The 50,984-nt window shown below is 67.6% G+C and carries 45 protein-coding genes; 34 read left to right on the top strand and 11 right to left on the bottom strand.

Features of this window, described 5'->3' with window-relative positions; all coding sequences use genetic code 11:
- Positions 1-726: 726 nt before the first annotated feature.
- The 5 genes from BLV24_RS20835 to BLV24_RS20815 form a co-directional block, all read right to left on the bottom strand.
- Positions 727-1,083 (bottom strand): hypothetical protein, encoded by a 357-nt coding sequence (locus tag BLV24_RS20835; RefSeq protein ID WP_143040394.1) that lies wholly within the window; start codon positions 1,081-1,083, stop codon positions 727-729.
- Positions 1,084-1,588: 505 nt separating this feature from the next.
- A complete protein-coding gene (locus tag BLV24_RS20830) occupies positions 1,589-1,837 on the bottom strand; it encodes a DUF2188 domain-containing protein (RefSeq protein WP_092685517.1) in 249 nt (82 codons plus the stop codon).
- Positions 1,838-1,839: 2 nt separating this feature from the next.
- Positions 1,840-4,113, bottom strand: coding sequence for a S8 family peptidase (locus BLV24_RS21820; RefSeq protein ID WP_143040393.1), 2,274 nt, complete (start codon positions 4,111-4,113; stop codon positions 1,840-1,842).
- Complete coding sequence (locus tag BLV24_RS20820) at positions 4,106-5,185, bottom strand: AAA family ATPase (RefSeq protein WP_218133488.1); 1,080 nt, start codon at positions 5,183-5,185, stop codon at positions 4,106-4,108. Before BLV24_RS20820 ends, BLV24_RS21820 begins: the two co-directional genes overlap by 8 nt.
- Before the next feature lie 247 nt (positions 5,186-5,432).
- Entirely contained in the window at positions 5,433-6,014 is a 582-nt protein-coding gene (locus BLV24_RS20815; protein WP_092685513.1) for a recombinase family protein, read from the bottom strand.
- Between the two features lie 230 nt (positions 6,015-6,244).
- Here BLV24_RS20815 and BLV24_RS20810 point away from each other — a divergent pair, with 230 nt between their 5' ends.
- The 14 genes from BLV24_RS20810 to BLV24_RS22965 all read left to right on the top strand — a co-directional run bounded on the left by BLV24_RS20810 (position 6,245) and on the right by BLV24_RS22965 (position 23,929).
- Complete coding sequence (locus tag BLV24_RS20810) at positions 6,245-6,817, top strand: restriction endonuclease subunit S domain-containing protein (protein ID WP_092685511.1); 573 nt, start codon at positions 6,245-6,247, stop codon at positions 6,815-6,817.
- 14 nt (positions 6,818-6,831) lie between these two features.
- Positions 6,832-8,433, top strand: a complete 1,602-nt coding sequence (locus BLV24_RS20805) for a type I restriction-modification system subunit M (RefSeq protein WP_092685509.1) — start codon at positions 6,832-6,834, stop codon at positions 8,431-8,433.
- On the top strand, positions 8,426-9,655 hold the full coding sequence (locus BLV24_RS20800) for a restriction endonuclease subunit S (protein ID WP_092685507.1): 1,230 nt from the start codon (positions 8,426-8,428) through the stop codon (positions 9,653-9,655). Before BLV24_RS20805 ends, BLV24_RS20800 begins: the two co-directional genes overlap by 8 nt.
- Positions 9,652-10,383, top strand: a complete 732-nt coding sequence (locus BLV24_RS20795) for a DUF3800 domain-containing protein (RefSeq protein ID WP_092685505.1) — start codon at positions 9,652-9,654, stop codon at positions 10,381-10,383. Before BLV24_RS20800 ends, BLV24_RS20795 begins: the two co-directional genes overlap by 4 nt.
- A 136-nt stretch (positions 10,384-10,519) precedes the next feature.
- Positions 10,520-13,705, top strand: coding sequence for a type I restriction endonuclease subunit R (locus BLV24_RS20790; RefSeq protein ID WP_092685503.1), 3,186 nt, complete (start codon positions 10,520-10,522; stop codon positions 13,703-13,705).
- Positions 13,702-14,415: a M48 family metallopeptidase gene (locus tag BLV24_RS20785; RefSeq protein ID WP_092685501.1), complete on the top strand. Its 714-nt coding sequence runs from the start codon at positions 13,702-13,704 to the stop codon at positions 14,413-14,415. The genes BLV24_RS20790 and BLV24_RS20785 overlap by 4 nt, the downstream gene beginning before the upstream one ends.
- Positions 14,416-14,783: 368 nt before the next feature.
- Positions 14,784-14,984 carry a hypothetical protein gene (locus tag BLV24_RS21815; RefSeq protein WP_143040392.1) on the top strand — a complete coding sequence of 67 codons (201 nt, stop codon included), beginning with the start codon at positions 14,784-14,786 and terminating at the stop codon, positions 14,982-14,984.
- Positions 14,985-15,043: 59 nt separating this feature from the next.
- Positions 15,044-15,589 carry a cupredoxin domain-containing protein gene (locus tag BLV24_RS20775; RefSeq protein WP_092685497.1) on the top strand — a complete coding sequence of 182 codons (546 nt, stop codon included), beginning with the start codon at positions 15,044-15,046 and terminating at the stop codon, positions 15,587-15,589.
- A 68-nt stretch (positions 15,590-15,657) separates the two neighbouring features.
- Entirely contained in the window at positions 15,658-17,532 is a 1,875-nt protein-coding gene (locus BLV24_RS20770; protein ID WP_092685495.1) for a copper resistance system multicopper oxidase, read from the top strand.
- 4 nt (positions 17,533-17,536) lie between these two features.
- Complete coding sequence (locus BLV24_RS20765) at positions 17,537-18,232, top strand: copper resistance protein B (protein ID WP_245710692.1); 696 nt, start codon at positions 17,537-17,539, stop codon at positions 18,230-18,232.
- A 99-nt stretch (positions 18,233-18,331) separates the two neighbouring features.
- Positions 18,332-19,591: an ABC transporter ATP-binding protein gene (locus tag BLV24_RS20760; RefSeq protein ID WP_092685491.1), complete on the top strand. Its 1,260-nt coding sequence runs from the start codon at positions 18,332-18,334 to the stop codon at positions 19,589-19,591.
- A gap of 144 nt (positions 19,592-19,735) precedes the next feature.
- Complete coding sequence (locus tag BLV24_RS20755; RefSeq protein WP_092685489.1) at positions 19,736-21,067, top strand: APC family permease; 1,332 nt, start codon at positions 19,736-19,738, stop codon at positions 21,065-21,067.
- 117 nt (positions 21,068-21,184) lie between these two features.
- Complete coding sequence (locus BLV24_RS20750; RefSeq protein WP_092685487.1) at positions 21,185-23,698, top strand: heavy metal translocating P-type ATPase; 2,514 nt, start codon at positions 21,185-21,187, stop codon at positions 23,696-23,698.
- Between the two features lie 102 nt (positions 23,699-23,800).
- A complete protein-coding gene (locus BLV24_RS22965; protein WP_281242958.1) occupies positions 23,801-23,929 on the top strand; it encodes a hypothetical protein in 129 nt (42 codons plus the stop codon).
- Here the strand turns inward: BLV24_RS22965 and repC are convergent.
- On the bottom strand, positions 23,910-25,055 hold the full coding sequence (gene repC, locus BLV24_RS20745; protein ID WP_092685485.1) for a replication initiation protein RepC: 1,146 nt from the start codon (positions 25,053-25,055) through the stop codon (positions 23,910-23,912). The two genes, BLV24_RS22965 and repC, sit on opposite strands and share 20 nt — an antisense overlap.
- Before the next feature lie 725 nt (positions 25,056-25,780).
- On the opposite strand from repC, the gene BLV24_RS20740 reads away from it, so the two are divergent.
- From BLV24_RS20740 to BLV24_RS23060, 16 genes are all read left to right on the top strand, one after another.
- The gene (locus BLV24_RS20740) at positions 25,781-26,389 is read left to right on the top strand and encodes a lytic transglycosylase domain-containing protein (RefSeq protein WP_092685483.1); all 609 of its coding nucleotides are present in this window, start codon (positions 25,781-25,783) and stop codon (positions 26,387-26,389) included.
- Positions 26,377-26,661 carry a TrbC/VirB2 family protein gene (locus tag BLV24_RS20735; protein ID WP_092685481.1) on the top strand — a complete coding sequence of 95 codons (285 nt, stop codon included), beginning with the start codon at positions 26,377-26,379 and terminating at the stop codon, positions 26,659-26,661. The genes BLV24_RS20740 and BLV24_RS20735 overlap by 13 nt, the downstream gene beginning before the upstream one ends.
- On the top strand, positions 26,658-26,936 hold the full coding sequence (locus BLV24_RS20730) for a VirB3 family type IV secretion system protein (protein WP_092685479.1): 279 nt from the start codon (positions 26,658-26,660) through the stop codon (positions 26,934-26,936). Before BLV24_RS20735 ends, BLV24_RS20730 begins: the two co-directional genes overlap by 4 nt.
- Entirely contained in the window at positions 26,929-29,247 is a 2,319-nt protein-coding gene (locus BLV24_RS20725) for a VirB4 family type IV secretion/conjugal transfer ATPase (RefSeq protein WP_092685477.1), read from the top strand. The genes BLV24_RS20730 and BLV24_RS20725 overlap by 8 nt, the downstream gene beginning before the upstream one ends.
- Positions 29,247-29,372 (top strand): hypothetical protein, encoded by a 126-nt coding sequence (locus BLV24_RS22960; protein WP_281242957.1) that lies wholly within the window; start codon positions 29,247-29,249, stop codon positions 29,370-29,372. Before BLV24_RS20725 ends, BLV24_RS22960 begins: the two co-directional genes overlap by 1 nt.
- The gene (locus BLV24_RS20720) at positions 29,369-30,073 is read left to right on the top strand and encodes a type IV secretion system protein (RefSeq protein WP_176954871.1); all 705 of its coding nucleotides are present in this window, start codon (positions 29,369-29,371) and stop codon (positions 30,071-30,073) included. Before BLV24_RS22960 ends, BLV24_RS20720 begins: the two co-directional genes overlap by 4 nt.
- An 11-nt stretch (positions 30,074-30,084) precedes the next feature.
- Positions 30,085-30,501: a hypothetical protein gene (locus tag BLV24_RS20715; protein ID WP_176954870.1), complete on the top strand. Its 417-nt coding sequence runs from the start codon at positions 30,085-30,087 to the stop codon at positions 30,499-30,501.
- A 32-nt stretch (positions 30,502-30,533) separates the two neighbouring features.
- On the top strand, positions 30,534-31,679 hold the full coding sequence (locus tag BLV24_RS20710; protein ID WP_092685471.1) for a TrbL/VirB6 family protein: 1,146 nt from the start codon (positions 30,534-30,536) through the stop codon (positions 31,677-31,679).
- Between the two features lie 66 nt (positions 31,680-31,745).
- Positions 31,746-32,420, top strand: a complete 675-nt coding sequence (locus tag BLV24_RS20705) for a VirB8 family type IV secretion system protein (protein WP_092685469.1) — start codon at positions 31,746-31,748, stop codon at positions 32,418-32,420.
- Entirely contained in the window at positions 32,421-33,161 is a 741-nt protein-coding gene (locus BLV24_RS20700; protein WP_092685467.1) for a TrbG/VirB9 family P-type conjugative transfer protein, read from the top strand.
- Entirely contained in the window at positions 33,158-34,435 is a 1,278-nt protein-coding gene (locus BLV24_RS20695; RefSeq protein WP_092685465.1) for a TraB/TrbI/VirB10 family type IV secretion system protein, read from the top strand. The genes BLV24_RS20700 and BLV24_RS20695 overlap by 4 nt, the downstream gene beginning before the upstream one ends.
- Entirely contained in the window at positions 34,435-35,415 is a 981-nt protein-coding gene (locus BLV24_RS20690; RefSeq protein ID WP_092685463.1) for an ATPase, T2SS/T4P/T4SS family, read from the top strand. Before BLV24_RS20695 ends, BLV24_RS20690 begins: the two co-directional genes overlap by 1 nt.
- A 162-nt stretch (positions 35,416-35,577) precedes the next feature.
- Entirely contained in the window at positions 35,578-37,080 is a 1,503-nt protein-coding gene (locus BLV24_RS20685) for an SAVED domain-containing protein (protein WP_092685461.1), read from the top strand.
- 138 nt (positions 37,081-37,218) lie between these two features.
- Positions 37,219-38,433 carry an SMODS domain-containing nucleotidyltransferase gene (locus BLV24_RS20680; RefSeq protein ID WP_092685459.1) on the top strand — a complete coding sequence of 405 codons (1,215 nt, stop codon included), beginning with the start codon at positions 37,219-37,221 and terminating at the stop codon, positions 38,431-38,433.
- Positions 38,430-40,232 (top strand): ThiF family adenylyltransferase, encoded by a 1,803-nt coding sequence (locus BLV24_RS20675; protein WP_092685457.1) that lies wholly within the window; start codon positions 38,430-38,432, stop codon positions 40,230-40,232. Before BLV24_RS20680 ends, BLV24_RS20675 begins: the two co-directional genes overlap by 4 nt.
- A gap of 34 nt (positions 40,233-40,266) precedes the next feature.
- On the top strand, positions 40,267-40,722 hold the full coding sequence (locus BLV24_RS23060) for a Mov34/MPN/PAD-1 family protein (protein ID WP_425426117.1): 456 nt from the start codon (positions 40,267-40,269) through the stop codon (positions 40,720-40,722).
- Between the two features lie 107 nt (positions 40,723-40,829).
- Here the strand turns inward: BLV24_RS23060 and virD4 are convergent, their stop codons facing one another.
- From virD4 to BLV24_RS20655, 3 genes are read right to left on the bottom strand one after another with little or no spacing between them, the layout of a single operon-like run.
- Positions 40,830-42,929, bottom strand: a complete 2,100-nt coding sequence (gene virD4 / locus BLV24_RS20665; protein WP_092685453.1) for a type IV secretion system ATPase VirD4 — start codon at positions 42,927-42,929, stop codon at positions 40,830-40,832.
- On the bottom strand, positions 42,926-44,671 hold the full coding sequence (locus BLV24_RS20660) for a relaxase/mobilization nuclease domain-containing protein (protein ID WP_092685451.1): 1,746 nt from the start codon (positions 44,669-44,671) through the stop codon (positions 42,926-42,928). The genes virD4 and BLV24_RS20660 overlap by 4 nt, the downstream gene beginning before the upstream one ends.
- Positions 44,668-45,108 (bottom strand): DNA mobilization endonuclease VirD1/MobC family subunit, encoded by a 441-nt coding sequence (locus BLV24_RS20655; RefSeq protein ID WP_092685449.1) that lies wholly within the window; start codon positions 45,106-45,108, stop codon positions 44,668-44,670. Before BLV24_RS20655 ends, BLV24_RS20660 begins: the two co-directional genes overlap by 4 nt.
- Positions 45,109-45,435: 327 nt before the next feature.
- On the opposite strand from BLV24_RS20655, the gene BLV24_RS20650 reads away from it, so the two are divergent.
- The 4 genes from BLV24_RS20650 to BLV24_RS20635 all read left to right on the top strand — a co-directional run bounded on the left by BLV24_RS20650 (position 45,436) and on the right by BLV24_RS20635 (position 48,381).
- The gene (locus tag BLV24_RS20650) at positions 45,436-46,134 is read left to right on the top strand and encodes a nucleotide-binding protein (RefSeq protein WP_176954869.1); all 699 of its coding nucleotides are present in this window, start codon (positions 45,436-45,438) and stop codon (positions 46,132-46,134) included.
- 203 nt (positions 46,135-46,337) lie between these two features.
- A complete protein-coding gene (locus BLV24_RS22165; protein WP_092685445.1) occupies positions 46,338-46,673 on the top strand; it encodes a VirC2 family conjugal transfer protein in 336 nt (111 codons plus the stop codon).
- 735 nt (positions 46,674-47,408) lie between these two features.
- Positions 47,409-48,065, top strand: coding sequence for a nucleotide-binding protein (locus BLV24_RS20640; RefSeq protein WP_176954868.1), 657 nt, complete (start codon positions 47,409-47,411; stop codon positions 48,063-48,065).
- Positions 48,058-48,381, top strand: a complete 324-nt coding sequence (locus tag BLV24_RS20635) for a ribbon-helix-helix domain-containing protein (protein ID WP_092685441.1) — start codon at positions 48,058-48,060, stop codon at positions 48,379-48,381. Before BLV24_RS20640 ends, BLV24_RS20635 begins: the two co-directional genes overlap by 8 nt.
- A 91-nt stretch (positions 48,382-48,472) precedes the next feature.
- Here BLV24_RS20635 and BLV24_RS20630 read toward each other — a convergent pair whose 3' ends face one another.
- Together BLV24_RS20630 and BLV24_RS20625 are read right to left on the bottom strand one after the other, a co-directional pair.
- Entirely contained in the window at positions 48,473-49,480 is a 1,008-nt protein-coding gene (locus BLV24_RS20630) for a replication initiator protein A (RefSeq protein ID WP_245710689.1), read from the bottom strand.
- Positions 49,481-50,035: 555 nt separating this feature from the next.
- The gene (locus BLV24_RS20625; protein ID WP_092685436.1) at positions 50,036-50,893 is read right to left on the bottom strand and encodes a DUF932 domain-containing protein; all 858 of its coding nucleotides are present in this window, start codon (positions 50,891-50,893) and stop codon (positions 50,036-50,038) included.
- Positions 50,894-50,984: the final 91 nt, after the last annotated feature.

Raw genomic sequence — 50,984 nt, 5'->3', positions numbered from 1 at the left:
GGGCGGCGCCTCCGCCGGTCTGAACCGTCCGAAAACCCCGTGTTTTCGGCGGAGCAGAGCGGGGGAGGGCGCAGCCCGACCCGCGGGCGCGCGCGGCAGGGTCAGGAGACGCGACCCCGAGCCCGCCCTTCAGGGCGGCCGGGGTCTGCCGTGCCGGAGGGGTGAAAGCCGTCATTTCCGGAGGAGGCGCAGCCGAGGGAGGAAATTGCGGAAGCTTCGCCCCGGAGGCGCGGATCGCGCTCTTGACCCTGCCGGGCGGGTCTGCTGGGCGGACAGGAGAGAAAAAGATGTCCAGGGCCGGGGTGAGCGCGCGAGGGGCTTGTCCCCTCGCGTGTCGATCCTCGGCCCTGGCCGCATTCCGATTTCGATCCGCCGCGCGGATCGCCCGCTTGCTTCTGCGCCAGCGATCCAGACCCGGACGGGCCGAGACGGAGGGCCTCGCGCGACCATGCGGCCGCGGGGCAGGGGGCTCGGGCCGAGACCGCGTGCCCCGCATCCGGCCGCAGGGAGGGCGGGGCGCGCCGGCTCGGGGTGGAGGGAGGCCGCAGGCCGAGCGAAACCTCAGGAGCGCGGTCCCGACAGGGAGGCGTCCGGGCCTGACCGTGATCAGATCGTCAAAGATCGGGGAGAGATGGATCCTGGGAGCTCAGGTCTTAGCCCGAACGGTCTACGCCGTCGCAAGCGAACCGTCAGCCGACCGAGAAGGGCAGGGAAGCTCGCGCTGCCTCAGTGCGAGACGTAGACGTTTCCGTACCAACGCCCGATGCCGGTCTCGACCCGCTGGACGCCGGAGTCATACGCGTCCTCGGATCCGGGGGAGATCGTGACCGCGATGCGGAAATCCGAGCGCTCCGGGACGCTGCGGCCGAGCCAGGCGTAGGTCGGCTCCTCGTCGCGCCAGCCGGCCTGCACAACCACACGCTGGTCGTAGCAGAAGACCTGGACATGAGTTTCGCCTCGATCCTCGTGCGTGGCGCGGAAGTATTTGAGCTTGTCGTCCGGGCAGACCCAGCCCTCGGCCGAGGCGGGGGAAACCCAGGCGTAATCGAGGCGGTAGTCGGTGTATTCGGACCCGTCTGACATCGCGCAGAAGCCGATAGGCGGCTTCGGCGGGACCGAGGTGATCCGGTCGATCATATACGCCTTCGCGTCCGCGCAGCCCGAGGGGAACCCGCCCGCGAGGCACAGGATCAGCTTGCAGTCGATGTCGTAGCTTTGAGCTCGGGCTTGCGATGGCCCAAGGCTTGTCAAGCCGACAAGGGCAAGGGCGGTTCTGGCGGCGATACGGGTCAAAGCGATGTCTCCAATCAGGGATCCTGAGACGTTCGGGTCGCAGATCCTTGTTGAATCGCCAATGAAGCTACACCCGACAGCCCGGCGTTTTCGCGGCTCCACCGTGAAAACGCCCAGGCTCATTTCCGTCCTCAGATAGATTAAGGCGTCATTGCTGAATTTTCAGACCGGCAGACAATTATTAATTCGTACGCCCCTATTTTGACAGGGGAAGTTCTGACCGTATCTGCAATTGCGCGTGGCTGCCACGCGCTGACTTCCCATCTTTTTGCGTCGCTGGTGCGGCTATGGGTGATCAGTGCTCGCGATCACGCGGCGGCATAGGGTCGTTGCCACCGCCGAGCGTGTCCTTGCTACGAATTTTTCCGTCGCGCCCCTTAACTGTGAGCTCGCCACCTCCGGCATTGACGAGCTTCTCACGACCCGAGGCGATCGCAGCGGCCTGCGTGTCGAAGACAAAGCCGCGCCCCGCGTCGTTCCGCTTATCAACCCACTTGTTGTCAGAAGAACGCCGGTAGATGGTCCTGTCCTTATCCTTGCTCATGCTCAGAATCCTTCATTGTCCACGTCGATATCTGCCTCGACGACCGCCGTCTCGACAAAAGCGCCGAGCTGATCGCGCAGCTCGTTATACACATCATCATTCTCGTCGCCGGTCCCGAGCGACAATACGAAAACCGTTTCCGTTTGGGGAATTTCATCACTACCGGTGTAACCGTATAGATATAGGTCACGTGCATAGATTCTGGCGTAGGCGCGCAGTGAATCGCCTTCAAAGCTGACTCTATGGAAAGCTTTCTTGTGATGCCGCACCGGGCTCCACTTGTGATCAAGGGACCGAGCCTCCTGCTCGGTGACTTTTCCCGTATCTAGGGACCCGAGAAGGTTGTTAAACTTAGAAGTATTATTTATATTTCTTCCGCGTTGGTATTGCAGTGCCGTTTCGAGGCGCACGCTAAAGTAGTTGGGTCCAGCATAATCCGTCACCATCGGATGCGGATTAAGGATTGCCGTCAAAGCTCCAATGCCCTTCAGCTTGCCGGTCCTCTTCAGGGATTCCGGGATGGGCAGTTCCCAATAGTAGGCGGCGTTCGGGCGGAGCGACGCTCGCCATTGCAGCGTGACGAAGCCGGGCCTGCACTCCCAGGGCAACGATGCCGCTGTCGGCGTGCCGAAGCCGAGCGCCGGATCGAAGTTCATCCCGTCCGAATTGTGCAGCAGCAACGCCTTCACGAGATCGGGCGACGCCTCGCGCACCCGCTCCATCGTGTGCGCCGCGAGCGGGGATGTCAGGGAGGTGGCGAAGCTCGATCCTCTGGTGAGCACGCCGCCCAAGGCGCGGACGTGAGAGAAGTGCGAGAGGTCAGGCTTCAGCATGCTGGACGGCCCAGGCCCGGTAAGGCTGACTGGGCATTCGCCTCCGGGATCGCCATTGTCGTCATGCACCCTGCCGCCAACGGTGATCGCCGCCTCGCAATCGCCTGGCGGCTGAAGCCGCGTTCCCGGCTTGTTGCCGATAGAGATGATTGGAAGAACGCGATGCTTTCTGGCCAGCATCGCGATGTCATGCCCAAGGGGGCTCACTGCTTCGAGGTCACAGGATTCCGGCTGATTGAGCGAGAAATTCCATACCCGGGTTTCCGGGTTCGCTCCCATCGCCCCATCGAGATAGGCGACGAAGTCCTGTGTATCGACAATGACTCGCGCGTCCCTTTTAGGCACCGCTTGAACCGTGCCGACTTGGCAATAGAGCGGCGGCAGGGTCAGGTTGTTGTTCCAGTCATGCCCTTGCACCACGAGGGACGTGACCTGGTTCCCGTGTGGGGCATCAGCCGCACCGTCAGCGATTAGCGGCGGTGCGCGCCAGGCTTCCGCAGGAAGGTAGGATGCTGCCGTCAGCCCACCATCAACGACGCCGACGATCGGCAGCGTCGTCAGATCCCCCGGCAAAGGGCGGTCGGGTTCCCTACCCTCTCCTGGCGAAGTCGAGTTGATTGGCTGCACGGGCTCAATGCGAAACACAGTGCCCGAGGCGATCAGCTGGTCGAGTGCGGAGCGTGACGGCACCAGAACAGTTGTCCGAGCTCGGCGGTGCTGGCGATAGGTGCGCATAGCAAGACCGATGCGGTCGCCGCTTGCCGCCGCGGCTCTCACTGCGCGTCGCATGGCCGCCGGTACATCGGTATCCGCGCCAACATCGACTCCTGTCAGGAGCGGCGGGGGCGGCACGATCGCGCCGTCGCGCAGGGCGGCAAATCTCTGGATCAGGTGTTCGGCGGCATCGCGACCGCGCAAGGGCATTAGCCAGATGACGAAGGCCTTGCCCGCGTCTGTTTCCGGCGCGGCGTCCCAAATCGCGTCAAGGCTTGCGGCTCTGCCTGCATCTGCCCCTTCGAAGAACCGAACAGCCTCGATGCGCGAGATATCCACCTGATCCTTGATGGCGCCGCTGGTCTCGACGAGGTTCGCGTATTGCGAGAGCTGATCCGCCGCGATCTCGACCAGGTATCCCGAACGATAGGGCGCAATCAGGCGCGCGCTCCGCGTTGCCTGAAAAAGGTCCTTGGGTGTGTAGCTTGGCGCAAGAGAGTCGTCGAACATCGCCGCGTAAAGCACCACGCAGCCATCGAAGCGCGGCTGCTGCTCTGCTCGTGCCGCAAGATCGCGAAACTGTCTCGACAGCGCCCTCCGCTGGGTGGGCAGGCGATCCGTCATGATGCTGGCCGCGTTCTTTCCGCCCCCCGACACGCCCTCAGGCTGCGGGTCCTTGGTGAAACGAAGAACGGGATTCAGAAGCGGACGCCGGGGGGTATTAGCCATCAAGCGTCTCCTTCAAATAACGATGCACCATCTGGCGGCTGACGCCAACGATCTTGGCGATGTCCGATTGACTGATGCCGCCTTTATCGTGCAGCAGCCGCGTCAGCGTCTTCTTGTCAGCGGTGTCCAACTCACGATTATCAAGAAGCCGGGGGTTGCCGCTGCGCGACGCGCCTACGGCCAGCAGGATATGCGCAAGGCTTGAATCCTGGTTGCTCAAGATCGCCCGGCGCCGTGCCGCCAGCGCGATGTTTTCGATGTCCGCGCCATTGAGCCCGTCTGAGACCCGAGCCAGCAGGCGACCGTCATCCTTGCGACCGTCATCGCCCAGGAACAGGAAGTGCTCCCACATGCTGGCGCGCACATCCTCGTCGGGCAGGTTCAGCTCGACCTTGTAGGGAAAGCGCCGCCAGATCGCCGGATCAAGAAGGTGTGGGTGGTTGGTTGCGCCGACCGTCACAACGTCATCGGTTAGAGAGTCGAGCCCCTGAAGGACGGTGTTCACCACGCGTTTCAGTTCGCCCAGTTCGTGCCGGTCGTCTCGCAGCTTCGCGATAGCATCCATCTCATCGAGGAAAAGGACAGCATTCCGTGACGGTACGAACTCGAATATGCCCCTGATGTTCTTGGCGGTTTCGCCCAGCCGGGACGAGATCAGCGAGTCGAGGCGCGCCACATATAGAGGTCGTCGGAGCGACGCGGCTATATGGCCCGCCAGTAGGGTCTTGCCGGTGCCAGGCGGTCCATAGAGCAGCAGTCCGAGGCGTGCAGAGACGCCTTTCTCGGCCAGAAGGCCAATATGCTGTGCATCTTCGATGAACTGCGAGATCGTTCGCCCCGCGTCGCCGCCCAGCATGATCGGTGTGGTCGGCCACTGTCCTTCCTCGATAAGAGGCAGTCGCGATCCGGCGTCCCGAGGCAGCGCTTCGGCATAACCTGACGCTTGAAGCGGAACGCCCCGTTTGCGCAATAGGTTCTGAAGGGATTTCGCGCCCTCAAGATCGTTCTGTTCGGCCATTCGCTTCGCGATCTGGCCGCCGAGCCGCCGCACGGCAGTGTAGTCCGCCGCCATGGCGGCTTCTATGAGAGCGGTTATGAGGGACCTGTCAACTTCCATGGCGGATATGTTGGGCATGCCGGCAAATATGTCAACCTATATCCTATAAGTGTAAACATGATGGGGCCTAGGTTGCAGCGGAGGCGCTGGTGGCGACGTCCTTCATTTCCCAGGAGCGGCCTCCGTGGTTTCGCCGCTTCTGACCGGCTCCAGATCCCCTGTCTGCGTCGCTGGAGGTGGTTCCGGGGTGGCCGGTGGGGGCTCAACTCCCTGCGCCGGTCCGCTGCAGCGTCCGGTAGACCGTCGGGCGGGAGATCGAAAACACCTCCGCGAGATCGCTCACCGAGTACTCCCCCGTATCGTACATCCGCCGCAGCTCCTTCGCTTGGCGGTCGGAGAGTTTGGGCTTCTTGCCGCGCAGCTTGCCGCGGGCGCGGGCGACGGCCATGCCCTCGCGGGTTCGCAGACGGATCAGGTCGCTTTCGAACTCGGCGAAGGTGGCGAGGATGTTGAAGAACATCCGCCCCATCGGGTCGGTCGGATCATAGACCGCTCCGCCGAGCGCCAGCTTCACGCCGCGGGCCGAGAGCCGGTCGGCGATGTCCCGCGCGTCGGGCACGGACCGCGCCAGCCGGTCGAGCTTGGCGACCACCAGCGTGTCTCCCTCGCGCACCGCGGCAAGCGCCTGGTCGAGCCCGGGGCGGGTGCGATTCCGCCCGGTCAGGCCATGGTCGACATAGATGCGGTCCTCCGAAACGCCGAGCGCCAGCAGTGCCTCGCGCTGCGCGGTCAGGTCCTGGCGGTCGGTGGAGCAGCGGGCGTATCCGATACGGGCGGCGGTCATGGCGAGACTGTAACGCTTGAGGCCCCTTCACTGCAAAACAAAACGGACCATTCAAATGATACGGCGCTGCGAGCGTCAGAGCGCCCTTGCCGGACTGTCCGCAGAACGATCCCCTTTCGGACAGGGCGCCTCGCGCCTGTCGCGCTGCAGGGAGAAGCTCCGAAAGCTAATTTTGATGTAGACGTTCTACATCACTTGAACGAAACCGCAGGCATCTCCATCATGACTTCATGATGAACGATTCGATTTCCCTCTCGGAGATCTCCGACCTGCGCATGGCGAACGCCATGCGCGGCGCCCTGCCGGAGGCTGACCGCGGAAGCCGCCGCGCCCTGACCTCGGGCGCGCTCGACATGTTGGCCGCGGGGCGGATGGAGCGCCTGCATCATCTGCCTGATGAGGCGCTTCCCGGCCTGCGCGCTCTCGAGGAAAACGACGTGGTCCTTCTCGCGCGCGGCGGCCTGCGAGCCGTCGCCTACGCTGGCCCGCCCGGCGTCGTCGTCCCCTTCTCCCCCCTGATCGTGCTGCGGGTGGCGGATCAGGGCCGAGCCGACCCCCGCTACGTCGCCGCCATACTGAACCTGCCGTCGACCCGCGCCCGCGCCGAGGCGCAGATGCAGGGCACGTCCATCCCGATGCTCGGCCGGAAGGAGATCGCCGCCATGAAGATCCCGCTCCCTCCGATCGCCCGGCAGCGCCTCATCGTCGAGGTGGTCGACCTGCAGGCCCGCGAAGCCGCGCTGCTCCAGGACTTGTCCCGGGCCCGTTCCCGCCTCCTCGCCGCCCTCTGCGCCGCCGACTGACCCCAGGAGCCCCCATGACCGACACCGTCAAGCAGAGCGAAGTGAACGACGCCATCTGGGCGGCCTGCGACACCTTCCGGGGGGTCGTCGACGCCGGCTCCTACAAGGATTACATCCTCGTCGCGCTGTTCCTGAAATACGTCACCGACGTCTGGAACGACCACCGCGCCGCCTACGCCAGGGAATTCGCCGACCTTCCCGAGGACCAGCGCGACATCCGCATCGAGCGGCGCATGCGCAACGAGCGTTTCCAGCTGCCCGTCATCGAGATCAAGGACGAGGCCGGGGCCGTCGTCGACCGCTTCCGCGCCTCCTTCGACAGCCTCAAGGCCCGCAAGGACCGCGCCAACATCGGCGAGCTCTTCAACATCGTGCTGGAGCATATCGAGGACGCCAACAAGAAGAAGCTCGACGGCGTGTTCCGCAACATCGACTTCAACTCGGAGTCCAACCTCGGCAAGCCCAAGGACCGCGCCCGCCGCCTGCGCCACCTGATCGACGATTTCTCAAAGCCCGCGCTCGACCTGCGCCCCTCGCGCGTCTCCGAGGACGTGATCGGCGAGGCCTACATCTACCTCATCTCCAAGTTCGCCTCCGACGCCGGCAAGAAGGCGGGCGAGTTCTACACCCCCTCCGCCGTCTCCGCGCTCCTCGCCCGCCTCGCGGCGCCCGGGCCCGGGCAGACCGTGTGCGATCCCGCCTGCGGCTCCGGCTCGCTGCTGATCCGCGCAGCCGAGCAGGTTCCTGCGGACGGGACCGGCCGCCGCGACGTCGCGCTCTTCGGGCAGGAGGTGAACGGCCAGACCTGGGCGCTGGCCCGCATGAACATGTTCCTGCACGGGGCCGACGCCGCCGACATCCGCTGGTGCGACACGCTCAACGATCCGCAGCTGATCGCGCAGGACGGCGCCCTCTCCACCTTCGACGTGGTGGTGGCGAACCCGCCCTTCAGCCTCGACAAATGGGGCGCCGACGCCGCGCCGGACGACCAGTTCAAGCGCTACTGGCGCGCGGACGGGGCCATCCCGCCGAAATCCAAGGGCGACTACGCCTTCATCACCCACATGATCGAGATCGCCCGCCGCCGTGCGGGCCGGGTCGCGGTGGTCGTGCCCCATGGGGTGCTGTTCCGCGCGGGCGCCGAAGGCAAGATCCGCGAGGCGCTGATCCGCGAAAACCTGCTCGACGCCGTGATCGGCCTGCCGGCGAACATGTTCACCACCACCGGCATTCCGGTCGCCATCCTGGTCTTCGACCGTCGCCGCGAACAGGGCGGGCCGCTGGAGGACCGATCCGACGTGCTCTTCATCGACGCGAGCCGGGAGTTCGAGCCGGGCAAGACCGTCAACGTGATGACCGAGGCCCACGCGAACCGCATCATTGAGACCTTCGCGAGCCGCGAGGCGCAGGAGCGGTATTCGCACCTCGCCACGCTTGAGGAGATCGCCGAGAACGATTTCAACCTGAACATCCCCCGCTACGTCGACACCTTCGAGGCGGAGGAGGAGATCGACGTCGCCGGCGTGCAGAAGGAGATCGCCGGGATCGAAGCCGAGCTGGATGCGGTGCGCGCGAAGATGGCGGCCTGCCTGAAGGAGTTGGGCGTTGATGCTTGACCATGGGCAGCGCTGCAGCCTCGGCGAAATTTGCACTTTCACCAACGGCAACGGCTTCCGCCCGAAAGATTGGGCGAAAGACGGTCTACCGATCATTCGCATCCAGAACCTCAACGGGTCGCAGGAATTCAACTATTTCGACGGCGAGCCGCGCAAGAACTGGATCGTGGAGCCAGGGGAGCTCCTGTTCGCATGGGCCGGCGTCAAAGGCGTCTCCTTCGGACCCACGATCTGGCCGGGGCCGAGAGGCGTTCTCAACCAGCACATCTACCGCGTCACGCCGAAGGCAGCTGTGGACTTGCACTGGCTTCATGCGGCTCTGCAGCTGGTGACACGGCGGGTTGAAGCCAAATCCCATGGCTTCAAGTCGAGCTTGGTTCATGTCCACAAGTCCGACATCACTGAACAGGTGGTTTCGGTTCCCCCTCTCCCCGAACAGCGCCGGATCGCCGGGATCCTGCGGACCTGGGACGAGGCGATCGACGCCGCCTCCCGCCTGATCGACGCCAAGCGGCGGCGGCTGGACGCGATCACCTTCCGGCTCGTCTTCGGCGGCGCCCGGCTGGCGAATTTCGGCGACGCCTCGGCGCGGCAGGAGGCGCGGTGGTTCAACGTCCCTGCCGCCTGGCGTGTGGCGAAGATCGGCGACCTGGCCAAGGAGGTCTCGCGCACCAATGCCGACGGCGCGGTGTCCGAGGTGCTGTCCTGCTCCAAGCATGACGGCTTCGTCCGCTCGCTGGAGTATTTCAAGAAGCAGATCTTCAGCGCCGATCTCAGCGGCTACAAGATCATCGCCCGCGGCGATTTCGGCTTCCCGAGCAACCATGTCGAGGAAGGCTCCATCGGCCTTCAGACCATCGCCGACATCGGCGTGGTGAGCCCGATCTACTGCGTGTTTCGCTTCGATGCGAAGAAGGTCGACGCCGACTATGCGTTCCGGGTCCTGAAGACGAGCGTCTTCCGGCACATGTTCTCGGTGGCCACCAGCGCCTCCGTGGACCGTCGCGGCTCGCTGCGCTGGAAGGAGTTCAGGAAGCTGCCCTTCCCGGTCCCGCCGCTCGCCGAGCAGCAGGCCATCGCGGCGGCCATCGACCTGGCGGCGCAGGACCTCGCCACCTCGAAAGCCCACCTCGACGCCCTGAAACGCCAGAAGCGCGGTCTGATGCAGAAGCTCCTGACCGTGACCGGCGCATGGCGGGCGCCTGCGGAGCCTGCCGTTTGACCGCGTTTTCCGACCATATCGTGTTCGTGGATGAGAGCGGCGATCACGGGCTGACGGGGATCGACCCGCAGTTCCCGGTCTTCGCGCTCGCCTTCTGCGTCCTGCGCAAGGAGGATTACATCACCCAGGTCACCCCCGCCTTCCAGCGGTTCAAGTTCGAGTTCTTCGGGCATGACGAGGTGATCCTGCATGAGCACGAGATCCGGAAACAGCAGCAGCCCTTCACCTTCCTGCGCGCCGATCCGGCCCTGCGCGGTCGGTTCATGGGCGGCATCTCGGACCTGATCGCCGAGGCGCCGTTCGAGATCATCGCCTCGGTGATCGACAAGCCGCGGCTCGTCGACCGCTATCCCAATCCCTGGAACCCCTATGAGATCGCGCTGCGCTTCTGCATGGAGCGGCTGCTCCATCTCCTGCGCCGGAACGGCCAGGCCGGACGCCTCACCCATGTCTGCTTTGAGAGCCGCGGCGCGAAGGAGGACGGCGAGCTGGAGCTGGAGTTCCGCCGCATCTGCGCGAACGGCGCGCGCTGGGGATGGAATGCGCCCGACTTCTCGGACATGAGCTTCGAGCCGCTGTTCACGCCCAAGGCCAGCAACTCGGTCGGCCTGCAGATGGCGGATCTGGTGGCGCGGCCCATCGCCCTGAACACGATGCGCCCCGGCCAGCCGAACCGGGCCTTCGAGACGCTGTCGCCGAAGCTGCGGGTGACGAAGGTGTTCCCATGAGCGCGCAAAACAAAAGGGCCCCGGAAAGATCCAGAGCCCCTTCGTCGACCGGGAAATGCCCAATCCTTGACGAGGATATGCACCCGGCCGGCCGAAATTTCAAGCTCGGTCCGACGGCCGAGGCGGGAGAGGCCCGATGAGCTCCGCGTTCGATCCCTCCGAAGCCGCGGACAGCCAGATCCCCGCGCTTCAGCTCCTCGCCGCGATGGGGTGGGAGATCCTGCCCCGCGCCGAGGCCGAAGCCCTGCGCGGCAAGCGCAGCCGCGTGCTGCTGGAGGGCGTTCTGAAGAGCTGGCTGCTGGAGACGAACAGCTTCGCGCGCCGCGGCGAGGTTCATCGCTTCAACGAGGCCGATGCGGAAGAGGCGGTCCGGCAGCTGATGCCGGACCGCACCGCGCTGAAGGGGCTCGTGGGCACGAACAAGGAGATCTACGATCGGCTGTTGCTGGGGGCCACGATCTCCAAGACCGTGGAGGGTGACCGCAAGAGCCAGCACATGGCCTATGTCGACTGGGAGCGGCCCGACCGGAACCGCTTCCAGGCGTCCCCGGAGATGAGCGTCGAGCGGGTCGGCGCCTCGGATACGCGCCGCTGCGACATCGCTCTTTTCGTCAACGGCGTCCCCTTCGGCGTGATCGAATGCAAGGGCGCCGATCATGATGTGAAGGACGCGTCGAGCCAGCTGCTTGCCTACCAGGGCGCGGCCGAGATCCCGCACCTGTTCCACTTCGCGCAGCTGCTGATCGGCGTGAACCGGCGCGAGGGGATCTACGGGACCGTCGGCACGCCTCAGCGCTTCTGGGCCCGCTGGCGCGAGGAGGAGACGCAGGATGCCGAGATCGAGGCCCTGCTCGACCGCCGCCCCCCGGCCGAGGAGATGGCCGCCCTGTTCTCCGGCGAATTCACCCGCCACCGCGGCTTCTTCGAGGCGAGATCCGAGTTCCGCCGTCAGATCACCGAGCAGGACCGCATGCTGCATGCGCTCTGCCGCTCCGAACGCCTGCTGGAGCTGACGCGTATCTTCACCGTCTTCGACGGCGGGGTGCGCAAGGTCGCGCGCTATCAGCAGTTCTTCGGCATCCGCCGGACCATGGAGCGGATCTCCGAGCGCGACAGCACGGGCAAGCGCCGCGACGGGCTGATCTGGCACACGCAGGGCTCGGGCAAGTCGCTGACCATGGTGATGCTCGCCCGCGCGCTGATTTTTTCGCCCCAGGTGGCCGCGCCGCGGATCCTGATTGTCACCGATCGCCGGGACCTTGAGCGGCAGATCAAGGACACCTTCGTGTCCTGCGAACTGGAACCGGAGCGAGCTTCCACCGGGCGGGATCTCCTGGAGAAGCTGCGTGCTGGCAAGCGCCTGCTGACCACGGTCATCAACAGGTTCGACACGGCGATGCGCGTCGGGCAGGAACCTGATGAGGACGAGGACATCTTCATCCTGGTCGACGAGAGCCACCGCACCCAGCAGGGCGGCTTCGCGGCCCAGATGCGCACCCTGCTGCCGCGAGCCTGCTATCTTGGCTTCACCGGCACGCCGATCCTAAAGCGGGACAAGAGCACCGCCGACCGGTTCGGCGGCATCATCCACAAATACACCATCGACCAGGCGGTGCAGGACGGCGCCGTCGTGCCGCTGCTCTATGAAGGCCGCTTCGTCGATCAGAGCGTGAACCCGGAGACCATCGACGCCTGGTTCGAGCGTGTGACCGAGGACTACACCGACGCGCAGAAAGCGGATCTGCGGCGCAAATACAGCCGCAAGAATCTCCTCGCGCAGACCGAGAGCGCGATCTATGCGCGGGCGGAGGACATCTCTCGCCATTTCAAGGAGACATGGAAGGGCACCGGCTTCAAGGCACAGCTCGTCGCTCCCTCGAAGGCGGCGGCGATCCGCTACAAGGAGATCCTCGACGACCTCGGCGAGGTCAGCGCCGAGGTCGTGATCTCCCCGCCGAATGAGCGCGAAGGGCCAGAGAGCCTCGACAGCCCGTCGCGCGACAAGGTCAAAGCCTTCTGGGACGCCCAGATGGAGCGCTTCGGCAACCCGGACAAATACGAGGAGACCATCGTCGAGCGCTTCAAGAACGGCGACGAACCGGAGATCCTCATCGTCGTCTCGAAGCTGCTGACCGGATTCGACGCGCCCTGCAACACGGTTCTCTACCTGTGCAACGGGCTGAAGGAGCACGGGCTTCTGCAGGCCATCGCGCGGGTCAATCGGCTCTGCACCATCGGCGAGACCCAGAAGGAGTTCGGCTACGTCATCGATTACGAAGGTCTGCTGGAGAACCTCGATCAGGCGCTGACAGCCTACAGCAGCCTGGAGGGCTATGAGGAGGAGGACGTCGTCGGCGCCCTCCATGACGTAAGCGAGGAGATCCGCAAGCTGCCCCAGCGCCATGGCGAGGTCTGGGACGTGTTCCGCGAGGTCCGCGACAAGACCGATGCCGAGGCGCTGGAAGAGCATCTTGCGCCCCAGGATCGCCGTGACGCCTTCGTCGCCGCGCTGCGGGCATTCGGCAAAACGCTGGACATCGCCCTCGGCTCCGAGAAGGCGATCGAGATCCATCCGCGCGAAAAGCTCGACGCGTGGTCGAAGGATTTCGTGCGGCTTGAACGTCTGCGCCGCTCGGTGCAGCGCCGCTTCGGCGACGCGATGGACATGTCCAAGCTTGAGCCGCAGCTGCGCGCCCTGCTGGATCGCGAGGTGCAGTCTGCGCCGCCGATGCCGATCGTCGACCTGATCGACATCACCGACCGGGAGGGCATGCGCAAGGTGCTGGAGGAGGAGAAGATCTCCGACGCCTCCAAGGCCGACGCCATCGCCAGCGCAACCCGCCGCACCCTGAATGAGCGGATGGAGGAGGATCCGGCGCTCTACGCCAGCTTCTCGGAGATGCTGAAGCAAACGATCGACGCCTATCGCGCCAAGCGGATGAGCGAGAAGGAATACCTCTCGAAGGTCGTGGATCTGGCCGAGCAGGCCGCTGGCAAGCCCCACCGCGCGGAGGCCCCGGCGCCGATCCGGGATGACCCTGCCGCCCAGGCATTCTTTGGCGCGATACGGGAGATGCCGGCCTTGAAAGACGCCCCCGAGGACGCCGCAGTCCTCGTCGCCCGCGATCTGGCCGATATCATCCGCAAGCGGCTCATCGTTCGGTTCTGGGCCAATGACGATGAGCAGAAGGCCCTGCGCAACGCGCTCGACGACTACCTGTTCGACATGGCGCCGGACCATGGGCTGGAGGTCTCGCACGAGGCCATCGACGCGCTGGTCGACACGGTTCTGCGCATCGCGAAGGCGCAGTTTCCGCGATGAGCGAGCCTCATGTGCTGACCTACGGCACGCGACAGGTCGCCTGGACGCTGCTGCGCCGGGACCGGCGGACGCTGGAGATCGCGGTGACGCCGGAGGGCGCCATCGAGGCGGTCGCTCCGCTCGACGCTCCGCTGGCGAAGGTGGAAGCGCTGCTTCTGAAGCGGATGCCCTGGATCGACCGCCAGCGGCGGGAGCTCGGTGGCATGGCGGATGCCCCCCTGCCCCGCCAGCACCTGCCGGGCGAGACGCACCGCTACCGCGGCCGCGCCTATCGGCTGAAGGTCGAGCGCGGGATCCGGTCCGAAGTGCGTCTGGTCCGCGGCCGCCTGCATGTCCTCTCGCACGCGCCGAGCGACCGGGAGGAGACGCGCCGGCTGGTCGAGGAGTGGTATCGCGGGACAGCTCGCCGGGTTTTTGCCGAACGGTTGGAACTCGCTTGCGCCCGGTTCCCTGATCCCGATGCGGTGCGCCCCGTGCAATGGCAGGTCCGGGCGATGGAGAAGCGCTGGGGCTCCATGACCCCTGCCGGCCGACTGACGCTGAACCTCGATCTGATCCGCATGCCGACCCCGGCGATCGACTACGTGCTGACCCATGAGCTGGCGCACCGGATCGAGCATCACCACGGGGCTGCGTTCTGGCGGCTGCTGGAGCGGGTCATGCCGGACTGGCAAGAGCGAAAGAGCGCCTTGGAGCGGGCGGAGCGCTGACCTCTTTGGCCGCGCGCGGCCGCGGCCATCGTGGTTCGATCTCTCCTTAAAGCGGATGGTAGCGGTGCACGCGTCAGAGCCGCTCAGCCCGCTGGCCCCCCTGAAGCGGGTCCACCCATAATGTCGGTTGAGGCGACGAGGAGGATCCATGCCGAGGAAGAAGCACAAGCCGGAGGAGATCGTCGGCGTCATCGGGCCCGCGCAAGAATGCTCTTGACCTTCCAGCAAGGGGAACCCCTATCTGCTGCCTCGTGTCCATTGTCGCCCGCCTCGTCCTGGTTCTGTCGATCGTCGCCGCGCTCTGCGCGGGCGGCGTGTCGGGCGCATCTGCGCATGACGCGGCGGCCAGAGCGTCGGCGGCCGACCGGATGGCGCACGCGGGTCATCACATGATCCCCGAGGGCGGCGTCTGCGACATGTCGATCGCCCATTGCGCGACGGCGCTGCCGCCGGGCCAGACCGTCCAGGGCTTCGAACCGGCGCCCTGTCCGATCCGACACCCCTCCGCATCGACCGAGCTGGCGGAGCTCGCGACGCCCGAGCTCGAGACGCCGCCTCCGCGAGGCTGAACGGCCGAACGCCCTTCCCGGGGCTTTCGTCTCCGACCTTCAGCTTCAAAGAGGACACTATGCTGAAATCCAACCTGCTGCGCCTTGCGGCGGCAGCCGTCGTGGCGACTCCCGTCGCCGCCTTCGCCTCCGGTTCCCACGACGGCGGCCACGGCGCCTCGCCGACCGGCATGCCGGGCAAGGCCTCGGCCGCCTCGCGCACGATCGAGGTGACCCTGCATGACAACTACTATGAGCCCGAGACGATCGAGGTGAAGGCGGGCGAGACCGTCCGCTTCCGGATCAGGAACGCGGGCGAGTTCGTGCACGAGTTCAACATCGGCACGGCCGAGATGCATGCCTCGCATCAGGACGAGATGATGATGATGATGCAGCATGGCGTGCTGATGCCCGACCATGTCGACATGGCGGCCGCGAAGAAGATGCAAGCCTCGATGGGCCACGGGATGCACGACGATCCCAACAGTGTGCTGCTCGAGCCGGGCAAGTCCGGCGAGATCGTGTGGACCTTCCCCGAGGACGCCGACGTGGCGATCGAGTTCGCCTGCAACGTGCCGGGACACTACCAGTCCGGCATGGTCGGCTCGGTCTCGATCGACCACTGACGTGACGACGGACCGACGCGCCGCCGCGGCGCGTCGGTCCTCACGCCCCCAACATCAGGAAACCGACCATGACGCCATCTGGTCTGGCGCGCACGCTCGCGCTGGCGACGGCCGCCCTGGCGCCGCTCGCCGCCCTTGCCGGGACCTACGACATCACCGTCGATCCGGTCCGCATCGAAACCGCCGGCTTCACCAAGTCCGGCATCGGCTACAACGGCTCGCAGATCCCCACCGTCCTCCGCTTCCAGGAAGGCGAGGAGGTGACCATCCGGGTGACCAACAACCTGTCCGAGGACACCTCGATCCACTGGCACGGGCTGATCCTGCCGTTCGAGGAGGACGGCGTGCCCGGCATCAGCTTCCCCGGCATCAAGCCGGGCGAGACCTTCACCTACCGCTTTCCCATCGTGCAGAGCGGCACCTACTGGTTCCATTCGCATTCCGGCTTCCAGGAGCCGGACGGCGCCTTCGGGGCGATCGTGATCGAGCCGAGGGCGCGCGAACCCTACCGCTACGACCGCGACTACGTGGTGCAGTTCACCGACAAGCATCCCCACTCCGGGGATCGGGTGTTCCGCAACCTCAAGCTCTCGGCCGACTACTACAACCGCCAGCAGCGCACCCTGTTCGACCTGCTGTCCGACGCCGGCGAGAAGGGCCTAGGCGCGGCGCTGGCGGACCGGGCGGCCTGGGGCGACATGCGCATGATGCCCACCGACGTCGAGGACGTGCAGGGCTTCGCGCCGATGATCAACGGGCGGGACGCCGAGGCGAACTGGACGGGCCTGTTCAAGCCGGGCGAGCGGGTGCGGCTGCGGCTGATCAACAGCTCGGCGATGACCTATTTCGACGTGCGCATCCCTGGCCTGGAGATGACCGTGGTCGCCGCCGACGGCAATGACGTGCTGCCGGTGGTGGTGGACGAGCTGCGCCTGGGCGTGGCCGAGACCTATGACGTGATCGTGCGCCCGACCGAGGACCGCGCCTACTCGGTGCTGGGCGAATCCATGGGCCGCACCGCCATGGCCCGCGGCACGCTGGCCCCGCGCGAGGGCATGGCGGCCGAGATCCCCGACCTGCGCCCCGCCCCGCGCCTGACCATGGCCGACATGGGCATGATGGAGGGCATGGATCATGGCGACATGGGCCATGGGGGCATGGGCCAGGGCGGCGCGAGCCACGTGATGCCGGACGGCTCCACGATGCCCGGTGACGCCCATGCGGCGATGGCCGGGGGCGGGCACGTCATGCCCGACGGGTCGACCATGGCGGGCGACGCGCACGCCGGGATGGCGGGCGGCGGCCACACGATGCCCGACGGCTCGCGGATGGAGGGGATGAACCACGGCTCCATGCCCGGCATGGACCATTCCGGCATGGCCGGCGGCGACCCCTTCTACGCGCCCGGCAGCGGGCTGACGCCCGAGGCGGCGGAGGGCGGCAAGTTCCTGTCCTATGCCGACCTGAAGGCCCGCGCCCCGCTCTATCCCGACCGGGAGGCGACGCGCGAGATCGAGCTGCGCCTGACCGGCAACATGGAACGCTACATCTGGTCGATCAACGGCGTGAAATACGAGGACGCCGAGCCGATCCGCCTGCGCATGGGCGAGCGGGTGCGCTTCAAGTTCGTCAACGAGACGATGATGACCCACCCCATGCACCTGCACGGCATGTGGACCATCCTCGACACCGGCTCGGGTGCACGCGACCCGATCAAGCACACGGTCAGCGTGGCGCCGGGCACGACGCTCTACACCGAGACCGAGGTCGACGCGCCGGGCCAGTGGGCGTTCCACTGCCACCTGTCCTACCACATGGCCGGCGGCATGTTCCGCAAGGTGATCGTCGAGGGCGCGCCGAAGCAGGCGATGAACATGCCCGCCGCGGATCACGGCGCCGAGCCGGCCGCCGCCGCCCATTCCCATGCGCATGACGAGGGTTGAGACCATGCACGCGACCCGCATCCTTCCCGCCCTCGCGCTGATCGCCGCGGCCGGGCCGGCGCTGGCCGAACCGGCGATCTGGGGCCTCCAGGTCGAGCAGCTGGACTACCGCTTCGGCGAGGACGAGGACGTCCTCGCCTGGGACTTCGACGCCGTGGCGGGAACCGACGAGCTCCGCTTCGTGTGGCGCTCGGAGGCCGAGCTGCTGACCGGCCCCGGAACCTTCGAGACGCTGGAGAACCAGGCCCGCGTCCAGGTCCCGATCTCGCCCTTCTTCGACGCCGTGGGGGGCGTCATGGTCTCGACTCCCGAGGGGCCGGACCGGGTCTACGGCGTCGTCGGCGTGCATGGCCTCGCCCCCCAGTGGTTCGAGGTGGACGCCGACCTGTTCGTCTCGGACAAGCCCTTCGCCCGGGTCGAACTGGACTACGAGGCGCTGATCACCAACCGGCTGATCCTGACGCCGAGCGTCGAGGTCTCGGTCCCGCTGGTCGACGACCGGGCCATCGACGCCGGCGCCTTCGGGCCGAAGCTCGAGGCCGGGCTGCGGCTGAGCTACGACGTCGTGGACCGCCTGGTCTCGCCCTATGTGGGCGTCCACTACGAGCGGTATTTCGGCGACAGCGCGGACCTGCGCCGGGCCTCGGGAGAGGCGACGGACGCGGTCTATTTCGTTGTGGGGACGAAGATCCTCTTCTGATCCGTCGTCCCGAAGACGGACGCCCCCGGCGAGACCCGGGGGCGTCTCCCCGCCGGACTCGTCCGGCCGGGGCGGACGCGCAGACCGGGCCGAACGCCGATGGACGCGACTTTCCTCTTTCAGATCCCCCATGACCTGATGCATGCGGTCGCCCACGCGGTCGGCCATGAGATCACCGCGGACACGCCCGGCTGGGTGCATCCGGTCTTTCACCTGACGCTGGTCTGGGCCCCGATCGCGCTGGCCGCGCTCGCTCTGTGGCGGCTGGTCTCGGCGCTGCGCGCCCGCGGACGTCCCGCCGGCGCCGCGCCGCCGCCCGTTCCCGGGTTCGAGCCGGGCGTCTACGCCTTCGTGCTGCGCTGGACCCGGGCGGAGCTGCCGCTGCTGCTGGGCCTCAGCCTCGCGGCGCTGCCGGTGCTCTACGCCGCGCTGGAGCTGCCCAAGCTGATCGTGAACCGGGCCATCGACGCCGAGGGCTTTCCGCTGACCGCGGGCCTATGGAGCTTCGACCAGCTCGAGTTCCTGTTCCTGCTCTGCGCGCTCTACCTCGTCGCGGTGATGACGAGCGGGGCGCTGAAATTCGCGATCAACGTGGCGAAGGGACGGGTGGGCGAGCGCGTGCTGCGCCGCCTGCGCCTGACGATCTACCGCCGCTGGCGCGCCGGCGCGGGAGGCCCGAGGCGCGGCGAAACCATCCCCCTGATCGCCCAGGAGGTCGAGCCGATCGGCGGTTTCGCGGCCGAGGCCATCGTGCTGCCGGTGTTCCAGGGCGGAACCTTCCTGACCATCCTCGCCTTCATGTTCATGCAGGACCCGGTGCTGGGCGCGGCCGCCGTCTCGCTGCTGCCCGTCCAGCTGGTGGTGATCCCCCGCCTTCAGCGACGGGTGAACCGGCTGGCCCGCGCCCGGGTCGCCGAGATGCGGACCCTGGGCGGCGAGCTCGCCGGTCAGTCGCTGCGGCCGGAGGCCCGCCTCGGCCTCGCCCCGCGCGAGGGCCTGGCCGACGTTTGCGGGGGCTTCCGGCGCATCGAGTCGATCCGGCGGAACCTGCAACGCGAGAAGTTCTTCATGAAGTCGGTCAGCAACTTCCTCGCCTCGCTGACGCCCTTCTTCTTCTACGCCATCGGCGGCTGGCTGGTGATCGAGGGCCGGCTGACCCTGGGCGCGCTGGTGGCGGTGCTGGCGGCCTACAAGGATTTCTCCGCGCCGCTTCGCGAACTGCTGCGCCACTACCAGGCGGTCGAGGACGTGCGGGTGCGCTACCAGGAGCTGCTGGCCCATCTCGCCCCGGCCCGGACCGCGCCGGCCTCGGCGTTGTCGCCGGCGTCGCGGGAGCCATGTCCCATGGAAACGGCATGACCCGCGGACAGCGCAGCCGCCTGCGGAGGCGACGCGGGACCGCCCACGCCGCCTCATCCTTCCGCCGGCCTTCGCCCAGGCCCGGCGTCGCGCCGGGCGCGCGACGCGAACCAGACCAGAGATACGACGACAGGAGGCCCCGTCATGGATCATGACGACCGCGAACGACGCATCACGCTGCTGGGCGGCGTCTCGATGGGAACCGGGGTGATGATCGGTGCAGGCATCTTCGCCCTGACCGGCCAGATCGCCGAGCTGGCCGGCCCCGCCTTTCCATGGGCCTTCCTGGCCGGGGCGGTGGTCACCTCTTTCAGCGCCTATGCCTACGCCTGTATGACCCGGGTCTGGCCATCCTCGGGCGGGATCGCGATGATCCTCCAGAAAGCCTGGGGCGTGGGGGCCGTCGCCGCCGGCGCCTCGATGCTGATGGCTCTGTCGATGATCATCGCGCAGAGCCTGGTGGCCCGGACCTTCGGGACCTACGCGCTCAGGCCCTTCGACCTGGGGTCCGACCACTGGCTGGCGCCTGTCCTGGGCGTGGGTCTGATCGGCTTCGCCTTCCTGGTGAACCGCTCGGGATCGAAGTCGGTGGGGCGCGCCTCGCTGGTGATGGCCGCGATCAAGATCGGCGGCATCATGGCGTTCGGCGCGGCCGCCCTGTGGGCCGCCGGCGCGCCCGAGGCGTCCTCGGCCCCGCAGGGCTCCGCCGCGGGCTTCCTTGCAGCCGTGGCGCTGGCGGTGATGGCCTTCAAGGGCTTCACCACCATCACCAACAGCGGCGGCGAGATGGTCTCGCCCGAGCGCAACGTGGCGCGCGCCATCGCGATCTCGATCGTGGTGTGCACGGCGACCTACCTGCTGGTCGCCTGGGCGGTCGCCCGCGGCCTGACCTTCGAGCAGATCGTGGAGGCGCGGGACTATGCGCTGGCCCGCGCGGCCGAGCCGACGCTGGGCCCCTGGGGCTTCCGGCTGACGGTTGCGCTGGCGCTGGTCGCCACCGCCTCGGGCGTGCTGGCGAGCCTGTTCGCGGTGTCGCGGATGCTGACCATGCTGACCGAGATGAAGATGATCCCCCACAGCCATTTCGGCATGTCGGGGCCGATCCAGCGCCACCTGCTGGTCTATGTGGCGGTGCTGGCGGCGCTGGCCACGGTCCTGTTCGACCTGGGCCGCATCGCCTCGCTGGGGGTGTTCCTCTACCTGACCATGGACGTGATCGTGCAGGTCGGCATCCTGCGACGGCTGCGCGCCCGGGTCGGAGCGCGGGGCTGGATTCTGTGCACGGCGATCGGGCTGGACCTCGTGGTGCTGGCCGCCTTCGGCCGCGCCAAGCTGCTGGAGGATCCCTGGATCGTCGCCATCGCGGCTGGGCTGATCGGGGTCGTCTTCGTCCTGGAACGCGCCTGGGTCGGCAACTGGGTGAGCGCACCGCAGGCCGACGAGCCGGGCGGGCATCACCATCACCCTTCGACCTGAAGCGTCCCTTCGCTCTGCGGGTGGGAGGCGTCAGGGGGTCTTCCGCCCCTTGACCTTCCAGTCGCTGGAACACCTACATCAGGGGCCGTGATGGTCCCCCGAGCGCGGAGCGCCCCCATGGCCCCCCCTGACTCCCCGGCGAAAGCCGCCCATTCTCACGGTGGCCACGGCCACGGCCATGACCACGGCCAGGCAGGTCCGGTCGTCCGTGACCCGGTCTGCGGCATGACGGTCGACCCGGAGGCCGGCAAGCCGACCGCCGAGCATGACGGCCATGTCTTCCACTTCTGCTCCGAGCGCTGCCCCGGCAAGTTCGTCGCCGCGCCCGGCGACTACCTGACCGCCAGGGACCCGGTCTGCGGCATGGACGTCGACCGCTCCACCGCCGCCCACATGACCAAGCATGAGGGCGGGCGGTTCTACTTCTGCTCCGCCGGCTGCCAGGCGAAGTTCGAGGCCGAGCCGGAGCGATACCTCGGCGGTCGCCCGGCGCCCGAGCCGATGCCGGCGGGCACGCAATACACCTGCCCGATGCACCCCGAGATCGTGCAGGACCATCCCGGCGACTGCCCCAAGTGCGGCATGGCGCTGGAGCCGATGACCCCCTCGGCCGACGCCGGGCCGAACCCCGAATACGTGGACTTCCGCCGTCGCCTCGCGATCACCGCGCCGCTGGCGCTGGCGATCTTTGTGCTGGAGATGGGCGCCCACCTGGGCCTGCCCTTCGCCGACTGGATCGGCCATCGCGCCTTCGGCTGGGTCCAGTTCGCCCTGGCCACGCCCGTGGTCTGGATCTGTCGGCCGTTCTTCAAGCGGGGCTGGGCCTCGATCGTCAACCGCAGCCCCAACATGTGGACCCTGATCTCGCTGGGGACGGGGGCGGCCTATGTCTTCTCGGTCGTCTCGCTGCTCGCCCCCGGCGTTTTCCCCGAGGCGATGCGCGACTCCATGGGCATGGCTCCGGTCTACTTCGAAGCGGCCGCGGTGATCCTGGTCCTGGTCCTCGTCGGCCAGGTGATGGAACTGGCGGCGCGCGAGCGAACCGGCGACGCCATCCGCGCCCTGATGGACCTCGCCCCCAAGACTGCCCGCCGCGTGACCGGCGAGACGGAGGAGGACGTCCCCCTCGACGCCCTGCGCTCCGGCGACGTCCTTCGCGTGCGCCCCGGCGAAAGCGTGCCTGTGGACGGCGAGGTCGTCGAGGGCCGCTCCTCGGTCGACGAGAGCATGATCACCGGCGAGCCGGTGCCCGTCGAGAAAACCGAAGGAGAGCCCGTCACCGGCGGCACCCTGAACAAGAGCGGCACGTTCCTGATGCGCGCGGGGAACGTCGGCGCCGACACCACGCTGAACCGCATCGTCGAGATGGTGGCGAAGGCCCAGCGGTCCCGCGCGCCGATCCAGGCGGCGGCCGATCGGGTCGCGGGGTATTTCGTGCCGGCGGTGGTCGGCGTGGCGCTGATCGCCTTCGCGGCCTGGGTCGCGCTGGGTCCGTCCCCCGCGGTCTCCTACGCGTTCGTGGCCGCGGTCTCGGTCCTGATCATCGCCTGCCCCTGCGCGCTGGGTCTCGCGACCCCGATGTCGATCATGGTCGCCACCGGCCGCGGCGCGCAGGCGGGCGTCCTGATCCGCGACGCCGAGGCGCTGGAGCGGCTGGCCGGCGTCGACGTGCTGATCGTTGACAAGACCGGCACCCTCACCGAGGGCAAGCCCACCCTGACCGACACCGAACCGGCGGACGGCCTCTCCGAGGCCGAACTCCTGTCCCTCGCCGCCGCGCTGGAGCGGGGCTCCGAACACCCGCTGGCCGAGGCGATCGTCGCCGGCGCCGAGGCGCGGGGGGCCGAACGCCTGGACGCGACGGAGTTCGAGGCGATGACGGGCAAGGGCGTGACCGGGACCGTCGCGGGCCGCGCCGTCGCGCTGGGCAACGCCGCGCTGATGGCGGACCTGGGCGTGGACCCCGGCCCGCTCGCCGCCCGCGCCCGCGCGTTGCAGGAGCAGGGCCGCACCGCGATGTTCGTCGCCGCCGACGGCCGCCCCGCGGGCCTGGTCGCCGTCGCCGACCGGATCAAGGAGACGACGCCCGCCGCGATCCGCGCCCTGCACGCGTCGGGCCTGCGTATCGTCATGGCCACCGGCGACGCCGAGGCCACGGCCCGCGCCGTCGCCAAGGCCCTGAACATCGACGAGGTCCACGCCGAGGTCTCGCCCGAGGACAAGCACGCCCTGGTCGAGCGCCTGCATGGCGAGGGCCTGTCCGTCGCCATGGCCGGCGACGGCGTCAACGACGCCCCCGCGCTAGCCGCCGCCGACGTCGGCATCGCTATGGGCACCGGCGCAGACGTGGCGGTCGAAAGCGCGGGCGTGACGCTGGTCAAGGGCGACCTGAACGGCGTGGTCCGCGCCCGCCGGCTGGCCGAGGCGACCATGCGCAACATCCGCCAGAACCTGTTCTTCGCCTTCGTCTACAACGCGGCCGGCGTCCCTCTGGCCGCGGGCGTCCTCTACCCGGTCTTTGGCCTTCTGCTGTCGCCGGTAGTCGCCGCGGCGGCGATGAGCCTGTCCTCCGTCTCGGTGATCGGCAACGCGCTCAGGCTGCGGGCGGCCCGTCTGCACGGCCCGGACTGACCCGGGCAAGGCCAAGGCAGCCACCGCTCCCGGTCGACGGCGGCGCAGGCGTCACGGCTGCGGGCTCGTCCGCCGCCGCACTGCAAGCAGGAGGAATTCGCGATGTACGGTGATGCGATGGGCGATGGAATGATGAGCTTCGGCATGGGCTTCGGCTGGCTATTGGGCCTGCTGCTGATCGTGCTGGCCGTGCTGGCGATCGCGGCGCTGGTCAAGTACCTGCGCGAGTAGGTTCGCTTTCGCCGGGCACCGCCGCTTCGGCCTCCGCCAGCAATCCGAACACCGAGCGGTGCAGCTGAGCCCGCCCTTCCTCGGCCAGCTCCACCATCCGCCGGACCCATCCGCCGGGGTTTCGCACAACGCCGCCGCGCGCCTCAGCCCCAGCAAAGGCGGTCAGCGCCAGCACCGCGGCGCCGGATCGGCCCAAGGCGGCCTCGGCGCAGCTCCAAGCATCCTGCCGCAGCCCTTCGCGCAGCGCCCGTTCGCAGGCGATTTGCGTCACCGCCTCCCAGCTCGGCGCGCCGTAGCGGTTCAAGTCGTCGCGCCAGTCCCAGGGCAGGAGTTCGAGCGCCATCGGCAGGGTGACGTACTGGAGACCGCAAGCGATCGCACGGGCTTGGCGTGCCTCCGCGGGATTACAGGTCTCTGAAGAGAATTGATGTGTTCTGTATGGGCGCTCGGATTTTTCCGGCCGGTCGGAACGATTTTTCCGGCTCTCGGCGAGTTGTCCACAGGCGGCGCCGGGCGCCTCCACCGCCTCCAGCAGGGATTGCACGCGGGCGAAGAGATCCCGCAGACGCTCGACGCCAAGATGGGCGAGCCGGCGCGGGAAACTGCGCCATGCGACGCAGGCCTCCGCCGCCGCGCGTCCCGCCTCAAATACCGGCCGTAGGCGGCGGCGGATGGCGCTGATCTCGCGCCGCAGCCGGGCGTGCTCGTCGACGGATCTGCGGCGGGCTTCGGCGGCGGCCTCGATCTCCGCGGCACGGTCGAGCAGCGGCCAGAAACCGATGCCGTAGATCTCGGCGACGCGACCCTGCCGGTCGCGGACGACCTGGCGCCGCCCGCCGTCCTGGCAGAGGTTCTCGGCCAGCCCCACGTCAATCAGCTTGCGGATACGGTAGCGGATGGTGCGCGGATCGACCCCGCGCAGGGCCGCGAGGCGCTCCACGCCGGCGGGGCTGATCGGCCCTGGGGCGTCCTCTGGAATGCGGTTGATCAAATCATGCGCGGTGGTCGCAACGGCATCAGACAGGCCGAGCGTCGCCGCCGCCTGGTCGAGCAGGCGATGCAGGTTGGAAAGGAAGGCCTTTCGGCGCGCCACGGCGGCATCGCCGCGACGGGTGGGGGTGGTCATTCGCTGCTCTCCTCACGGAGACCAGAAGCGCAGGCACAGCTTCTCTGTTCGCCCGAGGGCGTCTTTTCTTGCCAGCGCTTGGGGAAACGGCTAACGTCGAGCTGTCAAACGACGGCGTTAGCCGAGCCCCTGATGGTCTCCGATCATCGGGGGTTTTCTTTTTTTCGGCGCGGGCCTGTCCGCGCCGGGCGTGTCTTGCGTCCTTCGCTCTGCGGTTGATCCGGCGGAGACTAGCCAAGCGTTCTATTCAAGCCAAGTGCGATTAAAATTCATCTCTTCGTCATGCGCGCCAAGAGATTAAATCGGCGCTGAACGAACAGCCCTAAACGGACTGCTTCGAGCTTCATACTCTATAAATAAATGCGGCAAGAATAAGAGATACTTTCACTGTTGACCCGGGACTCCGCGCCCGACAGTATCGCCCCGATTTGAGGCGCGGCGGCGGTCGTCGCGTTCAAGCGGAAGCACGGGGCCCGGCACGCACTCGCCTTTGGCGAGAACCGTTCGCCCCTCGCCACCGAACAGCTCAGGACGACCCGCGCCTTTCGGGCGGGGGATGACCCGCGGGTCTTCGCCCGCGCTTCGGATTCCTGCGCGCCGTGGTTCCGCAATCAGCCGGAGGGAGGCAGGCGATGCGCGGTCTGGATGCAGAGCAGCATGGCGACGCCCTCGTCGCCTCTCCTCACCGCGAGGCGACGTTCGAGCAGCTGCCGAGGGCCTGAGCGATGCGGCGCCTGACTCTCCTGACGGCCGGATTCTGCCTGCTCGCGGCACCTGCAATCGCGACGGTGATCGAGTTCGCGCCGGGCGGCGAGGCGCAGGTCCGCCCGCCGACGCCTGCCGCAGGCGCGCCTGACTTCTCCAGCAAGGTGGCGCTGAAGGCGCTCGCCGAGACTGCCGCCCTCCGCCACGCGGGCGGCGCGGGACCGCGCGCGGCGGGCCTCTCCGCCACCGAGTTCATCGCTCTGTTCCTTGCCCTGATCGAGCGCGAGAGCGGCTGGAACCCGCGCGCGGTCTCGCGGAAGGGCGCGCAGGGGCTCGGGCAGCTGATGCCGGAGACGGCGCGTGATCTGGGCGTCTCCGACCCGTTCGACGCGGCCCAAAACCTCGACGGCGCCGCCCGGTACTTCGCCGCGCAGCTTGCACGCTTCGGCGACGTGCCCCTCGCCCTCGCCGCCTACAACGCCGGGCCCGAGGCTGTCGCGCGCCATGGCGGCGTGCCGCCCTATCCCGAGACCCGCGCCTATGTCGCCGCGCTGACCGGCGATGCGCATGCCCCCGCCTCCCCCACCCCGACCGACCAGCACAGGAACACCGGAATATGGGAATTCTGACCCGCGCGCTGCGCGCTCTCGGCCTCTCGGCCGCGCTCTCCTTCGTCGCCACCGCGGCTATGGCGCAGGAGCTCTCGCCCATCACCAACATGTTCACCACCATCGGCGACACGCTGACCGGAGAGCTTGGGCGCGCGATCGGCCTCGTGGCGCTCGCCGTGGTCGGCGTGATGTTCGCGACTGGCCGCATGAACTGGATCTCGGCCGTGTCCGTCGTGGTCGGGCTCGCTATCATCTTCGGCGCAGGCACGATCCTCTCGGGCTACGCATGAGCGCGCGGCCCTGCTTCCAGGCGCTGACCCGGCCGGTCAGCGTCGCAGGCCTGCCGATGGGCTATCTGGTGCTGCTGACCGGGGTCTCGGTTGGAGGCTTCATCGCCACCCTGTCGTTCCTCTGGTTCGGCGCCAGCGCGGCGCTGAGCTACGCCGTGCTGCGCGCGCTCGCCGCCTGGGATCCGCGGATCGGCGACGTGGTGTTCACCGCCCTGCGCCGCACGCCCCCGACCCCCGGCTGGTTCCGCGGCGAGGGTTTCGCCTACCATGCTTGATCTGAGGTCCACCCTCGGGCTGCGGGCGGTCGCCCCGCCCGGGGCGGCGCGCGAGCAGGCGCTGTCCGGCTTTCTGCCTTGGCTCTGCTTCGCTCGGAAGGACGTGATCCTCCTGCGCGACGGCGATGTGATGGGCTCGTTCCTCGTCGAGGGGCTCGACCCGCTCACTGCCGAGCACGCGGCCATCGCGGACCTGTCGGAGGCCATGAGCCGTTGCGCGGCAGAGTTGCCGCCGGATGCCGCGCTCTACATCCACCGGCTCTCGCATCCCAAGACGCCGGAGGTTCCCGCGGTGTCCGACGATGGCTTCGCGGCCGAACTGGACGCCGCCTGGCGTGCGCACCTTCGCAGCCTGGGCCTGCGCCGCCGCCGCATGATGGTCTCGGTCCTGCTGCGCCCGGGGAAGGCGGCGGGCCTGCGCGCCCGGCTGACCGGCGGCGGCGTCCCGGCGCAGCGCGCGGCCCTGGCCAAACGTATCGCCCGGCTCGACGAGATCATGGGCCACATGCAGGCCGTCCTCTCAGCAGCGGGGCCGCGCCGTCTGACGCGCGAGAGCCCGGAATGGCTCGGGATGCTGGGCGCGACCGTCTCCGGCGCGTGGCGCCCGCGGGTGCACCCGCTCGGCCTCGCGACCATTGCCGACAGCCTCGTGACCTCGGACCTGCATTTCCGGGGCGATGGCTTCACCCTGCCCGGGCTCGACGCCGCCGAGACCCGCTTCGGCGCGATGATCACGCTCAAGGCTTATCCCGCCCAGACAACGCCTGGCGCGCTGGCGGGGCTGGACCTGCCGGAGGATACGCTGCTCAGCCAGAGCTACACCCCGATCAATCCCTATGACGCGCTCGCCCGGATCCAGCGCACCTTGCGCCAAATGCGCGCCGCCGATGACGCGGCGCGCTCGCTGGCGCTGCAGCTGGAGGAGGCCGCGGACGATCTCGCCTCGGGGCGCGCGGGCTTCGGCCTGCACCATCTCTCGATCATGGCGACCGCGGAAAGCCCCGCCCGGCTCGACGAGATCGCCACGCAGATCCGAGGCGCGGTGCAGGCTGCGGGCGCCGGTGCGGTGCGCGAGAGCATCGGCGCCCGCGCGGCATACTTCGCGCAGGCGCCGGGGAATTACGGGTTCAGGGCGCGGGCCTCGATGATCTCCTCCGGCAACTTCGCCGATCTCGCTGCGCTCCACGCTCCCTGCCCCGGTTCCTCAGCGGATGCCTCGCCCTGGGGCGCGCCAGTCGCGGTGCTGCCGACCCTCAGCCATGAAGCATACCGCTTCGGCTTCCACCTCCCCGGCGCGCCGGGCGACCGTACCGTCGGCCATGCGCTGGTGATCGGGCGGACGGGCTCGGGCAAATCCGCCTCCATGGCTTTCCTCATGGCGCAGATGCAGAGGCTGTCCCCGCGCATCCTCGTCTTCGACAAGGACCGCGGGCTCGAGACTCCGGTTCGCGCCATGGGCGGCTCCTATGCCGCAATTCGCATGGGCGCCCCCACCGGCTTCAACCCGTTCGCGACCGAGACCGACGCGCACGGCTGCGCCTGGCTCGCCGATTGGCTCGAAGCCCTGCTCTCGCGTGAGGATGGGCCCCTCTCCGCCCAGCAGCGTGAGGCGCTGACGCAGACCGTCGAGGCCAACGCCCACACCGCCCCTGCCCTGCAGACGGCGGACCACTTCCGCGCCGCCCTGCGCGGCATCGACGATGGCGGCGACCTCTTCACCCGCATGGGCCGCTGGGCCCCCGGCGGTCAGCATGGCTGGCTCTTCGCTGGCGAGGGCGAGGATGCGCTCGACCTCGCCAGCGACATCTCCGGCGTCGACCTGACCGAAATCTTCGACGCCCCCGCCATCCGCACCGCCTGGCTCTCGTATGCGTTCCGCCTGGTCGAGCGGATGGTCGAGGACGGCCGCCCGACCCTGATCGTGCTCGACGAGGCGTGGAAGCTGCTCGACGACGGGTATTTCGAGGCGCGTCTCAAGGACTGGATGCTGACGATGCGCAAGAAGAACGTCGCGCTCGTCATGCTGACCCAGCGCGTTTCCCATGTCGCCGAGAGCCGCGCCGGCGGCTCGATCCTCGAGAGCATCGCGGCGACGCTGGTTTTCCCGTCCAGCCGGTTCACCGCGGCCGAGCTCGCCCCGCTCGGCCTGAGCGACGCCGAGACCGCCTTCCTGACCCAAAGCCCCGGCGGCCGCCGCTTCGCCGCGATCCGCACCGGCGATCGCGGCGCGCTGGTGGATCTCGACCTCGCCGCCCTCGGTCCGCTGCTGGCGGTGCTGGGCGGGGGGCCCGCCCGCGAAGGAGATGCCTGATGCGCCTCATAGCCCTGTTCCTGCTCGCGCTGCTCGCCGCCTGCGCGGATCCCGCGCCGAAGACCTGGCCCTGCGCCGCGACCCGCTGCGAGTGGGAGCCGATCAACAACGGAGCGCCCCGATGATCCGCCGGTTTCTCGTCTCCGCCGCCTTGCTGACCGCCTCGCCCGCGCTGGCCGCAGGCGTGCCGGTGGTGGACTCCGCCGCCCTCGCGCAATGGGTCCAGCAGATCGAGCAGCTCAAACAGACCTACGAGGCCGAGCTGCGCCAGATCGAGGAGATGCAGCGCCAACTCGAGGTCCTGACCGGCCCCCGCGCCCTCGGCACGCTGCTGAACGGCGCCGCCGACATCGCCGCGCGCGAGGCCGCCGAGAGTCTCGACGGGATCGTGACATCGGCCATCGAAGGAAGCGCGCTGCCGGGCGCCGGGGCGGACCTGTCCGACCGCGTCGCGGAACTGCGCGAAGAACTCGACCTCGGCGCCCTCGCCGCCTTCCGCGGTTCGGAGGAAGGGCAGGACCGCGCGCTCGCGGTGCAGGCGGGGGCGGGCATGGCGGCGGTCGCGACCGCCGAGGAGGGCTACCGCCGCGCCAATGCGGCGATGGAGCGGGTCGGCGACATGATCGCCGCGATCGGGACGACGACGGACCTGAAGGCGAGCGTCGATCTCAACAGCCGGATCCTGGCGGAGGTGGCGGTGCTGCTCTCGGAGAGCATTCGCGTGCAGGCCGCCGCCGCCGGGTCGGCGGGAACGGAAGCGGCGGCCTCCGCCCGGGACCGCGCGGCGCAGCGCCGGTTCCTGCAGGGCGTCGGCCGGGAAGAGTGAGGAGAAGCATGATGCGCAAGACGATGATCCTGGCGGCCGCGCTGGCAGCGGCGGCTGGCATTGCTGCGGCGGAGGAGAAGCGGTCCTTCGGGTGCAGCTATTCCAGCAGCGTCGACGAAAGCGAGCTGCAGACCCGCGCCGACAATCCCGGCATGCGTTCGATCCTGCAGGAGTATCGAGTCCGCTGGGATGCCGCTTATGTCCGCGCCCAGTGCGAGGCCTTCGCTGCGGGAGAACCCTACGAGATCTCCTGCCTCAAGGGACGCAGGGACTGGAACGCCATCGCGGCGATGGTGCCGGAGGACCTCCACGGCCTCTCTGCAGGCGCTCTGCGCCCGCATCTTCTCGCGTTGCAGGCTGAGAACGACGGGTTCCGGGACGCGATCAAGTTCTGCGGCAGCGTCGGCGCGATCACGCGCGGGCGCTGAGTACGAGCAGACAAGATCAAAGGAGCTGCTCGGTGGCGACATTCATCCAGGACACGCTCGACAAGATCGACGAGAAGATCGCGGGCTACGCAGAAGGCGTCTTCGCCACGTTCGGCGGCGAGGTCGCGACCATGCTGCAGGCCATGGGCGTGGTCGGCATCTGCTTCATCGGCGCGAACGCCGCGCTGCAGTTCGCGCCAGTGCGGATGGCCGACTACCTCAAATGGTCGGTCCGCTACGTCGCCATCACCGCGGTCGCGACAAGCTGGGCGCAGTTCCAGCCCTTCTACGACATCCTCACCAACACGCCGGGGGCGATCGGCGCCGAGCTGCTCGGTGCAACCGGCGCGCCGAACCTCAACGTCGCCCTCGACGAGATGATCACCGAGCTCTTCGACTTCTCGGAAGTTCTCGCGGACGAGAGCGCCTTCTACTCGATCTCGCTGATGTCCTTCGCAGTTTGGCTGATCGGGGCGCTCATGGCCTGCGTGGCGATCATCGTCGCCGCGCTCGGCAAAGTGGGGCTGGCGATGGCCGTCTCCTTCGCGCCGGTCTTCCTGACCGCGCTGATGTTCAAAGCGACCTCCAACCTGTTCGAGGCCTGGGCCAAGTTCGCCATCGGCTTCGCCCTGATCCCGCTCGTGCTGGCGGGCGTCATGGGCGCGATCGTCGGCATCGGGCAGGAGATGATCGACGAAGCGGGCGGCGCGGCCGAGCTGAGCGAGGCCGCCGGCTTCATCATCGTCGGGGTCGCCGCGATTTTCCTGATGATCCAGGTGCCGACGCTGGTGAATGGGCTCGCAGGCTCCATCGTCGCCACCGCGGACGGGCCCGGCATGGCGGCGCGCGCCGCGCGCGGCGGCGCCTCTGCGGCCTCCGCGGGGCAGGAGCGTGCCCGACCGGTCTCCGCCGCCGTGACCTCGGCGCTGGGGGCCGCCCGCACCCCCGATCCGGGCGCGAGCCGCATCCAGAGCCTCTATCGCGACTGGGAGCGCAACGCGAAGATTCGCGAGGAACGCTCCCGCGCCTTCAGCGAGCGCGAGGCAGAGCGCGGCCAGCTCGCGCCGGGCTCGGCCACCCGCCAGGCCGGGCGCGCGGGCGTCTACAGCGCCGCGAAGTCCCGCGGCGAGGCGCGCGACGCCCGCCGGTCAGGCCCGGTCGTCACCGACCGCTCCTGACCCTCCCGCCCCATTCACCCGATCAGCCGCGGCGACCATGGCGCCGCGCTCCGCGACGGAGTCCCCATGCCGCCCTCCCCCGCTTCGACCGCGCTCGCATTTGAAACCGAGCTGTTCTTCTCCCTGCGCCGACAGCGCTCCATCGCCTGGGGCGTGGCGGGGGTCTCGCTGCTGACGGCCTTGGGCGCCTCGCTCGCCCTCGCCATGGCCCTGCCGCTGAAGGAAATCCGCCCCTATGTGGTGATGGTCGACCGCAGCACCGGCGAGAGCGAGCTCGTCGTCTCCACCCGCCCAGGCTCTCTCGCCGAGCGCAACGCTGTGCGCGAGGCGGAACTGGTCCGCTACGTCGCCTCCCGCGAGACCTACGATCCCGCGGACAATGCCGAGCGCATTCCCATGGTCGCGGGCCTCTCCGAAGGCCAGGCCGACGTCTCGCTTCGCGCCCTCTGGACCGCCGCGGCGGAAAACTATCCGCCGAACCTCTATGGCGCCGAGACGCGGATCTCGGTCCGCGTGCGCGCGGTCTCGATCCTGAGCGAGGATGCAGCCCAGGTCCGCTTCGTCCGCCGTCTTGAAAAGCCCGGGATCCAGCCGGTGGAGCGCGACTTCGTGGCCACGATCGGCTTCGCTTTCCGTCCCCGCGTCGAGCGAACGCTGGAGCAGGTCTGGGCCAACCCGCTCGGCTTCACCGTCACCCGTTACCGGGTCGACGCCGAGACCCTGCGTCCGAGGGAGGGCTGAATGCGAATCCTGCTCCTCGCCGCCCTGATCGCCTCGCCCGTCATCGCCGAGGTCGCTCCGCGTCCGGTCGGGCCGGATCCGCGCATCCGCAGCCTCGCCTATGACCCGGACGAGGTGTTCCGGCTGGACCTCGCGATGAAGTTCATCACCCATATCCGCTTCGCGCCCGGCGAGGCGATCCAGTCGGTCTCAGTCGGCGACAGCGCGTCGTGGCAGATCGTGCGGCTGCAGCGCGGCGACGTGCTCGCCATCAAACCTCTGATCGCGGGGGCGGCGAGCAACATGAACGTCATCACCGACCGACGGTCCTATGTGTTCGAGCTGCGGGCCCGCTGGCTGAAAGCCGGATCGCGCCACCACGCCTATCGCGTCAGCTTCACCTATCCCGAGGAAGAGGCCGCCGAGGCTCGCGCCGCCGCGCTTGCCGCTTCGCGCCCGAAGGACCGGGACTACCACTGGGCGGGAGACGCCGCCTTGAGGCCGCTCGCCGTGTTCGACGACGGGGTGAAAACGACCTTCCGCCTGCCCCGGCACGCCCCGCGCCCGGCGCTCTTCGCGGTGGACGCCGCGGGCGAAGAAGCCCTGGTCAACACCGTCCAGAACGCAGACGGCTTCACCGCCGACCGCGTCTCCGCCCGCTGGACCCTGCGCTATGGGGAGGAAGCCGCCGCCATCGCCCATGGCGCCGCGCTCGGCCCCGTCGCCGCCCCTGCCTCGCGCCGCGAGGCGCCCGAGCGATGAGCGAGGATCGCGACACCCTTCTCTCCGCCCGCCGCGAGGCGATGGAAGGCGGCCCCCGCCGCGCTCCGGGTCGCCTGCTCGGCGGCGCGGCGCTGGCAGCCCTGCTCGCCGGGGTCGGCGCGCTGCTGCTCGCGCCCGAGCAGGTCACCGCGTTCTTCGCCCGCACCTCCTCGGCCGAGGAGATGCAGGAGGCTGGCTATGACGCGCCCGGCATCTCCACCGAAATCACCCTGCCCCGGCAGGCCGAGCCGGACCCGCCGTCGCTGGAAATCGCTCCGCCGCCTCCGCCGCAAGAGCGGGAAGAGCCTACGCGCGAAGACCCCCGCCTCGCCGCGCTCGAGGCCGAGCTCGCCGCAATGCGCCGCGCCGACGCCGCCCGTGCGGGCGAAATCCGCGCCCTGCTTGACGACCAGGCAGAGGCCCTGCGCGCCCAGTTCGACCGTGAGCGCGTTCTGATGGAGGAGCGCCACCGCGCAGCTCTCGCCGCGCAGGCCTCGGGCGAACCCGCTTCGGCCACGGACCCCGAAACCGCGCGCCGCGACGCCGAGGAACGCGCCCGCCGTCGCGCCCTGCAGGAGGCGCAGGTCGCCTCGGATGGCATCGTTCTCGATGCCGGAACCCTGGCTGCTTCGGGCGCCGCCCCCGGCCCCTCGCGCCGCCTGTCCGGCAAGGAACGCTTCATGGAGGCCGCCTCCATCGCCACCCATGACATCGCGCAGGCGGGCGCCATCGGCGATCCGGCGCGGACCATCGTGCAGGGAACCTCGCTCGACGCGGTGCTGGAAACCGCGATCAGCACCGAGCTGCCCGGGATCGTGCGCGCCGCGATCTCGCAGGACGTCTGGTCCTGGGACGGCTCGGCGGTGCTGCTGCCCAAGGGAACGCGGCTGATCGGGCGCTACAATGCGGATGTCTCCATCGCGCAAGCCCGCGCGCAGGTCGCCTGGAGCCGTGCGGTCACGCCCGAGGGCGTCTCGGTCGCGCTCGGCGGCTACGGCGCCGACGCGATCGGCCGCTCCGGCCAGGATGGCGAGCTCGACACGCGGTTCGCCGAACGCTTCGGCTCCGCCGCGCTGATCTCGCTGATCAGCCTCGCCCCGAACCTTGCCGCAGGATCGGACGCGAACTCGCAGGACGCCGCCGAGCAGGTCGGCGACGACGCCCGCCGCACGACCCAGAACGTGATGGCCGAATACCTGCGGCTGCCCCCGGTGATTTATGTCGACCAAGGAGCGCGGATCTCCGTCATCGTGAATCGGGATCTCGTGTTCTGATGAACGCGCCCGCGACCCTCGCCGAGCATGATCTCGCGCCCCTGCGCGAATTCATCGCCGATCCCGCCACCTCCGAGATCGCGATCAACCCCGACGGCGGCGCCTGGATCGAGCGGCACGGCGCCGCCCATATGCAGCCGCTCGACCTGAGCCTGCCTCCCCAGCGCCAGGCCGCCATGGCGCGCAATCTCGCCGGCGCCACGAACAACGCGCTCGGCGAGCGGCATCCGCTAGGCTCGGGCCGCCTCACCGCCTTCGGCCGTCCGCTGCGCCTGCAGATCGCCGCCCCGCCCGCGGTCGAGGGCGCCCCCGCGCTCTCCTTCCGCGCCTTCGGGGAGGCGCGACCGGAGCTGTCGGCCTTCAGGTTCCTCGATGGAGCAAGCCGCGACGCGGACGCAGAGCGAGGCGCTCGCCTCGCCGCCCTGCGCGATCTCGCAGAAGCGGGTGAGCTCCAGACCCTCCTTCAGCGCGCCGTCGCCGAACGCCTCAACATCCTGATCTCCGGCGGCACCTCTTCCGGCAAAACCAGCTTCGCGAGGGCGCTGCTCGCGCTGGTCGATCCCGCCGAGCGCTTGCTGACCATCGAGGACGCGCGGGAGCTGCTCCTCCCCCACCCCAACGCCATCCCCCTGATCGCCGAGCGCCGCCGAGACAGCCCCCGGTCCCCCGCCCTGCTGCTCGAAAGCGCCCTGCGCATGCGGCCCGACCGCATCATCCTCGGCGAGTTGCGCGGCCCCGAGGCCTTCGACTTCCTCGAAGCGATCAACACCGGACATCCGGGCTCGCTCACCACGATCCATGCCGACACGCCGGACCTCGCGCTGGAGCGCCTCGCCGGGATGGCCCTGCGTGCGGGAACCACGCTGACCCGCGCCGAGCTGCTGGACTATTCGCGGCGAAGCGTGGATCTCGTGGTGCAGCTGGGGCGCAAGGGCGGGCGCCGCGGGGTGCTGGGCGTGAAGGTGATGGGAGAGGAGTGAGGCGGTTTCGGCCCGAATCTAACGTTCAGGATTCACAACATGAGTCCGTCTCAGTAATACAACGCCATGTCCGAGGCTCTCTGGTGGCTTTCCCCACGGAACCTCATAAGTCCTTCTTTGACTTGCCTTTGAAGCAACAGGGATCCCTTCGGGAAGATAAGCATGGCCAATATCACATCGCGCTGGCATGGGGACAACTACCAGTCCCGGCGGTTCTGGATCCACGCCGCGGCGCTTCTGGATGACGATCGGCCTGACGTCGTCGAGGTCAGTTTCGAGGCAGATGGCCCGAAAGCGTTCGACGACATCGTAGTGAAATACAATCCGGGGCGGCGCAACACGAGCGGCCCGGATCGCATTGTCGCCGAGTACTTCCAGATCAAATGGCACACCGACGACAGCGGCCATTTCGGATATGCGGATCTTGTCAATCCCGATTTCCTGCGCGCCACCGCCGTCTCGTTACTACAGCGCCTGCGCAATGCGAAGACCGATTGCGAACCTAACTCCGCCTTCCACTTCGTCACGACCTACAGCCTTAAGGAGGGGGACCTACTCACGGAATTGGTGAGCGGCAAGGACGGATCGCTCAGGCTCGATAAGCTCTTCAATACAACCACCGACCGCAGCCGGATGGGGGAGGTCCGGAAGCTTTGGCGCGAGCATCTCGAGCTGAACTCGGACGAAGAGCTTCGGTCCGTTCTAGAGGGATTCCACATCGAGAAGGGTGCAAAGTCGCTGGATGCGCTTCGCGATGATGTGGCCCTGCATTTTCGCTTGGTCAGACTTCAGGGGCGCGACGCCGAAAGCACCTTCATCTACGATGAGGCCGCACGGACCCTGGTGAGCAAGAATATCAATCGTCTAGACCGGGCCACCTTCCGAAAGCTGTGCGACGAGGAAGGCTGGTTCATCCCGCTCAAAGGTGGCGCTAAGAGAGGGGTGGCTATCAACACCTACGAGCCGCGCGCGCTGCCTGCTGACATCGCGCTGGCCGCACCAGAACACACGCTCGTTCTGCAAGATCACTTCAAGGGTCGCCTTCTTCGCGCCGACCGGAGCTGGCACGACGTTCGCGATCAGGTTCGCGCGTTTCTCTCATCCGAACTTGCACAAGGTCCTGAGATCCGATTGTTCTTGGAGGCACCCGCATCGATTGCCTTCCTCGCCGGGACAAGCCTCAACCTCAAGTCCGGTGCGGCGGTCGAACTCGTGCAGATCGGCTATGGAAATTCTCGGCAGGTCTGGGACACTCACGACCAGAGGCCCGGGCCGGAGCCGATTTTAACAGAGATCCGGACAGGTGAGGGTGATGACATCGCGCTGGTGCTGAGCTTGGCTCGGAATGCGCTTCCGAAAGTGGAGCAGTATGTGGCGCGGGCCCTGCCGTCGGTAGGGAAGATCCTGCACGTGATCCCTGAAGAAGGTGCCGGGCTGAAGGCCATCCGCGGTGGCGAACACGCTCTGAGAATAGCATCTCTCGCGGCTGAAGAGGTTTCGAACACAATTGCCGTCAAAGGCAGGGTGCACGTCTTCCTGTCCGCACCGAACGCGTTTTCCTTTTACCTTGGTCAGCAAACCCAGATGCTGGGACCCTGCGTGCTCTACGAATTCGACCTCACGCGGGAAACGGACGGATCCTACTATCCGAGCTTCGAAACTTGACCGTGGGCTCTTGATCTGCGGCGCTCGACCCCTTTATGTTGATGGCGAACGCCTCGACCACACCACATTCTGCGCCGGAACACTGGTTGTCTCGTTGCTTCGATTGCCAATGGTTCATCGCGGATATGGATTTTCAGCATGAAGCTGGATGTGCAGTTCAAGGAATTCCTCAGTCAGATCCGGCCAACGGACCCTCAGCAAGAGGCCTGGCGGGCCGCTGCGAAAACGCTTCGAGACCGCCTGGCGGCCGACTCTGATCTGAAGAATATTGTCGTCTCCACCTTTCTGCAGGGCAGCATCCGTCGGGCGACAGCCATACGGCCGCTCGGCGAAAAGCGTCCGGACGTCGATATCGTTGTGGTTACCAACATCGACCATGAGAAGGTCCGACCTGAAGACGCTATGAACCTCTTCGTGGCGTTTCTCGACAAGTACTACAAAGAAAAGTGGCGCCCTCAGGGGCGATCCTTCGGTATCACCATGTCTGCGGTCGATATGGACTTGGTCATTACCGCGCTACCGCGCCCCTCAGGGACGCCGCATGGTATTACCGAAGATGCGAGCCTGACCGCGGCTTCGGACATCGCGGCGATCTATCGGTCTGATGCGGCACGGTCGCTGGACACGCTCGAAGACGACATGAGCTGGCGCCTCAATGTCGGATGGCGGCAGCGCAACGTGTTCGACGAACTCGGGCGTCCCGCCCCGATGCTCACGGAAAGCGTCACCCAGGTGCTCGATGACGCGCCCCCCCAAGGTTGGAAGGATAACCCGCTCTGGCTCCCGGATCGCGATACCAAGACCTGGGGGCGGACCCATCCTCTTCTCCAGATCTCGTGGACCGCTGAGAAAAACCGCCGGACAAATCGGACCTATCTGAACGTGGTTCGCGTCATAAAATGGTGGCGTCTCGAGAAAGCGGAAAAGCTTCCAAAGTATCCTAAAGGTTATCCGCTCGAACACATGGTCGGGTATTTGCTCGAAGACGGCTCAGACCTGACGACCGCGGAAGGGGTCGTCCAAGTCTTCGAGGCTTTCCGAGACCAGTGGCTTTCGCGTGCCCGGGCTCGGGATGTCCCGGCGCTGGCGGACCATGGAGTAGCGGAGCACAACGTGCTTGCTCGGCTTTCCCCTGAGGATTTCGAGGCCTTCGTGGAGATCGTTAACGGCTTCGCGGCGCTAGCCCGAGAGGCATTGGAAGCGGAAGACGCCGCCGTGTCCGGCGCCTTGTGGCGGCGGATGTTGGGCGACCGGTTCCCGCTTCCGCCCCCGCGCGGGGGCGATCGGGTTCCGGCACAATTTGCCGCGCCGCCCGCTGTGACTTCCGTCGCTAGATCGGATCGTTTCGCGTGAGATCTCTGGAAGCCGATGCGCTTCCGCCCGCACTGCTTCCCGTGACGGAGCTCCTTACCGGAGGTGCTGGTCCAGTTTCCTCAGGCGGCCGATGGCAGGAGTGGAGAGGGCGGACTCTGTCGCTGCCGGTCACGGTGCAAGTGCCGGGCGGTCACGGGTTTCCGGCTGAAAGTGGCTGGCATCTGGTCGTCGAGACGAGCAGCTTCCCAGCGAAAGTCGCCGTGTTTCCTGATGTCGTCCTTGGACCGCGGGACACATATCCGCATCAGAACCCTGTTGGCGATGCGGTAGAAGACAAGCCGTGGCGCGATGGTCATCCCTGCATAGCGGAGTCTAGCTTAGTCTGGGGAGAGCGGCTCGGCGGAACCGATGAGCCGTCTGATCTGACTGATCGTCTTGTTTGGGCAATCGACCGGTTCGGCAAATGGTGTGAAGCGGCCAGCAATGGCCGCCTTCATCTTCCCGGAGATCATTTCGAGATGCCTCCGCTGCCGGGAGCGGGCGGCTCCATGCTGATCGGCTTTTCCGAGAGCGACACCGATCTGGGGAGGTGGATTTCGGCGGGTGACCGATCTGGGGGCGCCGCGCTGGTCGAAGTGTCGAAGCAAAAAAGCGTCGTGGCGGTGCGGTCGTGGTCAGGGCAGGACGGCTCATCTCTGCATGCTCCCCAATGGGGTGACCGCATCTCTGAAGCCTCCACGATGGATGTCGCATGCCGATGGCTGCGCCTTGCATCACTTCCCATCATGGGCGCGTGGCAACTGCCGCGCACCTATAACGAACTGCGCGTTTGCCTACAAAATGATGGGCACGATCTGGGCGAGATCCTGAGAACACTCGGTCGCCAGGTACGGCGCACTGAAGTTAGAGGGCGTGCGGTGCTGATGCTGGGTTTCCCGGTCCCGGAGCGGTTCGGCGACGCAGATGCCCGCATGCACTGGTTGGCGATCACCGACATCCCCCTGACAAAGAAGAATGCGAAGATAGACGGATTTCGAAACACGGAGCCAAATCGCGAGCGACACGACGGCAACTTGGCACATTCGGGGCGGCGCTTGACCTGGAGCAAGTGTGAAAACTGGGCACCCGACCAGATGCGGACTCGGATGCGTGAGCAGCCCGCAGTCGACGACCTCAAGGTTCTGATGATTGGCGCCGGTTCATTGGGCAGCCAGGTGGCGGAGACCCTTGCACGTTCCGGGATCACCCAGATCGATGTCCAGGACCGCGATATCCTTTCGGCCGGCAACCTCTGCCGTCACTCGCTCGATCTCACGGACATCGGTCGCAACAAGGCGGAGAGCCTTGTAGACCGGCTCAATCGTGTTCAGCCAGACATGCGATCGAGGGCGGCGTCATCGGCTTTCCCCGAACGGGTGCAGTCCGATCCGCCGTATGATGAGTATGACGTCATCCTCGATTGTAGCGGCGAAAATTCGGTTCTGCGTGCTATAGGGCGAATCGATTGGCACCGCGAGAAAATTTTCATTTCGTTGTCGATGACTTGGGCCGCGGAAGGGCTACTTACTTGGGTGTCGAACGGGACCGCGCTAGCCGCGGCCGAAGTCATTCATCGCTTCTCGACACTAATCGAAAGCCTCGGTCAACCGGTCCAGCGGGCGGCGGTCATGGAAGGGATCGGCTGTTGGCACCCGGTGTTTCCCGCCAACCCGGCGGATGTTCAGCTCTGGTCCGGCATCGGGGCGAGGGTGATCTTGAGCGCGCTCGCCTCCCGCTCCGACGCCTGCGGCATTCACTATTTGGGCGACGGGGGCTGCGTTGACTACAGAGCAGGTTGAGATAGGCGCCCGGTTCAAGTCCGCAGGCGGTGCCGTGGTGACCTTCTCTTCGAATGCGATCCGAGACATGGTTGCGGCGGCAACCGCGGCGAAGGGTAACGAAACAGGCGGAGTTCTGATCGGGCGTTACTCTTCAGACTTTTCATCCGCATGGGTAGAGAAGGCAACCGCTGCACCGTCTGATTCCGAGGCTGGCCCCACCTGGTTCATCCGAGGGCGCTCGGGTCTGGACTGGCTGCTTAGGCGTTCCTGGTCTGCCGGAAGCCACTATCTAGGCGAGTGGCACTCTCACCCTGCTTATCATCCATCCCCAAGTTCGGATGACCTACAAGCAATTCAGAAAATTGCCGAAGACCGATCCTACCGCTGCCAGCGACCTATTTTGGCGATCATAGGCGGCTCGTTCGAAAAGGACCCGCTCCTTGCTGTAACGCTCGCCAACCGATCCGGAAGAACCGAAAGGCTTGCTGATATCCGCAACGGCCCTTGAACTGTGTCACTGAGGTTCTCATCCTCACCCATATTGTCGCGCTATACTTTAGGCAAGGCAGCAAGGCCAACGCTGGCCTCGGGCAGCTTCCTGTGCATTTTGGTCATTCATGCGGTGCCCGCCGAACGGCCGCCCCCCGCCCGACTTGACGGTAGCTCTTTCACCTCAGGCAGCGGAGGTGACTGCCACCGACCAGCGCAGCACCCGGCACCGACAGGGGGAGCGGCGAACCTGACCTCCGCCTCCTCCACCCGCGCGAGCAGGTCATCGAAAGCGTGAGAGATGCGGGCACAGTCTTTCACGCCGGGTTTCGTCGTGGGTGTCCCGTCCTCCTCGTCCTTTTCGGCCGCCGGCGCCTCTCGCACCTGGCTCTGCGGGGTGGCCTCGTCCACCGCCACTGCGGGTTCGGGGTCGTGCTCGTCAGTGGCCTGCGCAATTCCCGGGGGGACGGGCTCCACGGTGACTGGCGCAGGTCTTGCCGACTCCTCCCCCCGCCTCCCCTGCCCCGCCGCCGCCAACGGGTTCGCCGCCGCCCCGTCCAGCGAGCGCGGTTCAGGCGCGGCGCCCGTCTGCCCCTGGAACAGCGGCGCCAGCGCCTTGTCCTCAAAATACGTCACCCGCTCGGCCAGCACCGGCGGGTGGTTCTGGATCAGCGCCACCACCTTGCGCTCCCCGAGCTGGCGCAGCGCCTCGGGGCGGATCAGGCGGGCGCCCTCCTCACGTTCCTGCATCGAGGTCTCCCAGGCGCCGATCCGCCAGGATTTCGACCGCGCGCGGCGGGTGAAGTCGCCGATGGCGCGGGACACATATTCTGGCGTCTCCTCGTCCGCCGGGGCCATGAACAGCTGCAGGCGGCAATTCGCCAAGAACACCGAGGCGCCCTCGCGCCCATAGAGCCGCCCGTCGCGCAGCGAGGCGATGGACTGCACGACGATCATCACCCGGCCACCATAGCTGCGCAGCGTGGTGATGCCTTGCTGCAGGGCCTCCATCCGGCCGAGGGACGCGAATTCGTCCAGCAGCAGAAGCACCGGGTATGGCTCGTCCGCCCCCGGCTCGGCGCGCTGCAGCAGGGCGACGGTCTGCTGGAACAGCAGCCGCACCAGCGGCGCCAGCGGGATCAGGTCGTTGGGCGAAACCACGATGAACACCGAGGCCGGATCGCGCCGCATCTGCGCGATGTCGAAGTCCGTCGCCTCGGTCGCGCGTCGCACCATGCGGTCGGCCCAGAGCGAGAGACCACCGTCCGCCAGAACCGAGAGGTAGGAGGAGAGGATCCGGCTCTCCATCCCGGCCATGCGGCGGAAGATGCGGGCGGCTTCTTCAGTTGCAGCTTCCTCGGCCAGCGTCTCGAACAAGTCGAACAGCTCGCCGGGGGCGGAGAGGGCGTCGTAGATCTCGCCGATGTTCGGGCGGCCGCGCTGGCAAGCCAGCAAGGCGGCTGCCGCAAAAATCTCGCGTGCGCCTTCGAGGAAGCTGGTGGCGTTGCCCTGCGCCACGATCAGCGCAGCGGCGAGGCGGCGCGCTTCGGTGAAGCGGCGGGCAGGGGCGGCATCGGCCACAGCGTCCATCGGGTTCCAGCGGTGGGTGCGACCCTCCGGATCATAGGGCGCGAACTTGAACACGCGGTCGCCGAGCGCGGCCCGGCGGCGGGCGGTCTTCGCGAAATTCTCGCCCTTCACGTCGAGGCAGATCACAGAGCCGCGCCAGGTCAGCAGGGTCGGGATCACCACGCCGACGCCTTTGCCCGAGCCGGTGGGCGCGGCGATCAGCGAATGCGGGATCTCGGAGGAGGTGAGGTATGGCGCGCTGGAGCCGGGCGCCCCGAGCTTGGCGTAGATCGGACCCTGCAGCGCATCGATCCGGGCGGAGAGGCCCGCGCGGCGGATCTCGTCGGGCTTGGCCCAGCGGGCGGCGCCGTGGGAGGTGAGCTGCGGCCGGCGCGCGATCGCGGGGAGAAGCGCGGCGCAGGCGAGGCCGGTGGCGGCGAGGATGGCGAGGCCGGTGCGAAACGGCTCGGTCACCCGCCCCACGGCCCAGGGCGCGTGGGCGAGGAAGGTGGCGAAGCTCGTCTCCCCCACGGTCCCGCCGGTGCGCCAGGCGGCGAAGGCCCCGGCGGCGAGGTTGCCGAGCAGCAGCCCAGCAAGCAGGCCGATGGCGGCGAGGGTCAGGATCTCGCGGCGGGCGTCGTTCCGGGCGAGGCTCACAGCCCGTGCCCTCCGCCGTCGCGGCCGCGCGCCTTGCGGGCGGCGATGCGCCGGGCGCGCTCCTGCTCGCGGCGGGCCTGGTCATCGGCATCGTCCCTGGGCGCGGGGCGGGATGTGGGCCCCTGCCCTGCCCCGGCGTCTCGCGTGGGCGACGGCGTGGCGCGTTCAGGCATCGCCTTCTCTGGCGCAGTGGCTCGATCCGCCGCGGGCGCCTCGTCGCGCCCTGCCTCCTGCCGCGCCAGCTCCCGCGCCGCCCGATAGACCGCGCCGATCTCGCGATGCATCGCTGTCAGGGCGGCGTCGCGCTGCGCCGCCGTCTCCTCCGGCGCGCCGGTGATCGCGCGGCGGTTCTCGCGCTCCTTCGCCTCCGACTTCGCATAGCTCTCGGCCAGGGCACGGGAGGGCGCGCCGCCGGAATATCGCTCCACCATCGCGGCGCCGTTGAGGCCCGCGCGCTCGGCGATGGCCGAGACGCGGCGGTCGGCTTCGGCTCGGATCGCGTCAACGCGCCCCTCGCCGGCAGGCAACCCGGCATACCGCCCCTGCTCGGCGGGCCTGGCGAAGTTCATCAACCCCGCGTCGCCCAGAACCGGCGCCGCCTCAGCCTTCATCATCGCCGCCTGGCGCTGGAACTTCACCTGCTCCACGGGATCGCGCATCGCCTCGATCCGCGCGTCAACAGCGGCGATCTTGTCTCGCGCCTCCTGCCGGGCGCCCGCCAACGTCTGGGCCATGGTCTTTTCCTCCTCGGGATCGATGGGACGGCCCATCCGGGCCTCGGTCAGCTCGCGGCCTTCCGCGACGGCCTGGGAGGCCTCGCGCAGCAGCTTGGCCAGCGCCGGGGCGCGGTCCTCCAGCAGCGCCGCTTCGGCGGCGAAGCGACGGGCGTAGTGGACGATCGCAGCGGCCGTTCTGGCTGCGCCGAGGAGCGTGTGCTCGGGCGCGATCGGCGCTCTGCCCTGCTCGGCGGCGCGGCGGATTTCGGCGTCGGGAATGGGCAAGGCCACGACCCCGCGGGCAAGGCGCGGGGTCGCCTCGACCTCGATGCCTTCTCTCTGCGCGATCTCCGCGGCGAGCGCGCGCATCGACTGGTAGTTCACGTCCGAGCGACGCGAGACCTTGAGCCAACCGTCATGGTCGAGCCCGCGCCGGTGAACGACCACATGCATGTGCGGGTGGGCGCGGTCAGTGTGGAAGGCCGTGACGTAGTCGAAGCAGTCGCCGCCATAGGCGCCGGAGCCGAACATCTCCTCCGCCCAGGCGCGGCCCGCGCGCTCGGCGGCGGCGGGATCGATGCTCTGCGGAAAGCTGACGATGAAATGCGAGGTCCGGTCCGGCCCGCCCCGCTGCCCCCCCGGCATGTTCCAGGCGGAGATGACGTTCTCGATTTCCTCCGCATCCATGCCGATGCCGAAGAAGTCTTCCGAGCGCTGCACCTCCACCCCACCCTCGCGGCTGAGGTAATTGAGCTGCGCGCGCAGCCCGGCGGCGTTCGAGGCGCCGCCCGTGCGGACCATCTTCACGACAATCTGCTCCCGCCGCCCCGGCAGAGCGGGCGGCATCGGCGCCCCGCCCGGCCGGATGTCCTGGCGATGCGCCGCCATCAGCGCGGCCCGCGTCGGACGGCGTGCGCCGTGGGAAAAATCCACCTCGGCCCAGTCCTCACCCATCACCGCGTCGACCGGCGAGACATGGGCCGGCGCCGCCCTGCCCCGGCGCAGCATCTCCGCGACCATGCTCATCGCCACGCCTCCTCAAGCCGCCGCAGACCGTCCTCGCGTCGCTGCGCGAGGTCCATCATCCGGCGCAGCTGCGCGGCGAGGCGCGAGAGCTCCTTGCCCAAATCCCGGCGCTCCTCGAGGAAGGCGGCGAGATGCGGATCGCCGGTCCGGTTCGCGACGCGCGCGATCTGGTTGATGTTCCGCGCGACACCCGAGAGCTGCGCGGCGGCGTGCTTCAGCGCCTCCAGCTCGGCCGGATCGGCCTCCACGAAGCCCCCGATCCGGCGCGCGGCGATGCGCAGGGCGCGGTTCCGTTTCAGCCCCAGGGGCGCGATGCGGGCGTCGAGTTCGGCCAGTTCTGCCTCGGTCAGGCGGATCGAGATGGTGCGGTCGGCGCGGCCTGAGGGCGCAGGCGGGCGTTGTCCCGTGGGGGGGTTCACCCGGTCGTCGGAAGTCATGATCGGCGCTTTCGGGGGAGGTCAGAGGGGATGTTCTACATCCGCATATATCCTGCCACGGTTGAATCCCCCTCGAAGGAGATATTCACATGCGGTCCAACAAGATGGCATGTGCCCATTTGCAGAAATGCAGCTCTGCGGAGCAGCAGAAATACAGGATTGCAGGGACGCAGTTTCGCTGATTTGCAGATCTGCACGAATGCGGAAACGCCTGTTTGCAAGCGTGCTCGTTTGCAGCTTTGCAGACCTGCGGATCCGCCCGTCTGCGGAAATGCAGGTCTGCAGCTTTACAGGCTCGCCCCTCCGCTCAGGTCCACGGAGACGCCCATGCAGCTGATCGCCTTCACCTCGTTCAAGGGCGGTTGCGGCAAGACCACGACCCTGATGGCCATGGCCGCGATGCTCGCCGCGCGCGGCCGCCGCATCGCCCTGTTCGAGGCCGACGACAACCAGCCCCTCGCGCTCTGGCGCCGCCATGCCGAGGCCCGCGGCCAGTGGGATGCCCGCTGCGCCCTCTACCCGGCGCTCGATCTCGACGCGCTGGAGGCGGCCTTCGAGGCCGCCGAGGCGAACGGCTGCGAGATCGCCCTGGTCGACACCCGCGGCGGTGGGTCGGAGTTCAACCAGACCATCCTGCTGAACGCCGCGCTGACGGTGGTGCCGACGAACCTCTCCTCGATCGAGGTGGACGAGGCGCTCCAGACCCTGCGCTACGTCATCGAGCTGATGCGCAGCGCAGGCGAGCTTCGGCCCCTCGGCCTCGCGATAAACCGGGTCACGCCTGGGCGGCTCTCGGCCGGGGAGCGTGATGGGTTGGAGATCCTGAAGACCCTGCCGATCTTCGAGGCGCGGCTCTCCTCGCGCCGGGTCTTCGCGGATCTGAAGGGGCTGGGGCATCTGCACCTGCACCACGCCGCGTTGCAGCAGGAGCCGGGCAAGCGGATCGCGGCGGGTCATACCGGGGCTGCGCTGCGCGAGGCCGAGGCTCTGGCGGCCGAGATGCTGGACGCGATGGAGGCGGCCTGACCATGCCCCTCAAGCGCCCCGGCCCCGACATCCCCGCCTTCGTCGAGCTGCGCAGCCATGGCGCGCCGGCGCTGCCCGCATCGCCCGCCCCTGCCCGAGAGAGCCCCCCTGCTGCGGCCTCGGCGGCGGCGCCCGCACCGCCGCCGAGGCCGCGCCGACGGAGACAGGTTCCACGTGACGAGGAAGGCGCACGAGGGCCCACCGTGACGATCAAGGCGAGCGTGCCCCTGCCCGCCCCGGGCAGCTCTGCTCTCTTCGACCGGGCCGAGGCGGTCTATGGCGCGAAGCAGGCGCTGCGGATCATCCTCGCCAACGCCCTGCGCGACTACGAGGCGGCGCTGCTGGCGGGCGAAGTCCGCGATCTCAGCCCGGAGCCTCCGCGGAGGTCGGAGTCGATCCAGGTCGGGCGGGCGATGGACGCCGCTGCCTGGGCGCGGGCGCGCGAGCTGCTCGATCCGTTGGGGATCCTGCAGGAGGGGCGGCTCGGGCGGATGATCCTGTCCCAGGCGCTGGCATGGCAGTTCAGAGAGGAGGGCTGATCAGCACTTCAGATCGAACTGCATAGCCCCGAGGCATAGGCCTCGGGGGCGCTTGAGCGGTCGCAGATGAGCGGCCAGCTGTGGACTGCTTCAGTCACCCGCCTCTGGTCCGCCGCGATGCGCGCGCGCCGACAAAGACCAGAGGTCGCAAGCCGGAGAGGGGCTGCCTGGCCGGTAGGCGATTGGCGATGCAGATGAGAAGCATACATAATGGAAAGTATACTTCTATACTAACTACCTCACTTCAGCGGAGAGACCACGGGCGCCATCCAGACCGCCCGCCCGCACAGCGCCGCTGGCGTGGCTCAGGTGGACTACGGTCCGCGTTCCCATCTGCCCGTCGAAGCAGACGTCTGTGGGGGGGCGGCCGGAGTGAACTCGTCACGCTCAGCCTCCGCTGAGTGATCGCGCCCCGTAGCCACGCCCAGCCTGCCGCCTCCGCCTTAGCGGCATCCTCTATGTCGCGATCGGTAGCAGGTCCCGAACGTCTGCTCCTGTCGCAGGCAAGACCGAGCGCAGCTATCTTGACCAGAAGCTCCGGCATCGCCCGCAGACATGGCCCTGAGCCAGGTGGCGAGCATTCCGTGCGACGGCGCCCCCGCGCGGGTGTGCGTTGCGTGCCGCACCGTCTGAAGATCCACATGCTGCAAGGGCAAGGCCCTTGAGCGGCTTCCTCAGCGCGGCTACAAGCATAAAAGTATACTTCTAGTCTGTACGACAAGGATGCAAGTCTGCATGAAGACCATAGCGCTCATCTGCCAGAAGGGCGGGACCGGCAAAACCACGCTGGCAATCTCGCTTGCAACCGAAGCCATCGCTGCGGGTTTGACCGTCGCCATCATCGATCTCGATCCACAGGTCAGCGCTTGCGAATGGAGCGACATCCGCCAGCTGGACGCGCCGGTCGTCATCGACGCACAACCCGCCCGCATCGATGCCGTGATCAACCGCGCACGCGACATGGGCGTAGACCTGCTTCTGATCGACACCGCCGGACGTACTGAGCAGGCTGCGCTCGCGGGCGCTCGGGTTGCGGACCTGGTGCTGGTGCCGTTGCAGCCCTCGGTGATCGACCTGAAAACCATTCGGGCCACCACCGACCTGATCAACCTCGCGGGAGACAAGCAGCGGGCCGCCGTGCTGACGCGGGTCAAGCCTTTCGGCAATCGCCATACCGAAACCGCCCAATGGCTCGAACAGCAGGGGATGCCTGTCTGTCCAGCGACCATCGGCGACCGCATCACGTTCCAAGACGCCTATGCGCAAGGGGCCGGCGCTGTAGAGATTGACCCGCGGAGCAAGGCCGCAAGCGAGATTAGACAAGTTTACGAGTATGTAAGTATACTTCTAGACTTGCCGAAAGTGACGCCGGGGAGCGCTGACCATGTCTAAACGCCCATCCATCGCCGATGCCATGCGCGAGGCCGGCGGCAGCACGCGCGCCACCACGGTCCCAACAGCCGTGAACACCGCCGTCGCGCCACAGGCCGAGCCGCAGCCTCAGCCGAAAGCGACCGCGAAGCAGCCAAGCAGGGCCGGGACCAAGGCGATCACGGGCCACTACCCGCCCCAGGTGCGCTATCAGCTGAAGCTCCTGGCGGCCGAGCAGGGCCGGACGATGGAGGACATGCTGGCTGAAGGACTCAACCGGCTCTTCGCCGCCTACAACAAGCCGGAGATCGCACCGGCAAGCCGTGGCGACGCGTAGAGCGTCGCACATCCCAGGCAACTCGGAGCTGAGCGCGCATCCGGAAGCACGGAGACGGGGCCGTGGGATGGACGCCCGACCAAGCGCCGTATCAGCGATACGGCCCGCGCTTCTTGCAGAAGCTGACGAAGTGCCGGTCTGCGTCTTTCACGGCGATGCCCTTATCGACGACCCACGACCGCCACTCGGTTTCGAGATGGTGCACATCCCAGCCCGGCGCCGCGCGGCGTGCCGCGTCGTAGGTGTCGCCTTTCAGGTGCAGCGATGACAGGTTCGGCAGAGGAAGCTGCTCGTCGATTAGCCGCTTGGGCCGGACCACGACATTGTCGCCTTCAATCGTGAAGGTGTAGTCTGGCATGTGGTCGTGCTGCTCATCGTCCACGATGATCTTTCCGATCAGGCGACGAAACTCCTTGTCGGTAGACCCTGAGCCGCATTTCTCCCGCAGCGTATCAAGGCCGATCTTCCATTCCGGCTGCATGCCGCAGTGCTTTCGCGCCAGCTCGTACAGACGTCGCTCCAACGGCTTCCGAAGTTGGAAATATTGCCGGGACATGGTCAGGACGTTGTTGTTCTCAATCGCGTCCCAGACCCAGTCGGAGAGGGTGATTTCGACGTCAAGCATTCGACCGTCCCGGGTCTCACGGACGATCTGCGCCGACTCGACCAAACCGAAGATCTTGAAGTATTCTTTGCCGCCTTGGCGCAGGTTAGTCTCGATCTGGGTGCCCTGGAGCCGTCGCAGCGCATCCTTGAGAAGCTCGTAGCCTCGCCCTGATGTCTGCCGATTGGTTGCAACCAGAAGATCATAGGCCTTGAACCGCATCGAACGCTGGACCTGGCGCCCTTCGTTCAGCGCAGCCATGCACTGGCTGATGCAGTAGATGAGCACGTCCCGATCATGAACCGTGGCGATCCCATAGCGCGACGGTGAAATTTCGATCCAGTTGCCGCCCCGTTCGTAGCGGCGGGGCCGCATGTCCGGCTTGGTCGAGAGCGAAAACACAGGGTGCTCCATCGACGACATGTCGCCCTTCGGCACCGCATCGACGATGTCGCAGACAAACAGATCCCGTTGAGGATGCCGATCCGGCAGCAAGGGCGAGCGATCTATCGTCACTTCACACACGCCCCCACAACATCGAGATTCGTCATATCACACACCATCTGGAGTATCGGCACTTCACACACCACTGGTCAAGAAAGTTCGTCACTCCACACACCAACGGCAAAATGTGGCCTGTGGATAACTCGGCGACGTCATCGTCACTTTGCACACCGGCGTTCGTCACTTTGCACACCGGCTTTCGTCACTTCACACACCGCGGGAGGCGTCAAAAGTGGTTTTTATGCTGCTGTATCAGATGCCTAGCCCCACCCCGAAAACCCCGTAACTCAGACTCTAACAGAATCTAACTCTCTCAGAGCACTTCGCGAAAACTGTCTCCCCTCCTCTAGGCCGAGATTTCCCAGGGATCACATGAATGCCGATTTTGAAATAGATCGCCCGTCAGCCCCAAAGGGGTGGGCGGGCGGGCTTTCCGACCTCGACAGAGGGCGGGGCGAGAGGTTTCCGGGCGCGCAGCGTCCGGCCCGCTTCGGCGGTGTCTCGGCTCGGGGAAAGGGCGGGGATCACCCCCCGCCCCTCCGATCTTCAGCCCGCCTTCAGCTCCGCCATGCGCTCAGTCAGGGTCCAGAGCGCCCGGTTCAACGCCTTGCCTTGATCGATGCCGGACACCTCGCGCACCGTCCGGCGCTTGTACCCGCGATCGGTGCGCACCATGCCGCGCTGCCCGCCGCGGATCACGTTCTCCTGGACCACATTGAACGCGGTCCAGAGGTCCGTTGCGCGATCCTCGCGCCGCCGGGGCAGGGCGAGCGCATCCGCCTGGACCGGGGCCGGCGTCGGCTGCGCCTCATGCGCCTTTGGGAAGCGCAGCATATGCGCGGCCTCGGCGAGGGCGAGGCGCTCGGGGTCTTCCAGCACGATGCCCTTGAAGCGGGATATGGCTTCGGTGATGCGCGGGGCTTCCTCCAACACGGTGTAGGCGCCCTCGATGACTTCGGACACGGCGTCGCCGGAATGCCGAACCTTCACCTCGTTGAAAGTCTCGCCCGCCATCAGCCCGTTGGCGCAGACAAAACGGAAGAAGCCGGGGATCATCTGGTACGAGCTGGTCCCGTCGTTCGCGTTGACCAGAATGATCTCGAAAGCCGCGTCCTCGCCATTGGTCAGGCCGCGATGGCGCAGGCGGACCATGTGCTTGGTGAAAGCGGCCTTGCCCTCGATCCGGCTGCGGGCCTGCTGGGCGTAGAAGGGCTCGAACCCCTCGGCGCGCAGCCCGTCGAGGACCTGGATGGTCGGCACGGGGGTGAAGCGGGCGCTGCGGCTCTCATGCGCTTCCGCGGCGAAGATCGAGGGCACGCGGGCCTGCAGCTCTGCATTGGTCAGCGCCTCGCCGGTGGCGATGCCGCCGTTCGACATCCCGCGCATGTATCGGTTGAACATCATGATCGTCTCCTTGGTTGCGATGGCGGCGGGGTCTCGCGCCCCTTTCCGCCGATGGGCGGCGCCTCCGCCGGTCTGAACCGTCCGAAAACCC

Origin of the sequence: Albimonas donghaensis, assembly GCF_900106695.1 — a bacterium.
GTDB classification, from domain to species: domain Bacteria; phylum Pseudomonadota; class Alphaproteobacteria; order Rhodobacterales; family Rhodobacteraceae; genus Albimonas; species Albimonas donghaensis.
This window is presented reverse-complemented; position numbering and strand designations above follow the sequence as displayed.

Bases quoted from the DNA above. Each gene is read 5' to 3' on its own strand.
- BLV24_RS20800 (WP_092685507.1), top strand. From the start codon at position 8,426: ATGCTTGACCATGGGCAGCGCTGCAGCCTCGGCGAAATTTGCACTTTC.
- repC (WP_092685485.1), bottom strand. From the start codon at position 25,055: ATGACCACCCCCACCCGTCGCGGCGATGCCGCCGTGGCGCGCCGAAAG.
- BLV24_RS20750 (WP_092685487.1), top strand. From the start codon at position 21,185: ATGGCCCCCCCTGACTCCCCGGCGAAAGCCGCCCATTCTCACGGTGGC.
- BLV24_RS20705 (WP_092685469.1), top strand. From the start codon at position 31,746: ATGCCGCCCTCCCCCGCTTCGACCGCGCTCGCATTTGAAACCGAGCTG.
- BLV24_RS22960 (WP_281242957.1), top strand. From the start codon at position 29,247: ATGCGCCTCATAGCCCTGTTCCTGCTCGCGCTGCTCGCCGCCTGCGCG.
- BLV24_RS20700 (WP_092685467.1), top strand. From the start codon at position 32,421: ATGCGAATCCTGCTCCTCGCCGCCCTGATCGCCTCGCCCGTCATCGCC.
- BLV24_RS20730 (WP_092685479.1), top strand. From the start codon at position 26,658: ATGAGCGCGCGGCCCTGCTTCCAGGCGCTGACCCGGCCGGTCAGCGTC.
- BLV24_RS20815 (WP_092685513.1), bottom strand. From the start codon at position 6,014: ATGACCGCCGCCCGTATCGGATACGCCCGCTGCTCCACCGACCGCCAG.
- BLV24_RS20695 (WP_092685465.1), top strand. From the start codon at position 33,158: ATGAGCGAGGATCGCGACACCCTTCTCTCCGCCCGCCGCGAGGCGATG.
- BLV24_RS20660 (WP_092685451.1), bottom strand. From the start codon at position 44,671: ATGAGCATGGTCGCGGAGATGCTGCGCCGGGGCAGGGCGGCGCCGGCC.
- BLV24_RS20790 (WP_092685503.1), top strand. From the start codon at position 10,520: ATGAGCTCCGCGTTCGATCCCTCCGAAGCCGCGGACAGCCAGATCCCC.
- BLV24_RS20770 (WP_092685495.1), top strand. From the start codon at position 15,658: ATGACGCCATCTGGTCTGGCGCGCACGCTCGCGCTGGCGACGGCCGCC.
- BLV24_RS20735 (WP_092685481.1), top strand. From the start codon at position 26,377: ATGGGAATTCTGACCCGCGCGCTGCGCGCTCTCGGCCTCTCGGCCGCG.
- BLV24_RS20625 (WP_092685436.1), bottom strand. From the start codon at position 50,893: ATGATGTTCAACCGATACATGCGCGGGATGTCGAACGGCGGCATCGCC.
- BLV24_RS20685 (WP_092685461.1), top strand. From the start codon at position 35,578: ATGGCCAATATCACATCGCGCTGGCATGGGGACAACTACCAGTCCCGG.
- BLV24_RS20810 (WP_092685511.1), top strand. From the start codon at position 6,245: ATGATGAACGATTCGATTTCCCTCTCGGAGATCTCCGACCTGCGCATG.
- BLV24_RS20725 (WP_092685477.1), top strand. From the start codon at position 26,929: ATGCTTGATCTGAGGTCCACCCTCGGGCTGCGGGCGGTCGCCCCGCCC.
- BLV24_RS20785 (WP_092685501.1), top strand. From the start codon at position 13,702: ATGAGCGAGCCTCATGTGCTGACCTACGGCACGCGACAGGTCGCCTGG.
- BLV24_RS20740 (WP_092685483.1), top strand. From the start codon at position 25,781: ATGCGGCGCCTGACTCTCCTGACGGCCGGATTCTGCCTGCTCGCGGCA.
- BLV24_RS22965 (WP_281242958.1), top strand. From the start codon at position 23,801: ATGTACGGTGATGCGATGGGCGATGGAATGATGAGCTTCGGCATGGGC.
- BLV24_RS20690 (WP_092685463.1), top strand. From the start codon at position 34,435: ATGAACGCGCCCGCGACCCTCGCCGAGCATGATCTCGCGCCCCTGCGC.
- BLV24_RS20835 (WP_143040394.1), bottom strand. From the start codon at position 1,083: ATGTCAGACGGGTCCGAATACACCGACTACCGCCTCGATTACGCCTGG.
- BLV24_RS20640 (WP_176954868.1), top strand. From the start codon at position 47,409: ATGAAGACCATAGCGCTCATCTGCCAGAAGGGCGGGACCGGCAAAACC.
- BLV24_RS20680 (WP_092685459.1), top strand. From the start codon at position 37,219: ATGAAGCTGGATGTGCAGTTCAAGGAATTCCTCAGTCAGATCCGGCCA.
- BLV24_RS20650 (WP_176954869.1), top strand. From the start codon at position 45,436: ATGCAGCTGATCGCCTTCACCTCGTTCAAGGGCGGTTGCGGCAAGACC.
- BLV24_RS20830 (WP_092685517.1), bottom strand. From the start codon at position 1,837: ATGAGCAAGGATAAGGACAGGACCATCTACCGGCGTTCTTCTGACAAC.
- BLV24_RS20720 (WP_176954871.1), top strand. From the start codon at position 29,369: ATGATCCGCCGGTTTCTCGTCTCCGCCGCCTTGCTGACCGCCTCGCCC.
- BLV24_RS20805 (WP_092685509.1), top strand. From the start codon at position 6,832: ATGACCGACACCGTCAAGCAGAGCGAAGTGAACGACGCCATCTGGGCG.
- BLV24_RS20765 (WP_245710692.1), top strand. From the start codon at position 17,537: ATGCACGCGACCCGCATCCTTCCCGCCCTCGCGCTGATCGCCGCGGCC.
- BLV24_RS20655 (WP_092685449.1), bottom strand. From the start codon at position 45,108: ATGACTTCCGACGACCGGGTGAACCCCCCCACGGGACAACGCCCGCCT.
- BLV24_RS20775 (WP_092685497.1), top strand. From the start codon at position 15,044: ATGCTGAAATCCAACCTGCTGCGCCTTGCGGCGGCAGCCGTCGTGGCG.
- BLV24_RS21815 (WP_143040392.1), top strand. From the start codon at position 14,784: ATGGCGCACGCGGGTCATCACATGATCCCCGAGGGCGGCGTCTGCGAC.
- BLV24_RS20635 (WP_092685441.1), top strand. From the start codon at position 48,058: ATGTCTAAACGCCCATCCATCGCCGATGCCATGCGCGAGGCCGGCGGC.
- BLV24_RS20820 (WP_218133488.1), bottom strand. From the start codon at position 5,185: ATGGCGGCGGACTACACTGCCGTGCGGCGGCTCGGCGGCCAGATCGCG.
- BLV24_RS21820 (WP_143040393.1), bottom strand. From the start codon at position 4,113: ATGGCTAATACCCCCCGGCGTCCGCTTCTGAATCCCGTTCTTCGTTTC.
- BLV24_RS20760 (WP_092685491.1), top strand. From the start codon at position 18,332: ATGGACGCGACTTTCCTCTTTCAGATCCCCCATGACCTGATGCATGCG.
- BLV24_RS20715 (WP_176954870.1), top strand. From the start codon at position 30,085: ATGCGCAAGACGATGATCCTGGCGGCCGCGCTGGCAGCGGCGGCTGGC.
- BLV24_RS20755 (WP_092685489.1), top strand. From the start codon at position 19,736: ATGGATCATGACGACCGCGAACGACGCATCACGCTGCTGGGCGGCGTC.